Genomic DNA, 57671 nt, shown 5'->3' on the forward strand with positions numbered 1-57671 from the left:
TTACTGAAGTCAAAGGCGAGGTGACTGCGATTGAAGAAGACGCTTCTACTCGGACTAAGAAAGTCTTTGTTAAAGGGGCAACTGGTGAGGGGGAATATGTAGTACCATTTACAGCTCGTATGAAAGTAGCAGTAGGGGATAAAATCTCTCGTGGCGCTGCTCTGACAGAAGGTTCTATCCAACCTAAGCACTTGCTGGCTGTTCGTGATGTCTTGTCTGTTGAAACTTACTTGCTTGCTGAAGTACAAAAAGTTTACCGCAGCCAAGGGGTAGAAATCGGTGACAAGCACATCGAGGTAATGGTTCGTCAGATGATTCGCAAAGTGCGTGTCATGGATCCAGGAGATACAGACCTTCTCATGGGTACACTCATGGATATCACAGACTTTACCGATGCTAACCGTGATGTGGTCATCTCTGGAGGAGTTCCGGCAACTGCTCGCCCAGTCCTCATGGGAATTACTAAAGCATCCCTTGAAACAAATAGTTTCTTGTCAGCTGCTTCCTTCCAAGAAACCACTCGTGTCCTCACAGACGCGGCTATCCGTGGTAAGAAAGACCACTTGCTTGGTCTCAAAGAAAATGTTATCATTGGTAAAATCATCCCAGCTGGTACAGGTATGGCTCGTTACCGTAACCTTGAACCACAAGCTGTCAATGAAGTCGAAATTATCGAAGATACAACTGTAACAGAACCTGTGGAAGAAACCACTACAGTAGAATAATAAAGAGTCGAGCCTTCTCGGCTCTTTTCATGTTCAAAATTATTTTGTGAAAATTTTCCTTATATCAAGAAAACTTTTAGAAAATATGATATAATAGTTTCGTATAAAATAGAAAAAGGAGTTTTTGTAACATGGCAAAACTTACTGTTAAAGACGTTGAATTGAAAGGCAAAAAAGTCCTTGTTCGCGTTGATTTCAATGTGCCGCTTAAAGACGGAGCTATCACAAATGACAACCGTATCTCAGCTGCTCTTCCAACAATCAAGTATATCCTTGAACATGGTGGACGTGCTATTCTTTTTTCTCACCTTGGACGTGTGAAAGAAGAAGCTGATAAAGAAGGAAAATCTCTTGCACCAGTTGCGGCTGATTTAGCTAAAAAATTAGGTCAAGATGTTGCTTTCCTTCCAGGAGTAACTCGTGGAGCAGAGCTTGAAGCAGCGATTAATGCCCTTAAAGACGGTGAAGTTCTTCTTGTTGAAAACACTCGTTTTGAAGATGTTGACGGCAAGAAAGAATCTAAAAACGATCCAGAACTTGGTAAATATTGGGCAAGCCTTGGAGACGGTATCTTTGTAAATGATGCATTTGGTACAGCTCACCGTGCTCACGCTTCAAATGTTGGTATTTCTGCTAATGTGGACAAAGCAGTTGCAGGTTTCCTTCTTGAAAACGAAATTGCTTATATCAAAGAAGCTGTTGAAAATCCAGTTCGTCCATTCGTAGCCATCCTTGGTGGTTCTAAAGTATCAGATAAGATTGGTGTTATCGAAAATCTTCTTGAAAAAGCTGATAAAGTCCTTATCGGTGGTGGTATGACTTATACTTTCTACAAAGCACAAGGTATCGAAATCGGTAACTCACTTGTAGAAGAAGATAAGTTGGAGGTTGCGAAAGCTCTGCTTGAAAAAGCAAACGGTAAATTGATTTTGCCAGTTGACTCGAAAGAAGCTAATGCTTTTGCGGACTACACTGAAGTAAAAGATACTGAAGGTGAAGCAGTAGACCCTGGTTTCCTTGGACTTGATATCGGTCCTAAATCAATCGCTAAATTTGACCAAGAATTGACTGGTGCGAAAACAGTTGTTTGGAATGGTCCAATGGGTGTCTTTGAAAATCCTGACTTCCAAGCTGGTACAATCGGTGTCATGGACGCTATCGTGAAACAACCAGGCGTGAAATCTATTATCGGTGGTGGTGACTCAGCAGCGGCAGCTATCAACCTTGGTCGTGCAGACAAATTCTCATGGATTTCTACAGGCGGAGGCGCAAGTATGGAGCTTCTTGAAGGTAAAGTATTGCCAGGATTGGCTGCTCTTACAGAAAAATAAGGCGGTCAGTCAGAAATCTATGATTTCGTTGATTGTCATTTCTGATTTTTAGGGGACAACTTCAACTCATCCACTGGAAGAGTCGAACCCTGCAAGGCTGAATAGGTTGGTCACGAGCTTAGCGAAGTGAACTGCCATTCAGCTATTGCGCTATAAGTAGATGAAAAGAGCTGGATGTCAGCTCTTTTCTAGTGCACACGCTAGATTTTCTGCGAAACGAAGTGAGCTAAGAAAATCAGTGGAGGTAAAGATAAAGTACTGCCAGCTCTTGCAGCACTTACGGAACAATAATTCTAAAGGAGACTGGAACAAAAAATTTCCAGTCTCAAATTTATGTAATCATAAATGATGACTGCAGTAGCTGATTGCTCACAGCAGTACTTGAAGGTTGCAGTTAGGATTTGTGGTACAAGCTTCAACCTTTTAGAATGAAAAGAAATTGTTTTCATTTCTTGTAATCATCATTATCTTTTCTCTAAAATATGTTAGAATAAAGATAAAAGGAAATGCGTGAATGGGTTATTTTAAGAAGTATAAGTTTGATAAGTCGAAATTTAAATTAGGAATGCGAACCTTTAAAACGGGGGTCGCGGTTTTTCTTGTTCTTCTTATCTTTGGGCTTTTTGGTTGGAAAGGATTGCAGATTGGTGCTCTGACAGCTGTTTTCAGTTTGCGTGAAGATTTTGATAAGAGTGTCCATTTTGGAACCTCTCGTATTTTAGGAAATAGCATTGGTGGTTTGTATGCCTTGCTCTTCTTTCTCATCAATAACCTGTTTCATGAGCAGTTTTGGGTGACCTTACTGGTCGTTCCTATTTGTACGATGTTAACGATTATGACAAATGTTGCTATGAACAACAAAGCGGGAGTGATTGGTGGTGTTTCTGCCATGCTGATTATTACTTTATCTATTCCAACAGGAGAGACGGTTTTGTATGTATTTGCACGTGTCTTTGAGACTTTCATGGGGGTTTTTGTTGCCATGCTGGTCAATTCTGATGTGGATCGCTTGCGGAAGGTATTGAAATTAAAAAGCGAAGAATAATGTCAGAAAATATAACATGAGTTCTTGACATAGAAATTTTTTCAGATTATAATAGAGCATAAGAAAGGAATTTGCAATGAAGGAAAAAGAATTTCGTCGCAATATGGCTGTTTTTCCCATTGGTAGCGTTATGAAATTGACGGATTTGACAGCACGTCAGATTCGTTATTATGAAGATCAAGAATTGATCAAGCCTGATCGAAATGAAGGAAATCGCCGCATGTATTCATTAAATGATATGGATCGCTTGTTGGAGATTAAAGATTACATTTCAGAAGGTTACAATATTGCTGCGATTAAGCGAAAATATGCCGAGCGCGAAGCGAAATACAAGAAGCCGGTGAGTGAGAAAGACGTTCGTCGAGCCCTTCATAAAGACATTTTACAACAAGGTCGCTTTGCTTCTTCCCTTCCACCATTTGGTCGTATGCATTGACCAATATCAATTTTTTAAATTTCATAAGGAGATACTCATGCCAATTACAGTAGCTGACATTCGTCGCGAAGTGAAAGAAAAAAATGTTACCTTTATCCGTTTGATGTTTTCAGACGTTCTGGGAACGATGAAAAACGTTGAAATTCCAGCGACAGATGAACAGCTGAATAAAGTTTTATCCAACAAAGTGATGTTCGATGGTTCTTCTATCGAAGGTTTTGTGCGTATCAATGAGTCAGATATGTACCTGTATCCCGACTTGGATACATGGACTGTTTTCCCTTGGGGAGACGAAAATGGAAGTGTCGCAGGATTGATTTGTGATGTCTATACGACGGAAGGAACGCCTTTTAAAGGGGATCCGCGTGGAAATTTGAAACGCGCTTTACGTCACATGGAAGAATTAGGATTCAAATCCTTTAATTTAGGTCCTGAGCCAGAATTTTTCTTATTTAAACTTGATGAGAATGGTGATCCAACTCTTGAGGTAAATGATAAGGGTGGCTATTTTGACCTTGCTCCGACTGACCTGGCTGACAATACTCGCCGTGAAATCGTTAATGTCCTTACAACAATGGGATTTGAAGTAGAAGCCAGTCACCATGAGGTAGCTATCGGTCAGCACGAAATTGACTTTAAATACGATGAAGTTCTCCGTGCCTGTGATAAGATTCAGTTGTTTAAGCTGGTTGTTAAGACAATTGCCCGCAAGCATGGTTTGTACGCTACTTTTATGGCAAAACCAAAATTTGGTATTGCTGGTTCAGGTATGCACTGTAACATGTCGCTCTTTAATCAAGACGGTCAGAATGCTTTCTTTGATCCAGAAGATCCAAAGGGCATGCAATTATCAAAAACTGCCTATTATTTCCTTGGTGGTCTGATTAAGCATGCTTACAATTATACAGCTATCATGAACCCAACTGTAAATTCTTACAAACGCTTGGTTCCGGGGTATGAAGCTCCTGTGTATATTGCTTGGGCAGGACGTAACCGTTCTCCGCTTGTTCGTGTGCCAGCTTCACGCGGTATGGGAACTCGTTTGGAATTGCGCTCTGTTGACCCAATGGCTAACCCTTATATTGCTATGGCGGTTCTTCTTGAAGTTGGACTTCATGGGATTGAAAATAAAATTGAAGCTCCTGCTCCGATTGAAGAAAATATCTATGTCATGACAGCAGAAGAGCGCAAAGAAGCGGGTATTACAGACCTTCCTTCTACTCTACATAATGCAGTGAAAGCACTGACAGAAGATGAAGTTGTAAAAGCTGCACTTGGGAACCATATTTATACAAGTTTTGTAGAAGCAAAACGCATCGAATGGGCAAGCTATGCCACTTTCGTTTCCCAATGGGAAGTAGATAACTACCTTGATTTGTATTAATAAATTGGAAACGAGGCTTAGAAAAAGTCTCGTTTTCTTGATGAATGAAAAACGACTAATCAGAATAATGCCACTTTTTTCTACAGTTTTGAGCAAATGGCGAAAAAACTTGTATAATGGAGCATATTTATTGAAAATTATGACATTTTCGGTATAATAAACAGAACAAAGGGAGGTGAAGCAGGTGTATCGTGTTATTGAAATGTATGGCAAAGATGAACCGTGGTGGTTTTTCGACGGCTGGGAAGCTAATATCGTATCAGTACAGCATTTTGATAACTATTATGCTGCTTTAAAATATTATAAACGCCAATGGCTGAAGTTGGCAGATGCTTTTCCTTTCTATAAAAGTCGAAGTGATTTGATGTCTATTTTTTGGGATGCAGGAGATTTGCGTTGGTGCGAGGAATGTGGCGACTCTGTTCAGCAGTATCATTCTCTTGCTCTGTTAGAAAATGATACTGTTATTCCTAAAGAAAAAATGCAGCCGGGCTACAATAAACAAAATAGTGAAGAGGAACATCGTGCCTGCTCTCTAACATTAAAATAATTTGCAAAATGGTGATTTTTTCACCATTTTTTATTTTTTTCTGCGAATAATATAAAGTGAGGAGGAGATATGGTTCAAAACATTGCACAGGCTATTATTTGCCAAGCTAAAAAAGAGCAGGCACAGGATATTTACGTTGTTCCAAAGGAGAATATGTATGAGCTATACATGCGAATTGGCGATGAAAGGCGTTTTATCCAACAGTATGCATTTGAAGAGATGGCAGCAGTAATTAGTCATTTCAAGTTTACCGCTGGGATGAATGTCGGCGAAAAACGTAGAAGCCAGCTAGGATCTTGTGATTATCAATATGGTGATAAGAAAACGTCATTACGACTGTCAACAGTAGGGGATTATCGTGGATATGAAAGTCTGGTGATTCGTTTATTGCATGATGAAGAGACAGAGTTGAAGTTTTGGTTTGCTCAAATCCCAGAGTTAAAAGAATGCTTCAAACAACGAGGGCTTTATCTTTTTTCGGGACCAGTAGGGAGTGGAAAAACGACTCTCATGTACCAACTTGCCCAAGAGCGCTTTGCTGGTCAACAAATCATGTCCATTGAAGACCCTGTTGAAATCAAGCAGCCTAGCATGTTACAGTTGCAATTGAATGAAGCGATTGGTTTGACTTATGAAAATTTGATTAAACTTTCTCTACGGCACCGACCGGATTTGCTAATCATCGGAGAAATTCGAGATGGGGAGACAGCACGGGCTGTTGTCCGAGCTAGCTTGACAGGAGCGACGGTCTTTTCAACCATTCATGCTAAAAGCGTGCGAGGTGTCTATGAACGGTTGTTGGAATTGGGAGTGACAGAAGCCGAGCTGAAAATTGTCTTGCAAGGGATTTGTTACCAACGTTTAATTGCAAAAGGAGGAATAGTGGATTTTGTCAGTGAAAAGTATCAAGAACACGAGCCAAGCGACTGGAATCGACAGATTGATCAGCTTTATGCAGCAGGACATATCAATCTTGAACAAGCAGAAGCGGAAAAAATTATCCACAGTTAAGCAAAAAAAGGTCGTAGAGTTACTGAATAATCTTTTTTCTAGTGGCTTTCATTTGGCAGAAATTATCGACTTTTTGAAGCGAAGTGCCTTGTTAGAAGAAGTCTATGTGGACAGGATGAAAGAGGGTTTGTCAACAGGAAAGCCTTTTTCGGACATCATGGCAAGCTTAGGTTTTTCAGATAACGTGGTGACACAGCTTTCGCTGGCAGAATTACACGGAAATCTCTCACTCAGCCTGAGTAAGATTGAGGAATACTTGGAAAATGTCTCAAAAATTAAGAAAAAGTTGGTTGAAGTGGCGACTTATCCCTTTATTTTGTTTGTTTTTTTGATATTCATTATGCTGGGATTACGTAATTATTTACTCCCGCAACTCGATCGTCAAAATGTAGCAACGCAGATTATCAGTAATTTGCCGCAACTTTTTCTGGGTTCATTAGGAGTAGTCTTTGTTTTGTTAGCGATAGGTTTTTATTGGTTCCAAAAAAACTCAAAAATAACAACATTTGGCTTGTTAGCTCGCCTTCCCTTTTTTGGCGCTTTTATTCAAACGTATTTGACAGCTTATTATGCGAGAGAATGGGGAAATATGATTGGTCAAGGTTTAGAACTTAGTCAGATTTTTCAGATGATGCAAGGACAACGCTCTGCTATATTTCAAGAAATTGGGAAAGATTTAGAAGTTGCGCTGCAAAATGGTCAGGAATTTTCACAAAGGGTTAAAACATACCCATTTTTTAAAAAGGAATTGGGTTTGATGATCGAATACGGCGAAGTGAAGTCTAGATTGGGGCGTGAATTAGAAGTTTATGCTCAAAAAACATGGGAGACATTTTTTAAACGTGTTCACCAAGCGATGAATGTCATCCAACCACTAGTGTTTGTCTTTGTGGCTTTAATGATTGTATTGTTGTATGCAGCCATGTTGCTGCCCATTTATCAAAATATGGAGGTTCAATTATGAAAAAATTAAAAAGTTTGAAGGTTAAAGGTTTTACTTTAGTAGAGATGTTAGTCGTGCTTCTTATCATCAGTGTTTTGATGCTCTTATTTGTACCGAATTTGACCAAGCAAAAAGAAGCGGTGACGGAAAAAGGAAATGCAGCGGTGGTAAAAGTTGTGGAAAGCCAAGCGGAGCTGTTTGAGGTCAATCACACTAATGAAAAAGCGACACTCTCAAAATTAGTCAACGAAGGCACGATTACAGACAAGCAAGCGGCATCTTATAAGGCTTACTATGCGAAACATACAAAAGAAGCTCGTTCCGTTGCAGATTAAGGGATTTACGCTTTTGGAAAGTTTGCTGACTTTATTTATAACGAGTTTCTTATTGCTTGCTGTGTCGGGCTCTGTTCGTTCTTCTTTTGAACAGGTGGAAGAGCAGATTTTCTTTCTGGAGTTTGAGCATTTTTATCGGGAAAGTCAGAAGTTGAGCAGTTCAGCTCAAAGTCAATTGGACATGAATTTTTCTCGCGAGAGGATTTCCAATGGTTACAACCGTTTGGCGGTTCCTCGTTCGATTCAAGCGCCAGAAGATTTGACGCTTCATTTTGATAAGGCAGGTGGTAATTCATCGCTCGGAAAGATTGTCTTTCAGACAAAAAAGCAGACAGTTACGTATCAATTATATCTAGGAAATGGAAAATTTAAGAAAACAACGCGTTAGAGGAACAATTTTATTAGAGGCGCTGCTGGCTTTGGCTGTTTTTGCGACAATTGTGACCCTGTTGTTGGGACAAATTCACCAGTCTCGAAAAGCAGAAAATGACTTGCTTAGAGAAGAAGAAGTTTTAAGGGTAGCTAAAATGGCTTTGCAGATAAAGCAAAGCCATTTGACAATGAACGGTATTGAAGTGCGTGTTGAAACAAGTCAACAAGGTATTCAAATTTATCATGGGAAGGAGCTGATTCTCGGTGTTCAAGGCAAATAAAGTGAAAGCTTTTACCCTTTTAGAGGCTCTGATTGCCTTATTTGTACTCAGCGGAAGTGTGCTGCTTTTTCAGTCAATGACGCGTCTTCTGGCTTTTGAAGTTCAAGCCCGGCAACATAGTGAACAACGAGAATGGCTTTTGTTTGCTGATCAACTAGAAGCAGAGTTGGCTCGTTCTTCATTTGAAAAGGTGGAGAATAATCGTTTATATATGAAACAGGACGGCAAGGTGATTGCATTTGGAAAGTCAAGTGGACAGGATTTTAGAAAAACCAATGCGAATGGGAAAGGTTACCAGCCGATGGTTTATGATGTGAAAAAAGCAGAAATCTCACAGAAAAATGAGCTGATTCATGTCAGACTGACGTTTAGGCGAGGATTGGAAAGGGAGTTTGTCTATCGTGTGGAAACAGAAAGTTAAAGCGGGCATTATGCTCTATGCCCTCTTTATGGCGGCAGTTTTTAGCTTGCTTTTGCAATTTTACCTTCATCGTCAAACTGCTAATCACAGGAATTTCACCCTAAACCGAGAACGAATACAGGCTTATGCAATGGCTCTTCTAGCAAATGAAAATTCTGAGCAAAGGGAATTTGATAAAGGGCATGTCCAAGACCAAAAGAGTGAGAAAGAGCTCATCCTGACAGTAACAATGAAGGCTGGTCGCCGTTATCAATTTTCCTTTCCGACCGAAAAAGTAAAGCAGACGGGTAAAGAATTGAATAAATAAATGATGTGCGTGCAACAGAGTACGCTCGCAAAAAAAGCTAAATTTTGGTATGATAGGGAGCGGAGGATGCTATGAATTTTGAAAAAATTGAACAGGCCTATGCGCTCTTGTTAGAAAATGTCCAAGAAATCCAAAATGAGCTTTTAACGAGCTTTTATGATGCTTTGGTAGAGCAAAATGGCAGTTATCTGGACGGGAATATCGAACTAGATAGTGTTCGACAGAACAATGAAAAACTGAAAGCGTTGAAATTAAACAAAGAAGAATGGCGTCGAGCCTACCAATTTTTGCTGATGAAAGCAGCTCAAACAGAGCCTTTGCAAGCAAATCATCAATTCACTCCAGATTCTATTGGATTTATCTTAACTTTTCTCATTGATCAATTGAGTAAAAAAGAACACATTGATATTTTAGAAATTGGGAGCGGTATGGGGAATTTAGTCGAGACAATTCTCAATAATACACAAAAAAACGTGGATTATCTAGGGCTAGAATTGGACGATCTGTTAATTGATATATCAGCCAGTATCGCAGATGTGATGGACGCAAAGGTCAGTTTTGTACAAGGCGACGCAGTGCGTCCGCAAGTATTGAAAGAAAGCGATGTGATTATTAGCGATTTACCAGTTGGCTTTTATCCTGATGATAGCATTGCGGCGCGCTATGAAGTGGCTAGTACAGAGGAGCATACTTATGCTCATCATCTGTTAATGGAGCAATCGCTCAAGTATCTCAAACCAGATGGCTATGCTATTTTCCTTGCCCCCAATGATTTATTGAGCAGCTCACAAAGTGATTTATTGAAGAAATGGCTACAAAAGCATGCCCAGATAGTTGCGATGATTGCGTTGCCAGAAGCACTTTTTGGAAATGCAGCGTATGCTAAAACAATTTTTGTGCTGAAAAAGCAAGAAGAACAAGTTGTTCAGCCGTTTGTTTATGCTTTGTCCGATTTGCAAGATCAGAACGATTTATTGGAATTTAGCGAAAAGTTTCAAAATTGGAGCAGAGAAAGTGAAATTTAAACAAGTTTTTGATATAATAAATGAAAACGCTTAAAAGAGGTAATTTATGTCAAAAACAATTTCAATCAATGCCGGAAGTTCTAGTTTAAAATGGCAATTATACGAAATGCCAGCTGAAAAGGTCATTGCCAAAGGACTGATTGAACGGATTGGTCTCAAAGACTCCATTTCAACAGTGAAATTTGGCAGTCGTGCAGAAAAGCAAATTTTGGATATTGATGACCACACACAAGCTGTAAAAATTTTGTTAGATGACTTGATGCGCTTTGGTATTATCAAATCCTATGATGAAATCACGGGTGTTGGTCATCGTGTCGTGGCAGGTGGTGAATACTTCAAAGAATCTGCACTTGTTGATAGCGAAGAGGTGATTCAAAAAGTAGAAGAATTAGCACTTCTTGCACCACTTCATAACAAAGCGAATGCAGCAGGAATTCGTGCCTTTAAAGAATTGTTGCCGGATATTACAAGTGTTGTTGTATTTGACACATCTTTCCATACAACAATGCCAGAAAAAGCCTACCGCTATCCATTGCCAACCAAATATTATATAGAAAACAAAGTCCGGAAATATGGCGCTCATGGTACAAGTCATCAGTATGTTGCCAAGGAAGCAGCAAAGGCACTTGGAAAGCCACTTGAAGAGTTGAAGCTAATTACTTGCCATATTGGGAATGGTGCTTCCATTACAGCGGTTGATCAAGGAATTTCTGTAGATACTTCAATGGGCTTTACTCCGCTAGGTGGCGTGATGATGGGAACTCGCACAGGGGATATTGATCCGGCGATTATTCCTTATTTGATAGAGCATACAGAAGATTTTAATACACCAGAAGACATCAATTATATTTTAAACAAACAGTCTGGGCTTCTAGGAGTATCTGAAACATCAAGTGATATGCGCGACATTATTGCAGGAATGCATGAAGGCAATCATAATTGTAAACTGGCTTTTGACATTTTTGTTGATCGCATTCAAAAACATATCGGTCAATATTTTGCTGTTTTAAATGGTGCGGATGCGATTATTTTCACAGCTGGCATCGGAGAAAATTCTGATGAGGTGCGCGAAGCTGTTATTTCAGGTCTATCGTGGTTTGGTTGTGATATTTTACCGGAAAAAAATATACGTGGAGCTGAAGGTATCATCTCAAGTGATGCTGCTAAGGTGAAAGTACTTGTTATTCCTACAGATGAAGAATTAGTTATTGCACGTGATGTTGAGCGCTTCAAAAACCAAAAATAAAACGTTTAATTTACAAGTCATAATATTTAAGAAGAGAAGCTGAGACAGACATTCATGAGCGCCATCCTAATGAATGTCTGTCTCACTCTCTTTCATTTTTGTTTGAAAAAAAGATTGTTGAAGTGATTACCTAATACTCCTGAAACATAAAATGTGGATAAAGATATCTGAATCAACCGTGCAGGTGGGAGAATGAGCTATTTAAAAGTCTTTTGATTTCCTCTATACTTTCTTTTTGAACTATACCAATTTTCTTGTTGACAAATTCACAATAAAATTATATACTGATTTCGCTTGTTTTGGATAGTTGTTATTAGACTATACCAATTTATAAAACGAAGGAGGAAATAGCAGACTTCTGAAAGTTGTTTGCTATAAATAATAGTATGTGTGGAATCGTTGGAATTGTTGGAAATCGAAATGCAACAGATATTTTAATGCAAGGTCTAGAAAAATTAGAATACCGGGGTTATGATTCGGCTGGGATTTTTGTGACCAATGGGAAAACATCTAGTTTGGTGAAATCAGTTGGTCGCATAGCTGATCTTCGTGCGAAAATCGGGATTGACGTGGCTGGAACTGCTGGTATTGGGCATACACGCTGGGCAACGCATGGAAAACCAAGCGAAAGCAATGCGCATCCACATACTTCTCAAACTGGACGCTTTGTTTTAGTGCATAATGGTGTGATTGAAAATTACCTTGACATCAAGAACACTTATCTCGCTGGACATGATTTAAAAGGTCAAACGGATACAGAAATTGCGGTTCACTTGATTGGAAAATTCGTTGAGGAAGAGGATTTATCAGTTCTTGAAGCATTTAAAAAGGCTCTTCATATTATCGAAGGTTCTTATGCCTTTGCTTTGATGGATGCAAAAGATGCAGATACAGTTTATGTTGCCAAAAATAAATCCCCTCTTTTGGTTGGCTTAGGAGAAGGCTACAATATGGTCTGCTCGGATGCTATGGCAATGATCCGTGAAACAAGTGAATTTATGGAAATTCACGACAAAGAATTGGTCATTGTGACAAAAGACAATGTCCAAGTGCAAGACTATGACGGTAATCCTATTGAGCGTGAAAGCTACACGGCAGAGCTTGATTTGTCTGACATTGGTAAAGGCACTTATCCTTACTACATGTTGAAGGAGATTGATGAGCAGCCAACTGTGATGCGCAAACTCATTCAAGCTTACACCGATGAAAATGATCAAGTTTCAGTAGATCCAGCCATTATCAAAGCTGTTCAAGAAGCGGACCGTTTGTACATTCTTGCGGCTGGGACATCTTACCATGCTGGTTTTGCGACCAAGCGCATGCTAGAAGAATTAACGGATACACCGGTCGAATTGGGAATTTCTTCTGAGTGGGGCTACAGATGGCCATTGCTTAGCAAGAAACCAATGTTTATCTTGATTAGCCAATCTGGTGAAACAGCCGACAGCCGTCAGGTTTTGGTCAAAGCCAATGCTATGGGAATTCCAAGCTTGACTGTAACCAATGTACCGGGTTCAACGTTGTCTCGTGAAGCGACTCACACGATGCTACTTCATGCAGGACCAGAGATTGCGGTTGCTTCTACAAAAGCCTACACAGCACAAATCGCGACTCTTGCATTCCTTGCGAAAGCAGTTGGAGATGCTAATGGCAATGAAAAAGCGAAAACGTTTGATTTAGTGCATGAATTATCCATTGTAGCGCAAGCAATTGAAGCTACACTATCTGAAAAAGACGGTATTGACGAAAAAGTGCGTGATTTACTCGCTACAACACGCAATGCTTTCTATATCGGTCGTGGTCAAGATTATTATGTTGCTATGGAAGCTAGTCTAAAGCTAAAGGAAATTTCTTATATTCAGTGTGAAGGATTTGCAGCAGGAGAATTAAAACATGGAACTATTTCCTTGATTGAAGACGGTACGCCAGTATTAGCCTTGATTTCTTCTGACGAGCAATTGGCTAGCCATACTCGTGGAAATGTGTCAGAGGTTGTAGCGCGTGGTGCAAATGTCTTGACTATTGTGGAAGAAAACGTGGCAAAAGAAGGAGACGATATTGTTTTGATGTCTGTTCATCCATATCTATCACCAATTTCTATGGTCGTGCCTACGCAGTTGATTGCTTACTTCGCAACCCTACATCGTGGACTTGATGTGGATAAGCCACGGAACTTGGCTAAATCTGTAACAGTTGAATAATACCTATGAAGAATCATCAAGTGTTGGCTTGGTGATTTTTTTCCCATTGAGATAAAGTGGAAGTCTGATTTAAAAAATTATGTAAAACATAGAATTTTAAACTAGAAAGACTAATATTAAAGTAAAGTCAGTCAGAAAAGAAAAACAAAAATTATGTAAATTTTTTCTAAAAATCTATTGACTTTTTTGTTGTTATAGTATATAATTACATTTGTAAACGGAAAGAAAGTCCGTTACACTCGCTCAAACAAGATGAAATTATTAGCTGTGTTCAGTTAAAGAGATTTCATCTCTATTTTGAGAGAGGATTAAAATTATGTAAACTATTAACTGCCTTTTATATAAATCCAAAAGATAGAGTTACTCACTTTGTCTTATATTTTAAGCAGTTTCGAAAATTATGTAAAATAATAAGTGAGGTACAGATATGAACAACAACTTTGATAACATGGATGATCTTTTCAATCAATTGATGGGAAGAATGGGCGGTTTTAATAGTGAAAATCGGCGTTATCTCATCAATGGACGTGAAGTAACACCAGAGGAATTTGCACAATACCGTGCAACGGGGAAACTTCCGAAACAGGCAATGGAGGCTCAAAATCCACAAATGCAAGGGCAAGCGACTGCTCCAAAACAAGATGGCATTTTAGCGAAGTTGGGTCGTAATTTGACAGAGGAAGCGCGTCAAGATATGCTAGATCCCGTCATTGGGCGTAACAAGGAAATTCAAGAAACAGCAGAAATTCTGTCTCGTCGGACGAAAAACAATCCAGTGCTAGTCGGAGATGCTGGAGTTGGTAAGACTGCAGTTGTTGAAGGTTTGGCGCAGGCGATTGTTAATGGTGATGTTCCTGCTGCTATTAAGAATAAAGAAATTATTTCTGTAGATATTTCGGGATTAGAAGCAGGTACACAGTATCGTGGTAGCTTTGAAGAAAATATTCAAAATTTGGTTTCTGAAGTAAAAGAAGCGGGCAATGTTATTCTCTTCTTTGATGAAATTCATCAAATCCTCGGTGCCGGCAGTACAGGTGGAGATAGTGGCTCTAAAGGTTTGGCGGATATTTTGAAACCAGCCCTTTCTCGCGGGGATTTAACGGTAATTGGTGCGACGACGCAAGATGAATACCGCAACACCATTTTGAAAAATGCAGCTCTGGCTCGTCGTTTCAATGAAGTAAAGGTAAATGCTCCTTCTGCAGAAGATACTTATAAGATTTTACAAGGAATTCGTGACTTATACGAAAAACACCACAATGTTATCTTGCCAGATGAAGTGTTAAAAGCGGCTGTGGATTATTCGATTCAATACATTCCGCAACGCAGTTTGCCAGATAAAGCGATTGACCTAGTGGACGTGACAGCGGCTCACTTAGCAGCTCAACACCCCGTTACAGATGTGCATGCAGTGGAACGTGAAATTGCAGAACAAAAGGCAAAACAAGAAGCTGCGGTTGAAAAAGAAGATTTTGAAACAGCTTTGAATGCCAAGACACGCATTGAAGAGTTGGAAAAGAAAATTGAAAATCATACGGAAGACATGAAAGTGACAGCGACTGTCAATGATGCGGCAGAGTCTGTAGAGCGCATGACGGGTATTCCTGTTTCCAAAATGGGTAGCAGTGATATTGAGCGCTTGAAAGAGATGAATGCGCGTTTGAAGACAAAAGTCATTGGACAAAATGAAGCGGTTGAAGCGGTGGCGCGTGCTATTCGTCGGAATCGTGCAGGCTTTGATGAAGGTAACCGTCCGATTGGTAGCTTCCTCTTTGTCGGACCAACTGGGGTCGGAAAAACAGAGCTAGCAAAGCAATTAGCGCTAGATATGTTTGGTACAAAAGACGCGATTATCCGTTTGGACATGTCTGAATACTCTGACCGTACAGCTGTATCGAAGTTGATTGGTACAACAGCTGGCTATGTGGGCTATGACGACAATAGCAATACATTGACAGAACGTGTTCGTCGCAATCCTTACTCAATCATTCTGCTAGATGAAATTGAGAAAGCAGACCCACAAGTCATCACGTTGTTACTGCAAGTATTAGATGATGGTCGTTTGACAGATGGACAAGGAAATACTGTCAATTTTAAGAATACGGTTATTATTGCTACTTCTAACGCAGGATTTGGCTATGAAAGCTTTACAGGTGACGAAGAAAAAGATATGAAAATTATGGATCGATTGAAACCATACTTCCGTCCAGAATTCTTGAATCGGTTCAATGCAGTTATTGAATTCTCACACCTTGGTAAGGAAGACTTGGCTGAAATTGTTGAATTGATGCTGGCTGAAGTCAACCAAACGCTTGATAAAAAAAGCATCACTCTGACGGTAACGGATGCCGCAAAAGCTTATCTAGCAGAATACGGTTATGATGAAGTCATGGGTGTTCGTCCGCTTCGCCGTGTGATTGAACAACAAATTCGTGACAAAGTAACAGATTATCATCTGGATCATTTGGATGTGAAACATCTCTTAGCTGACCTGAAAGATGGTGAATTAGTCATTGAGGAAGCAACAGATGATTCAGCTACAAAAGCATAATTCTCCAGAGAAGTGGGCAGTTTCCTATGATTGTAGAACAGCTGTGGAATCCTTTGACCGAACTTGCTTGGTCACACTTCCAGTTGATGGTGCGGATGCTCAAGACGGTGAGCTGAAGGGGCTTGCTGTAACTGACGAAGAAATGGCGCGTAAAGCAGTCAACTACGTCTTTGAAACACCGGGCGGTATGATTTATCATGGTGCGGATTCTCACTTCTCAAACTATTTTGCCAAACACGGAAAAGATTTCAATATTGATGTAGCGATTAACAACTACGGTGACAATCCAATCGGTATTCAAGATAAGATGACTTCGATTGATTTGCTTCGTATGGCTGAAAACCTATGTGCCAAAGTCATTATTCCAGTTCACTATGATATCTGGTCTAACTTTATGGCTTCGACAGATGAGATTTTAGCCCTCTGGAAAATGCGTAAAGAGCGCCTCCAATATCAATTCCACCCATTCATCTGGGAAGTTGGTGGTAAATATACCTATCCGCAAGACAAAGACAGAATTGAATACCACCATCCACGTGGCTTTGATGATTGCTTCGAGCACGATTCGAATATTCAATTTAAGGCTTTACTATAAAAAATTAAGTGGGAATTATCCGTATACATTGCGATATGCGGATAATTTTCATATAATGATAGTGTAGAGAAAATAGCTACTGAAAGGGTAGTAGTATTATAAAAGGAGAATTCAATGTCAAATTTATCTGTCAATGCCATTCGTTTCTTAGGAATTGATGCCATTGAAAAATCAAAATCTGGGCATCCAGGTGTTGTCATGGGCGCAGCACCGATGGCTTATGACTTGTTTACCAAGCAAATGCGTGTGAATCCAGAAGTACCAAATTGGGTCAATCGTGACCGTTTTATCTTGTCAGCAGGTCATGGGTCTATGTTGCTCTATGCACTTCTTCACTTGTCTGGTTTTCAAGATGTCACTATGGACGAAATCAAGAACTTCCGTCAATGGGGTTCTAAAACGCCTGGTCATCCAGAATTTGGACATACAGCTGGCGTAGATGCGACAACTGGACCCCTCGGTCAAGGAATTTCGATGGCAACTGGTTTTGCGCAAGCAGAACGTTTCCTAGCTGCTAAGTACAACCGTGAAGGCTATAATATCTTTGACCACTATACCTATGTCATCTGTGGTGACGGGGACTTAATGGAAGGTGTGTCTGCTGAAGCAGCTTCTTATGCTGGACTGCAAAAGCTAGATAAGCTCATCGTTCTCTATGATTCAAACGACATCAATTTGGACGGAGAAACGAAAGATTCCTTTACAGAAAGTGTTCGTGACCGTTACAATGCTTACGGTTGGCACACAGCTTTGGTTAAAGATGGAACAGACTTAGAAGCAATCAATGTGGCGATTGAAGCTGCAAAAGTTTCTGGCAAACCGTCATTGATTGAAGTCAAAACGGTGATTGGTTATGGCTCTCCAAATAAACAAGGGACAAATGCTGTTCATGGAGCGCCTCTTGGTGCAGAAGAAGCAGTGGCTACTCGTAAAGCTCTTGCTTGGGATTACGCACCATTTGAAATTCCAGAAGAAGTCTACGAAGATTATCGAGTTAATGTTGCAGAACGCGGCAAAGCTGCCTATGATACTTGGGAAAAACTCGTTGAAGAATACAAACAAGCCTATCCTGACTTAGCTGATGAAGTTGTTGCCATTATTGCTGGAAAAGATCCAGTTGAGATCAAACCAGAAGATTTCCCAGTAGTAGAAACAGGTCTCTCACAAGCTACTCGTAATTCTAGCCAAGATGCTTTGAATGCAGCAGCAAAAGTTCTCCCAACTTTCCTTGGCGGCTCTGCTGACCTCGCTCATTCTAATATGACTTACATCAAAGAAGACGGCTTGCAAGACGATGCTCACCGCCTTAACCGCAATATTCAATTCGGTGTGCGTGAATTTGCTATGGGAACTATTTTGAATGGTATGGCACTTCACGGGGGACTTCGTGTTTATGGTGGTACATTCTTTGTCTTTTCAGACTATGTTAAAGCAGCTGTTCGCTTGTCAGCTCTTCAAGGCTTACCTGTGACCTATGTCTTTACGCATGACTCAATCGCAGTTGGTGAGGATGGTCCAACTCATGAACCAATTGAGCACTTAGCAGGTCTTCGTGCCATTCCAAACCTCAATATCTTGCGTCCAGCAGATGCGCGTGAAACACAGGCTGCTTGGTACTTGGCACTGAAGAGTCAATCAACTCCAACAGCTTTGGTTCTCACCCGTCAAAACTTGACAGTTGAAGCTGGAACTGACTTTGACAAGGTAGCAAAAGGAGCTTATGTCGTGTATGAGACAGCAGGTGGTTTTGATACAATCCTTCTAGCATCTGGTTCTGAAGTCAACTTAGCTGTTGCAGCTGCAAAAGAGTTGGAAGCACAAGGAGAAAAGGTTCGCGTTGTCAGCGTACCGTCAACAGACATCTTTGATGCACAAGATGCTGCTTACAAAGAAGAAATTTTACCAAATGCAGTTCGTCGCCGTGTTGCAATCGAAATGGCTGCAACCCAGTCTTGGTACAAATATGTCGGACTTGACGGAGCTGTTATCGGTATTGATAAATTCGGTGCTTCTGCCCCAGCTGCTAAGGTGATGGAAGAATATGGCTTCACCGTTGCTCATGTCGTAGAAGTTGTGAAAAATTTGAAATAGTAATTATCAAGAAAAAGAACCGAGGCTTGCTTCGGTTTTTCTAACTAGAAGTGCTATAATGAAAATAGAAAATTCTATCTCGGAGGTGTGAAGATGACAAAGGAAAGTATGATTTATCAGTTATTAGATGAATTGAAAATTTCTTATGTTCGTCTGGATCATGAACCAATTTCTTCCGTTATTGAGGCGGCTGAAAAGGGAGTCGTCTTACCGGGTCAACAAGTCAAAAATCTCTTTTTGAAAAATAAAAAGGGACGTCAATTTTATTTGGTCATTTTGCGGGACGAAAAAACGGCAGATATCAAGCATTTGGCAGAAATCCTTGATGAAAAACGATTATCATTTGCCAATGATAAGGAGCTGGAGGAGCTTTTACAGGTAGAGCCAGGTGCGGTTACACCTTTTGGGTTGCTTTTTGATAAGGAAAAGAAAGTCCAGCTGATTGTGGATGAGGAGGTTGATCCGAACTTGACCGTGGGTTTTCATCCTTTTGTCAATACAACAACGCTCAATATCGCTTATGCGGACTTTTTACGCTTTTTGGAAAAAGCAGAGCATACTGTCAAAAGAATTCGCTGCTAGTCAGGCTTAAGGAGGAATCCTTTTAGAAATTTCAGCCCTTCCTTGTAAATTCTCTAGGAATCTGCTATAGTAGATAATATATGAAATCTAAAGGAGACTAAAATGGGTAACGGTTTTTCAATTTTAATTATGTTGGTTGTGATGATGGGCTTGATGTTCTTCATGCAACGTTCTCAAAAGAAACAAGCAGACAAACGGATGGAAAGCTTGAACAAACTACAAAAAGGATATGAAGTCATTACGATTGGTGGCTTGTATGGTACGGTTGATGAAGTTGATACTGAAAAGAAAACAGTTGTTCTTGATGTAGACGGTGTTTACTTGACATTTGAATTAACAGCTATCAAGACTGTATTACCTCTCACAGAGGGAATCACAGCAGTTGCTGGTGCAGACGGAAGTGTTGATATGTCAGAAGATACAGCTATTGAAGAAGAATAGTAGTGTTTTAAGCTAGAAAAAGGGATTGGAGTTTCTCCAGTTCTTTTTATTTTTGTTTGAAGGTTTCTTTTACAACTTATAAGAATAATTCTTTTACTGCTTTGACGTTGTCAATTAGCTATTTTGATGCCAAAGCTAACTAAGTAACAAATATTCCCCTAGCAGAATAGGAATTTAAAAAAGATAAAGTATTTAATTTTTATCGTAAAATAATGTGAAAAAGAAGTTGGAGCCAAAAATTTCTATGTTTCGGCTTCTTTTTTATCTGAAATTTAGCATAAATCCCATTTTTAGAGGATTTATGATATAATGAAATGTAAAACTTTATTAGGAAAACAAGCAGATGTTTAGTTTTAAGAAAAAAGAAAAAATTGAAGTTCCGTTACAAATACCAAAACATATCGGTATTATTATGGACGGGAATGGTCGTTGGGCTAAAAAGAGAATGCAGCCGCGCGTTTTCGGGCATAAGTCTGGAATGGAAACTTTACAAAACGTTACCATTGCAGCTAAAGAGCTGGGGGTTCAAGTATTGACAGTCTATGCGTTCTCCACAGAAAATTGGTCGCGTCCTGAAAAAGAAGTCAGCTTTATCATGAACTTGCCGGTTGAATTTTACGACCGTTATGTGCCTGAGTTGCATAGAAATAACGTAAAAATTCAAATGATTGGAGATACAGAGCGGCTACCTAAGGCAACTTATGAGGCGCTTTACAAAGCAGAAGAATTAACGCGGCTCAACACAGGCTTGATTCTGAATTTTGCCTTGAATTATGGTGGCCGTGCTGAGATTGTTCAGGCGGTTAAAATGATTGCTCAAGATGTGTTAGATGCCAAGTTTAGTCCGGGTGAGATTGATGAAGAGATGATTGCCAATTATCTACAAACCAGCAATCTACCTCGATTATTGCGCGATCCGGATTTGGTCATTCGAACGAGCGGAGAATTGCGTTTGAGTAATTTCTTACCTTGGCAAAGTGCATATAGTGAGCTGTATTTTACAGATATTTTATGGCCGGATTTTGATGAGAAAGCTTTGAAAGCAGCTATTGAAGAATATAGTAAACGAAATCGTCGCTTTGGCGGTGTGTAGGAGAATTTATGGATAAGGATTTACAAAGACGTGTTATTTTTGGCGGAGTGGCACTTGCTATCTTCATTCCAGTTTTGATGATAGGAGGGGCGCTTCTGCAAATTGGAATGGGGCTTCTAGCCATGCTGGGTGTTCATGAATTGCTGCAAATGAAAGGGCTGAGAAGTACCACGCTAGAAGGTGTCTTAGCCATGTTGGCAGGTTTTGTGTTGACGATTCCACTCGAAAACTATTTGAAATTTTTGCCGGTAGACGGAAATGTTGTGGCCTATAGTTTAGTTGTTTTTCTTCTATTAGGCTCAACTGTTCTAGGGAAAAATTACAGTTTTGAAGATGCGGCTTATCCAATCGCTGCGAGTTTTTACGTGGGGATTGGCTTCAATGCTTTGCTAGATGCACGGGTGGCTGGTTTTGACAAAGTGCTCTTAGCCTTGTTTATTGTCTGGGCAACGGATAGCGGAGCTTACTTGATCGGACGGAGATATGGCGTACGTCGCTTAGCTCCTCATGTTTCTCCAAATAAAACTATTGAGGGCAGTCTAGGGGGCATTGCTTCAGCAGTCCTTGTAACATTTGTTTTCATGTTGTTTGATAGAAACGTTGCCGCACCTCATCATATGTTTGTCATGCTTCTTTTCACAGTATTCTTTAGTATTGCAGGACAGTTTGGGGACTTGGTAGAAAGTGCGATTAAGCGCCATTTTGGAGTCAAAGATTCTGGTAAATTTATACCCGGACATGGTGGTGTGTTAGATCGTTTTGACAGCATGCTGTTTGTCTTTCCCTTGATGCATTTCTTTGGATTGTTCTAATGAGAAGGATAAAAATCTCCAATTTTAAAGTTCATGGTGTAATCAATTAACGACGCAGTAGCTGCCTAGTTACATTACAACTTTGAGATTGGAGATGAAATTTGCAAAGTAAGTTGCTTTTTTGTTCACTATTTAACCTCGGAAGAGTTCCTAATGTCGAGGTTCACAAGGGTGAGGCGACGGACTAAATTTTTTAAGATTTGTCCTGTTCTGTTCTCTTCTTTTGCGAAATTTATGTATAAGCAAAACTTAAGCAAAATGAAGTATCCTTGCTTTGCTATAAAATAAAATTAAGTAAAATCATTACTATGAGAAAGTAGAAAGGTTGGTGTAATGCAGTCAGGTATTATAGGAATTATCACCTTTATCATTGTTTTTGGAATTATTGTGGTCGTTCATGAGTTTGGACATTTCTATTTTGCGAAAAAATCGGGTATTTTGGTGCGGGAGTTTGCTATCGGAATGGGCCCGAAAATTTTTGCTCATATCGGAAAAGACGGTACGGCTTATACCATTCGAATGTTACCGCTGGGTGGCTATGTTCGTATGGCTGGTTGGGGCGAAGATTCGACCAAGATTAAAACCGGAACACCTGCTAGTTTGACTTTAAATGAAGCAGGTAAGGTCGTCCGAATCAATCTTTCGGGCAAGAAAATTGATCAAACTGCTCTGCCGATGAATGTGACGGGCTTTGATTTAGAAGACAAGCTTGAAATCACTGGTTTGGTACTAGATGAACAAAAGACCTATGCGGTTGACCATGATGCAACAATCGTAGAAGAAGACGGTACAGAGGTTCGGATTGCTCCGCTTGATGTGCAGTATCAAAATGCTAGTTTAGGCGGGCGCCTCATTACCAACTTTGCAGGACCAATGAATAATTTCATTTTAGGGATTGTAGCTTTTCTGCTGTTGATTTTTATGCAGGGTGGCGTTGCCAATCCCAATACAAATCACATTCGCGTTTTACAGGGCGGTGCCTTGGCTCAGGCCGGTGTAAAAAATAATGACCAGATTTTAAAAGTTGGTCAAGCTGAAATTAAGAATTGGTCGGATTTGACCCAGGCTGTTCAGTCTGAAACAAAAAACAGTAAAGGGCAATCAGAACTAAATGTGACGGTTAAAAGTGGAACTAAAGTTCAAGAGCTGACAGTTAAGCCTAAAAAAGAGCAAGGCAGATATTTATTAGGAGTGATGCCGGGCTTGAAATCAGATTTTCTGTCTATGATTGCGGGCGGATTTAGCATGGCTTGGAACGCTAGTTTCCGCATCTTTGGCGCTTTAAAAAATTTAATTTTCCACCCAGACATCAATAAACTAGGCGGACCTGTGGCGATTTACAAAGCTAGTAGTGATGCTGCTAAAGGCGGAATTGAAAGTGTTATCGCTCTCTTAGCTATGCTTTCTCTGAATATTGGTATTTTTAATCTCATTCCTATCCCAGCGCTTGACGGTGGAAAGATTGTGCTCAATCTTCTTGAAGCCATTCGTCGCAAGCCATTAAAGCAGGAAACAGAAACCTATGTTACTTTAGCAGGTGTTGCCATTATGCTGGTGTTGCTGATTGCGGTGACCTGGAATGATATTATGAGAACCTTCTTTTAAAAGGTGAATTCTAAATAATAAATAAAAGGAAGAATTTATGAAACAAAGTAAAATGTTAATCCCAACACTACGTGAAATGCCTAGTGATGCACAAGTCGTCAGTCATGCACTTATGCTGCGTGCGGGTTATGTCCGCCAAATTTCAGCAGGTGTTTACTCTTACTTACCATTGGCTAATCGTGTGATTGAAAAAGCAAAGAAAATCATGCGAGAAGAATTTGAAAAAATCGGTGCGGTCGAAATGTTAGCTCCAGCCCTCCTTAGTGCTGATCTTTGGCGTGAATCAGGTCGTTACGATACCTACGGTGAAGATCTCTATAAGTTAAAAAATCGCGAAGGTTCAGATTTTATCTTGGGGCCCACTCATGAAGAAACATTCACCGCAATTGTACGGGATTCTGTAAAATCTTATAAGCAATTACCGCTCAATCTTTATCAGATTCAGGCTAAATACCGTGATGAAAAGCGTCCTCGAAATGGCTTATTGCGGACACGTGAGTTTATCATGAAAGACGGTTATAGCTTCCATGCTAATTATGATAGCCTAGATGTGACTTACGATGAGTATAAGACGGCCTACGAGAATATTTTTACACGAAGTGAGGTTGATTTCAAAGGGATTATCGGTGACGGTGGTGCTATGGGTGGAAAGGATAGCCAAGAATTTATGGCCATTACACCTGACCGTACCGACCTTACTCGCTGGGTTGTCTTGGACAAGTCAGTCTCTAGCTTTGATGAAATTCCAGCAGACGTACAAGAAGCTATCAAGGAAGAATTGACAGGCTGGTTAGTGTCTGGTGAGGATACTGTTGTTTATTCGAGTGAGTCAGGATATGCTGCAAACCTTGAAATGGCAACAAATGAATACAAACCAAGCAATCGTGTTGTGGCCGAAGAGGAATTAACTCGTGTAGAGACTCCGGATTGCAAGTCGATTGATGAAGTTGCTGCCTTTCTTCATATGGATGAAAGCCAGACAATCAAAACGTTGGTTTATATTGCTGATGAAAAACCGATTGTGGCTCTGCTTGTTGGAAATGATCAACTGAATGAAGTGAAGTTGAAAAATTATCTAGGTGCTGATTTCTTTGAACCGGCAAGCGAAGAAGAAGTTCGTGAACTGTTTGGAGCAAACTTTGGATCTCTTGGACCCGTTCATCTTTCAGAAGATGTTCAAATCATCGCAGACCGCAAGGTAGAAGACATCCGCAATGCAGTCGCTGGTGCGAATGAAGACGGTTATCATTTGACAGGTGTCAATCCAGGGCGAGACTTCACAGCAGAATATGTAGATATTCGCGAGGTGCGTGAAGGAGAAGTTTCACCAGACGGACAAGGCGTTTTGAAATTTGCACGCGGCATTGAAATTGGACATATCTTTAAATTAGGAACTCGTTATTCAGAAAGCATGAATGCGACTGTTTTAGATGAAAATGGTCGTGCAGTTCCTGTCGTAATGGGCTGCTATGGTATTGGTGTTAGTCGCCTCTTATCAGCTGTTATGGAGCAACATGCACGTCTCTTTGTCAATAAAACGCCAAAAGGAGACTATCGCTATGCTTGGGGAATCAATTTTCCAAAAGAATTGGCGCCGTTTGATGTGCATCTAATCCCTGTAAATGTCAAAGACGAGGAAACTCTTGCCTTGACAGAACAACTAGAAGCAGAGCTGGTCAAAGCTGGCTACGAAGTTTTGACAGATGACCGTAACGAACGTGCTGGTGTGAAATTCAGTGACAGTGACTTGATTGGCCTACCAATCCGTGTGACGATCGGGAAAAAAGCTGCTGACCGCATCGTTGAAGTCAAAATTAAAGCGACAGGTGATACCATTGAAGTGCATGTTGACAATCTTCTTGAAACACTTGCAATCTTAACGAAGAAAGACAAATAAATAGGTCTGAAATAAGAACTAAATTATCATTCAAAAACAGACAAAATCTTAATTGGAGATAATCCAAAAGAGATTTTGTCTGTTTTTTTGAGTTGTCACTTTACGTCGACTTGTTGGTGTGGGACAAAGAATGACTGTTGAGGGAAATGTATTTTATTTTGCTTTCATTTTTTACTATTTGAAGATAAAAAATAACTCTTTAGGGCGTTTTCTGAGGAAACCTTTGAAATATTTTATACTAAAAAGGTAGAAAAAGGAGTTGAAATGAGAAAGATAAAAAATATTCTTCAAATGAGTTTGCTAATCGTTTTGACACAGATTACTTTGGTCTTGCTGACGACACCCTTGTCCAAATCATTAACTTTTCAGCAGTCCAGTTTTGTGTTTTTGTTCATTTTATTTTTTGCTGGCTTGCTTTATTTTCGCTATTTTTCCAGAGAATTAATAGATTTTAAGTCAGAGATCTTAACGGCTCGTTACTGGCCCCTCCTGCGATTATCCTATCTCATGATGGTATTTATCAATGCTATAGGAGCTTATCTGATGATATTGGAGGGGATGACAGCAGCGTCAGAAGGTCAACAACTGCTCCTGAGCCTGTTTGTCCACTCGTCTCTTTTCTTATTAGGTGTTGATATAGTAGCTCTCGTGCCTGAGGTACGGTCATCCATTATTCATTTTTTTGTGTCAAAAGGTCAAGCACGAACGAGTTTTGTGATAGGGAGTTTGTTGTTTATCCTTTTACGAAATCCAGCTGATTTAACTTGTTTTATTGTTTATACAGGTTTAGGGAGTTTACTTTCTTTCTTGATTTCCAAGCCAACTCTTCGTTTGGAATTTTCCATTTTCAGTCATTTGGTGCGCAATAGCTTTTCTCTTCTTTTCTTGATTATTTTTTGGTAAATTATTTTGTAGAAATCCCACTTCTATGATAAAATGAGAGCATTATAGATTGGATGAGAAGAGCAATGATACAAAAAGAAAAACAGTTAGAATGGTTGCAGCAGCACCAAACAAAAGAGCCACATTTGGGCTTAGAAAGAGTGCGACGACTATTATCGCTGCGAGGCAATCCTCATTTACAAATATCAGTCATTCATGTGGCAGGTACCAATGGAAAAGGCTCAACGATTGCACATTTACGTCAGCTATTGCAAGCAAAGAAACTGCGTGTAGGAACGTTTACATCGCCTTATCTTCTTAACTATAATGAGCAAATTGCAATCAATGGTTTGCCTATTTCAGGCGAAGACTTTTATTCTTTGTTGCAATCTTATCAAGAGTTATTAAAAAAGCAGGCAGATGATACGATATTGCAGGAAATAACAGAGTTTGAGATTATTACGGCATTGGCTTATGATTATTTCTGCCAGCAAGAGGTAGATGTGGTCATAATGGAAGTAGGTCTGGGTGGTTTATTGGACAGTACCAATGTGTGTCAACCGGTTTTGACAGCTATTACGACAATCGGACTAGATCACACAGCTATTTTAGGTACGACATTAGAAGACATTGCCAAGCAAAAAGCGGGAATTATCAAGCAAGGTGTGCCGGTAGTGACAGGGAAGATTTCTTCAGAAGCACTGGCAGTTATTCACACTATTGCTCAGCAATGTCAGGCACTCCACATACGATATAAGAAAGATTATCAGGTGGAGTCTGTGCAAGGCTTAGAAGAGGGAGAAAAATTTCGTTTTTCAAATGCCTTTCGACGAGAAGAGGACTATCAAACTGTTCTTTTGGGCGTTCATCAGGTTGAGAATGCGGGACTGGCAATTGAACTGTGTGATCAATATTGCAGCTTGAAAGGTTTACCATTGTTGAGTGAAAATGAGGTGCGACAGGCATTGAAACGAACGTATTGGCCTGCTCGCTTGGAGAAAATTTCAAAAGCACCCTTGATCTTGCTGGACGGGGCGCACAATCCTCATGCACTGAAAGCTCTGCTTGCTTCCCTAGAAAGCCATTTTCCAGATTATCAAAAAACGATTTTATTTACATGTATTCAAACTAAGGCGTTGGATGAAATGCTTGCTTTACTAAAAATGGTTCCCACATCTCGCGTACTTTTGACAACTTTTGAGGATTCACGGAGTTTTTCAACAGGAGAAATGCAATGTTTGGCAAAGCAAGAAAAGTTAGCATATGTAGAGTGGTTGCCTTATTTGGAGCAATACAAAAAAGCCAAGCATGGAGAGAAAGAGCTGCTGCTTATCACAGGCTCCCTCTATTTCCTTGCAGAAGTCAGAAAATATCTACTGAATGATAGATAAAAAATAATTTTCTAACTAAATAAAATATGATAGAATAAAAGAGCAATTCATTTGCACAGAGTAAGTGGTCTGCGTTAAGTGTGTATGGATGGGATGTTGCCATACAACGAAACATTTGTGCGGTAGGCCATTGCATCCGCTGTCATTTTGACGGCTCCCGAAAGAAAAGGAGCGAATATGAAAAAAAACTCGCCAAAGTTATCGGTGCAACTATTGGTTGCCCTCGCAATGATTGTGGCTCTTTGTTTTGTCTTAGAGAAGTTTTCAATCTTTGTCATCCCTCGTTTGCTGAAGCTGAGTCCAGCTTTTATCGGTTATACCCTTATGGGAAGTGTCGCTGGTCCGGTTTTATCTGGTCTGGTTTCTGCCGTATATGATATGCTTTCCTTTTTCTTTTTGAGTCAGGGACAACCATTCATTATCTGGTTTACATTGATTGAAGCCTTGCAAGGTATTCTCTATGGTTATTTCTTTTATGGCAAAGAATTACGATTTGAACGGAAGAAAGACTGGCTTTGGGTGACGCTAGCAACTATCGCTGTTATGGGAGTGGGGACCTTTACTTTAACGCCCTTAGCTCTCCATTTACAATATGGAGTACCCTTTGTTGCACTATACGCTACTCGGGCATGGTCTGTTTTTGAAATTCCTTTACGAGTAGTTGTGACGATGCTCATTGTTCCACAGTTGCAACGAATCCCCGAATTACGTAAGTTAATGGGATTAAACAATAAGTAAAAAATGAGAGCAGAAAAAGGCTGAGACATCACTGTCCACAGCCTTTTCAAATATGCACTTTTTAATAGTTTTTAATCAAATCAACAGTTGAGCGATCTAACTTCCTAACAAGAGCTTGTAAGAAAGCTTGTGCTTGCAAAAAGTCGTCCATTGCGTAGAGTGTTTGATGAGAATGAATGTAACGTGCACAAACACCAATAGTTGTAGAAGGCACACCACCGTTTTTGAGATGAGCAGCACCAGCATCGGTTCCGCCTTTACCACAGTAGTATTGGTATTTGATACCTGCTTCTTCTGCGGTTGTCAAAAGGAAATCTTTCATATTTGGCAACATGAGGTGACCTGGGTCAAAGAAACGAATCAGAGTCCCTTCTCCGATAGCTCCTTGATCTCCGTAAATGTCGCCAGCAGGCGAACAGTCTACTGCAAAGAAAACTTCTGGGTCAAACTTAGTCGTTGAAACATGGGCTCCACGCAAGCCGACTTCTTCTTGGACATTGGCTCCAACATAGAGTTCATTGCCAAGTTTTTGTCCAGCTAGAGCTTGAACCAGTTCACTCACCATGAGGACACCGTAACGATTGTCCCAAGCTTTTGAGATAACGTTTTTCCCATTAGCTGTGAGAATAGCAGAGCTGTCTGGTACAATCGTATCGCCTGGACGAATGCCGTAGCTTTCAGCTTCTGCTTTATCAGTAAATCCACCGTCAAAAACAATATCTTCAATCCTTGGTAGACTTGGTCCACCTGTTCCACGAGTCAAATGTGGAGGAACGGATCCTGAAATGACAGGAATTTCAACTCCTGTACAAGTAAACAATTTAAATCGTTGGCTGCTAACGACGAGTGGATTCCAGCCACCAATTTGCACCACACGAAAAGTTCCGTCGGGTTTGATTTCACTCACCATGAAGCCAACTTCATCCATGTGGGCAGCTACTAAGACACGCGGTGCATCAACAGTTTCTGAATGTTTCACTCCAAAAATGCCTCCTAAACCGTCGGTTACGACTTCGTCCACATGAGGAGTCATTTTTTTACGTAAATAATTGCGAATAGGCGCTTCATGCCCTGAAACGGCAGCAATTTCTGTTACTTCTTTGATTTTTGAAAATAATTCTGACATCATTAACCTTCTTTCTGTTCTTATTTTATCATTTTCTATCATAGTTGGGTAGCGTTCAAAGATAAAAAACAATAGTGTTTCGATTTGTCCCAATTTATCTTTTGTGTTAAAATATTGTCATGAAAGCTAAAAAGATTCTATTAACAACGGCTGTACTTGTAGGAGTAGGGATTGCAGCTTATGCGACTAAAAAAACGTTGGACGAACGAAAAGAAGCTGAGCAGCGTGAGCAATTAGTTGTTGAAATTCGGAAAAGTTTGTCTGAGCTAGGCGACATTGCCACACTATATGTGCAATTATACAAGTCAGATGAGCATCGATTGGTTGGTGGTGTGGTGTATGAAGATGGTCGGCACCTTACATTTGTGTATGAAAATGGCGAATTGAGCTATGAGGAAGAGCAATGATGATTCCAGCAACTATCGAAGAATTAGCAACATTAGTAAACCGTGAAGGAAAAACTGTTTTCCTTTTCACAGCTGACTGGTGTGGAGATTGTCGTTTTATTAAACCTTTTTTGCCTGAGATTGAAGCAGAAAATCCTGATTTTACCTTTGTTGAGGTCAATCGTGACGATTATATGGAAGTTGCCAAAAAGTGGGATGTGTATGGGATTCCTAGCCTAGTAGTCCTAGAAAATGGACAAGAAATTGGCCGTTTTGTTAATCGCGAGCGAAAAACGCAGACGCAAATCAATGAATTTTTAGCCCAGTTAAACTGAAGATATAGGAGAAATAATGATTTTTGCATATAATAAAGAGCATGTGGGTGACGTGCTAATGGTGGTTGTTGAAGACGGTCAAGCTGCTAAGTTAGCTGCTGAGCGCAAGGGCAACGTAGCGCGTGTTTATCGTTTGGACAATGGAGAAACGGTTGCTTGGAATATTTTTCAGATTTCTAATCTTGTTAATATTACCGAACGCGGTCAAGTCTTTTTGACAGATGAAGAAATTTCAATTCTGAATCAAGAATTGAGCCAAGCAGGTTTTGAGCCAGAATTGGTCAATGACCTTGAGCCGAAATTTGTGGTTGGTGAAATTGTGGAAATGGTAGCTCATCCAGATAGTGACCATCTTAATATTTGTCAAGTAAAAGTAGCAGCAGATAAAGTGGTTCAAATCGTAGCAGGTGCGCCTAATGCTAAAGTAGGTCTCAAGACGATTGTGGCGCTTCCGGGTGCTATGATGCCAAAGGGAAACTTGATTTTTCCTAGTGAGCTGCGTGGAGAAAAGAGTTTTGGTATGATGTGTAGTCCTCGCGAATTGCAGCTGCCAAACGCTCCGCAAAAACGTGGGATTATTGAATTAGCAAGTTCGGAAGTAGTAGGAACAGCCTTTGATCCAACTAAGCATTGGCAAGAGTAAAATAGAAATTAAGTTTTAATCGTGAATTTTCACGATTTTTTTCTTTTCTCTTACGAATAAATAGTTAGGAGGAAAACAAAATGTATAATAAAGTAATTTTAATCGGTCGCTTGGTGAATACACCAGAGTTAAACAAAACAGCTAATGATAAATCTGTGGCGCGTGCAACACTTGCGGTCAATCGTCGCTACAAAGGACAAAATGGTGAACGAGAAGCAGACTTCGTCAATGTCGTTGTTTGGGGCAAGTTAGCCGAAACATTGGCAAGTTATGCAAGTAAAGGCAGCTTGATTTCACTAGACGGCGAACTTCGCACTCGCCGCTATGAGAAGGACGGAGTGACGCATTATGTCACAGAAGTGCTTTGCAATGGTTTCCAGCTATTAGAAAGCCGTGCACAGCGAGCTCTTCGTGAGAATAATGCAGGTGCAGACTTGGCAGATTTGCTTCTGGAAGAAGAGGAATTGCCATTTTAATAAAGATAAGCTAGGCTGGACAACATCCAGTCTATTTGTCTCTAGTCAGCGAAAAAATTAGCATTTTATGCTTTCAATGATGTATGAATAATATGGGCAAGATAGAAGTCAACAGTCTGAGAATTGCATTTAGTTTTAACTTGAGTTTAAAAACAAGGAAGTTAGGGGGATTTTTCAAATTTTTTACACTTCTTTTTCTTGGCGAGGTTTTGCTTTTTTGTATAAATATAATATAATAAACCTAGATAAAACAGAGTCTTCTGTTTAAGACTGATGTTGATAAGGAGAAAAAATGGGAGCAGGTAAAGGACAAAAGCAATATCGCTATTATCGTAAATATCTATTATTTTTTCTGTTTGTCCTTGTATTGGCTGGCTTAGTTTTCCTCTATGTAAAAGGGAATTCATCAGATAGCAAGCAGGTCAAGATAGGAGCGACCTATATGACGATGAACAATGATTTTTATAAAACCTTAAATGCTGAAATTGAGAAAAAAACCAATCAACAAGGAAGTCGACTTTATGTGCGGGACCCAGAATTAGACGAAGACAAGCAAAGTCAGCAGATTGATTATTTTGTTCAAGAAAGAGTAAATGTGATTGTTATAAACCCAGTTAAGAGTGACAGTCCAAAGATTCTGACTTCTTTAAATAAAGCCAGAAAAGCGGGAATCAAGATTATTGTTGTGGATGCACCTGTTAGCAAAGATGCAAAAGTTGATACTACTATTGTGTCAGACAATTATCAAGCCGGTGTGTTGATAGCAAACGATATGATGAAACGATTGTCAAGTGCGAAGATTTTACTATTGGAACATCATAACGCTGTGTCTGCGATGGATCGGATTCAAGGATTTTTAGATACGATTAAAGGGCATCCTGCTTATCAGGTGGTTTCTGAGCGGGAAACATTGGGGCAAACGGAAGAAAGTATGCCTCAAGTAAAAAAAGCATTGAACGAAGGAATGCAATTTAATGTGGTCATGTCTTTAAATGATCGTGCTGCTATCGGAGCTCTCGCGGCCATAAAAGATCAAGGTGTGACAGATAAGATTGCAATTTATGGCGTAGATGGCTCGCCTGATATTAAGAATTTCCTTGCCAACACCAATGATATTCAAGGAACGGTTGCCCAGTCTCCAATTCAAATGGGCAGAAAGGTGACAGAAGTGATTGAGCGCATGATGAAGTATCAAGCCTACAAAGAGGAATATCTCATTCCTGTTCATTTGGTGAATAAAGATAATATCGGGCAATATACAATTACAGGGTGGCAATAATGAGACGAAATAAAAGTATTTTTTATAGCAAAATTGCTTTAATGGTCATCAATTTTATTGCCATTGTTTATAATGCTTCTATTTATCTTTTTGCAACGAATTATGTAGTGGCAAAAGGCTATGCTCATTCACTGCTAGGACGTTTGGATGCTATCCCAGGCTCGCCGAGCTTTAGTTTTTGGATGTCGATTGCCTTTTATGTTTGCTTATTGTTGGTTTTTTATTACCGTGAGAAGCATCCAAATCAGCTATCTGTTTATGATAAAGTAACTATTATTGAGATTTTGCTGATGTTGGTTATTTTTGCTGTCTTGCATTCTTCTTATAATGGTCTGATTCTATTGGTTTTTGCAGATATTTTTTACGGTTCTAAGGAATTTAACACCTCCAAAGATCGGAAATATTGGTTTTCTTTTATCGTTTTGAGCTTTAGTATGTTGCTCTTGTCCAACTATGACTTGATGTCGCTTTTTGTTAAATTGCCTTCGTTAGATACTTATATTCGTTTTTGTCCAGAATCTATTCGCATGGCACTCCTTTTTGGAAAGAATTTTCTCTTTTCACTAAATCTGGTTGTCTTTATGATTTCTTTGCTATTCTATATTTTATCTGCAATGACCGAAAAGCACCATATTGAAGAAGAGCTGCGGATGGCAGCGCAAGCCAATCGTGAGTTAAATAGTTATTTAGCCTTATCTGAAAAAATTGCGGAAGACCGTGAAAGAAAGCGGATTGCCAGAGAAATCCATGATACATTAGGGCATGCTTTGACAGGAATTTCAGCTGGGATTGATGCGGTTAAAGTATTGGTGGATATTGACAAAAATCGTGCTAAGGAGCAGTTAGAAAATGTTTCTGTGGTTGTGCGAGACGGTATCCGTGATGTGCGAGGCTCGCTCAATAAAATGCGTCCCGGCGCTCTAGAAAACAATAGTTTAAAAGAAGCGTTGCTCAAAATTATTCGAGAATATGAAGCCATTTCTAATTTAGAAATTCATTTTCTCTATGAATGGGACACGATTGATTTGGATGTTGCAAAAGAGGATATTGTCTTTCGGGTGATTCAGGAGTCCATTACAAATTCGGTGCGGCATGGACATGCTAAGACGATTTGGATTGAATTGTTAGAAAAAGAGAATTATATCATGACCATACAAGACGATGGGGTCGGCTTTGATGAGCTTCACTATGGTTTCGGTCTCAAACAAATGCAGGAGCGTTTGGCGATTATTGGTGGGAATGTTCATTTTGAAAATCGCAACGGTTTCTATACCTATATTGAAATTCCGAAAATAGGAGGAAAGAATGATTAAAGTTTTAATTGCAGATGATCAAGCCTTGATTCGTGAGTCTTTACAAATTATTTTATCGGCTCATTCAGATATTGAAGTGGTGGGAACAGTCGGTGACGGCAAGGAAGTGCTCGAAAAACTTCACCATATACATCCAGATGTGATTTTGATGGACATTCGAATGCCTGTTATGGATGGCGTTCTCTGTACAAAGGCGGTCAAAGAACAATATCCAGATATCAAAATTATCATTCTAACAACTTTCGATGATGATGATTTCATTTTTTCAGCATTGAAATATGGCGCTTCTGGTTACATTTTAAAAGGAGTTTCTACTGAAGAATTGCACCAAGCCATTCAAACGGTTTACAAAGGTGGTGCTATGATTAACCCCAACATTGCTACCAAAGTGTTTAAAATCTTTTCACAAATGGCACAGTCAAATTTTGCTATTTCTGTTGCCGAAGAAAATGTGGAAGACATGAGTCAGACTGAGTGGAAGATTATCCAACAAATTGGTTTTGGAGTTTCAAACAAGGAAATTGCAGCGAAGTTGTTCTTGTCTGAAGGGACAGTGCGGAATTACTTGTCAGGCATTCTGGCGAAATTAAATTTGCGAGATCGCACGCAATTAGCTATTTGGGCTGTGCAGACAGGTGTTACCCAACGTGATTTTAGTAAGGACAATGACAAATGAAGTGGCGGATGAGGTATTTGACGATGTTCGTCTCGGCTCTCCTTTTAGTGACCCTTAGCTTTGTTTTATGGACTTCCAATCAAAAAAAGATTTTGCGAATTGGAGTGTATGCAGGCAGCAGCTGGGACGTTCCGAATAGTCGTGAGAATAGAGTATTAGACAATATTATCCGCCAATTTGAAAAGTCACATCCCAATGTCAAAGTCGTCTATGAGAGCGGCATTCCTAAAAAGGACTATGACAATTGGCTAGCAGAAAAGATTCTAAAAGGTGAGCAGGCAGATGTATTTATGGTGCCTGAAAATGATTTTTCTATGTTAGCGGCTTCTGGGGCTTTTAAATCCTTGGATTCTTTGATTAGTAAAGAGGAGGCTGCGGCTTACTATCCAGTTGCTTATCAAGCTGGGCTATATCAGGAACACAGTTATGCTTTACCGATTGAAAGCAATCCTATCATGATGTGTGTCAATAAGGATTTGCTGGAAAAAGAAGGCATTTCGATTCCTGATTCCAATTGGACTTTAGAAGACTTATATGCAATTTGTCAAAAAGTCACAAAGGATACAAATGGTGACGGTTTGATTGACCAGTATGGCATTACGGATTATACTTGGAAACAGGCTCTGGTAGCTTATAATGGGCATTTGAGAAATCAAAGTGGTGTCAATGTTGATAGTGTAGAAATGCATCAAGCACTCTCTTTTATCAGTAAATTGGATTCATTAAATCAACGGTACAAGGTAACGTCAAATGATTTTGATGAAGGTAAGGTAGCCTTTTATCCCATGAGTTTGGCTCAATATCGAACCTATAAACCCTATCCCTACCATGTGGCAAAATATTCTAGATTTTCTTGGACCTGCATTCCTATGCCAGCCGCTAAAGCGGGCATTCCTGCGACCCAAGTGAAAACGTCTCTTTTTGCTATGTCTTCAAAGACAAAACAGGATAAATTAGCTTGGGAGTTTATGAAATTGCTGTGTCAAAATCAAAAAAATCAGCAAGAACTATTTGCAAAATCACAAGGGACCTCTGTCTTGACATCAGTTGTCAAAAGCAGTCAGACGAAAAAGATTTTACAGGCAGATGATTTTGGGTTGGATTCATTGACATCGCAACGACTGGATCATATGATGAAGCATTCGGTGTTAGATATTAGCAGAGACTTAGATTATCATTCTTTGGAACGACTGGATTATTTACTGGGAAATGCTCTCAAAAACAATGAAATAGACAGTATCTTACCAAGTATTCAAAGGGAAATGGAAGAAACAGGCAAATAGAGATTTAACGAAGAATAAATATCAAAATAGTCAGATGAGAGATTTAGCTCAAAGCTGGCTATTTTTCTTTTTGAAAAACTATATGACATTTGTCATATTTTAACTAACAAATGTCATCTTTACAAAGTGACATTTGACAATGTGAAACCGGTTCCATATTTAGTAAAATAAAGACAGAAATGAAGGAGGAAAGAACATGAAATATCTAGTACTAGTCAGTCATGGTGGACTAGCAGAAGGTGTGCAAAGCTCATTGAAGATGTTTGCTGGTGATAAGACCGACCAAGTCATTGCAGTAGGTCTAAAAGAAGGCAAGTCTGTTGATGATTTCGCTCTTGATTTTCGTCAAGCGTTAGCAAATCTGGGAACAGAAGATACGGTTTTGGTGTTGGCAGACATTGTCGGAGGAAGCCCTTTGACGACAGCTTGCAACGTTTTGTCAGAACTTGGCAAGTTAAACACGGCAGTCGTACTTGGTGGTCTCAATTTGACAATGGCACTCACAGGCTTAGTAATGAAAGATATGTTGGAAGGAAAAGGCTTGGCACAAGCCATTCTCTCAGAAGCATCCGCAGCTCTGCAAGAATTTGATGTGATTGCTAGTGATGAAGATGACGAAGATGACATTTAAGAAGAAATAAAAGGAGATTTATCATGACAATTTCATTTGTACGTATTGATGACCGTATGATTCACGGTCAAACAGTAACTCGTTGGGCAAAAGAATATCCTTGTGACGGCTTGGTTGCTGTCAATAATGCTGCAGCAGGAAATGCAGTTTTGAAACAAGCCTACAAAGCAGCTTCTGATAAAAAAACATTCGTTTGGACAAAAGAAGCATGGAAAGAAAAATCACAAAAGGTATTGGATTCCGATAGTCGCTATTTCTTGATTACTAAAAATCCAATTGACATGAAAGAAATACTAGTTGATCAAGGTTTTGTGCCTGGCGATATCAAAGAAATTATTGTTGGTCCAGCCAATGACCGTCCAGGAGCTATTAAATTAGGAAATAACCAATCCATTACACAAGAGGAAGCGGAAGCGCTTGAAGCGATTCAAAAAGCTGGCTATAAAGTGAAATTCCAACTCTTACCAGATGTGTCTATCGGTTATTGGGATGATTTCAAATCTAAATTTGGTTTTTAAAAAAATATAATAAGCATTAAGGAGGAGGCTTTATTATGACAATTTCGTGGTTTCAAGCCGCTTTACTAGGGTTATTTGCCTGTCTATCATCTATGCCTGGTTTAGGTGGTACTTCCATTGGTAACTATACTCTTGGACGCCCACTTGTAGGTGGCTTAGTTTCAGGACTGATTCTAGGAGATGTGAAATTAGGTATCATCTGTGGGGTTGCAATGCAACTTGTTTACATCGCTTTGGTAACACCTGGCGGTACTGTTTCAGCTGACGTTCGTGCGGTTTCTTATATTGGGATTCCTCTGGCAATGGTTGCTATTCAATCACAAGGACTGTCACTTGACTCTGCAGATGCTGCTAACTTGGCTAAATCAATGGGAACACTCGTTGGTACAGTTGGTACAGTTCTTTTCTATGGTACAGCTACTATGAACTTGCTTTGGCAACATATTGGCTGGAAAGCTGTTGAAAAAGGTGAATTTAAACGCCTGTATATGGTAGACTGGGGCTTCCCTTGGATTTCACACTTGATATTCTCATTCTTGCCAACCCTCATTATGTGTAAATTAGGTGCAGATGCAGTTACGGCCTTGAAAACGACACTTCCATTGGACGGTATTCCAATGAAAACCCTCTTCACAGTTGGTTCTCTTCTTCCATGTGTCGGAATTGCAATTCTCTTGAAACAAATTGTTGAAAAAGCTGTTGATTTCATTCCATTCTTTGTTGGATTTACATTAGCAGCTTCATTAGGACTTAACCTTGTATCTTGTGCAGTCATTTCATTGATTTTTGCAGTATTATTCTATGAAATTCAAATGGCTAAAAATGTAAGAGCACAAGCAGCCGCAAGTGCAAGTTTTGATGATGACGATGAGGAGGATATTTAAAATGGTTAAATTAACGAAAAAAACATTAGGAAAATCTTTTCATCATTGGTATTATGGGAACTTAACTTGCTTCTCACAAGAACATATGCAAACATTTGGTTACCTAGCTTCAATGCTGCCAATCGTGGAAGAATTATATCCTAAAAAAGAAGACCAAGCCAAAGCAATGCACACTTACACTGCATTCTTCAACACAGAACCTCAATTAGGTGCATTGATTGTAGGGATTACAGCGGGTTTAGAAGAAGCGCGTGCGAATGGGGCTGATGGAGTAGATGATGAAACGATTAACGGTCTTCGTGCTGGTCTGATGGGACCTGTTGCAGGGATTGGTGACTCATTGATTGTTGGTACCTTGATTCCGATTATACTAGGTATTGCTCTTGGCTTGTCAAATGGTGGTTCGCCACTTGGTGCCATTTTCTATATCGTTGTTTGGAACTTGCTCGCTTACTTTGGTATGAAATTTGCCTACTTTAAAGGCTATGAACTTGGAGACAAAGCGGTTGAATTTCTTGTCGGACCTCAAGGACAAGCTATCCGTAAGTCTGTTTCTATCATCGGTGGTATGGTCATCGGTGCTGTTGCAGCAACATGGGTACCTGTGAAGACAGCTTTCAAGTTGAAAGACTCTTCAGGAAAAGCTTTCTTGGTACTGCAAGATCAATTAGATGGTGTTTATCCAGGTCTATTGACAGCTTTGTTTATTGTCTTTTGCTGGTGGTTGATGGCGAAGAAAAACCTTTCACCAATTAAAGTAATGTTGCTTCTCGTTGTAGTAGCCTTCCTTGGTGTATTGGTTGGATTCTTCAACCCAGGATTGAAATACTAAAAATAGGAGAAAATTATGACAGAACAAGAATTGATTCAAGGATATGAAACGGAAATTCAATATCAAAAACACATGATTGAAAATCTCGGACGTTGGTTTAGTCTCTTCTTTACCATTGCTAGTATCGGTCTTGTTCTGGTCTATTTTTTCCGTCAAATCAATCTCATTGCCTTTGTTCTTGGAATGATCCTAGCAGTGTTGGGAATATTAGCCATGCTCGTTTTTGGCTATGGTATTTATAAAGGACGATTGAATCTCAAAAAAGTCATTGATGATTTTGAAGAAAAATTAAGATTGGTTCGATAAAAATTTATTTGCTTTCCCCCTAAAAACTTTGTCGTTTGACAGAGTTTTTTTCTTGACTATTTCTGACCAAGTGATACAATAGAAAATGTAAATATTAGCACTCGCACTAACGGAGTGCTAAAACAAGATATTGGAGGTAAACAAATGCTTAAACCATTAGGTGACCGTGTGGTCTTAAAAATAGAAGAAAAAGAACAGAAAGTTGGTGGTTTTGTCATTGCAGGTGCAGGACAAGACGCCACAAAGACGGCAAAAGTTGTGGCTGTCGGGGAAGGGATTCGTACACTCAACGGTGAACTCGTTGCGCCAAGCGTAAAAGCTGGTGACACCGTTCTCGTTGAAAGCCACGCGGGAATTGATGTTAAAGACGGCGAAGAAAAGTACCTCGTTGTCAATGAAGCAAATATTTTAGCGATTGTTGAATAAATAAAAATTTATAGAAAGAGGAATTGTAAAAATGGCAAAAGATATTAAATTTTCAGCGGATGCAAGAAGCGCCATGGTGCGTGGTGTTGATATTTTGGCAGATACCGTTAAAGTAACCTTAGGCCCTAAAGGGCGCAATGTCGTTCTTGAAAAATCATTTGGCTCACCACTCATCACAAATGACGGTGTCACCATTGCAAAAGAAATCGAACTCGAAGATCATTTTGAAAATATGGGAGCTAAGTTGGTGTCAGAAGTTGCATCAAAAACCAATGATATCGCTGGTGACGGAACAACTACTGCGACTGTGTTGACCCAAGCAATTGTCCGCGAAGGGATTAAAAATGTAACGGCTGGTGCAAACCCAATTGGCATTCGTCGTGGTATTGAAACAGCTGTTGCAACAGCTGTTGAAGCCTTAAAAGCAAATTCTGTTCCGGTTTCTAATAAAGAAGCGATTGCGCAAGTTGCAGCTGTCTCATCACGTTCTGAAAAAGTCGGAGAATACATTTCTGAAGCCATGGAAAAAGTTGGCAACGATGGTGTCATCACTATTGAAGAATCAAAAGGAATGGAAACAGAGCTAGATGTTGTTGAAGGTATGCAGTTTGACCGTGGCTATCTTTCTCAATACATGGTAACAGATAATGAAAAAATGGTTGCTGATTTAGATAATCCATATATCTTGATTACAGATAAGAAGATTTCTAATATCCAAGAAATTCTTCCTTTGTTGGAAAATATTTTGAAAACAAGCCGTCCGCTTTTGATTATCGCAGATGATGTAGATGGTGAAGCTCTTCCAACTCTTGTACTGAATAAAATCCGCGGTACTTTCAATGTAGTCGCTGTGAAGGCACCAGGATTTGGGGATCGTCGTAAAGCGATGCTAGAAGATATTGCTATCTTGACTGGCGGTACAGTGATTACAGAAGACCTTGGTTTGGAATTGAAAGATGCAACGATTGAAGCACTTGGACAAGCCTCAAAAGTAACTGTGGACAAAGATAGCACTGTTATCGTTGAAGGCTCTGGTGATGCCGAAGCGATTGCCAACCGTGTGGCTGTTATCAAATCCCAAATCGAAAGTTCTACATCTGACTTCGACCGTGAAAAGCTCCAAGAACGCTTAGCGAAATTGTCAGGTGGTGTGGCTGTCATCAAAGTTGGTGCTGCAACAGAAACAGAACTCAAAGAAATGAAACTCCGTATTGAAGATGCCCTCAATGCAACTCGTGCAGCTGTTGAAGAAGGAATTGTTTCAGGTGGTGGAACAGCCTTTGTCAATGTTTTAAGTGCCGTTGAAGCACTAGACTTGTCAGGTGACGAAGCAACTGGTCGCAACATCGTTCTTCGAGCATTGGAGGAACCTGTTCGTCAAATCGCTCTAAATGCAGGATTTGAAGGTTCTATCGTCATTGACCGCTTGAAAAATTCGGAAGCAGGGACTGGTTTCAATGCTGCTACCGGTGAATGGGTGAATATGATTGATGCAGGAATTATTGACCCAGTCAAGGTTACTCGTTCTGCTCTTCAAAATGCAGCTTCAGTAGCGAGCCTCATCTTAACAACTGAAGCAGTTGTTGCTAACCAACCAGAACCAGCTAGCCCCGCTCCAGCAATGGATCCAAGTATGATGGGTGGAATGATGTAGTTTAAGAAATACAGTTCTTAATCATGTTCAATTTTGTACAAGATTACTTTTATATTAAAGTGTAAGCGTATCCTCAAGGATATTAAAAAGAGAAGTGGTGATGGATTCAATAAATCCAAGCTCGCTTCCCTTTTTATTATTTTTTAGTTTGGGCACATAAGATAGGTACAGAGAAGACAAACGAAACAGAATGATTGTTCATTGAATATTAGAGATTTATTCTCTCTTGCTGAATAAATTCGTGTTGCCTGTGAATGATATTCTATTCTGTCTATTTGTCACTACTCCTTTTCTGTGGTAAAATAGTGATACATTTCTAAGGAGAAAACGATGATTGATGTTGAAGAAATTCTGAATAAAATGAATCCCAACCAAAAAATAAACTATGATCGTGTCATGCAGCAAATGGTCAAAGTTTGGGAATCAGATCAGAAGCGTCCTACGATTTTGATGCATACCTGTTGTGCACCCTGTTCGACCTATACTCTGGAGTATTTGACCCAGTATGCGGATGTGACGGTTTATTTTGCTAATTCAAATATTCACCCTAAGGCAGAATATCAGCGCCGTGCCTATGTTGCACAAAAATTTGTTCATGATTTCAATGAAAATACTGGTAATCATGTTCGATACTTAGAAGCTCCCTATGAGCCACAGGAATTTTTCCGGACAGTACATGGCTTGGAAGAAGAGCCGGAAGGTGGCGATCGTTGTAAAGTTTGCTATGATTATCGCTTAGATAAGACAGCACAAGTGGCTGTTGATTTGGGATTTGACTATTTTGGAAGCGCCCTGACCATCAGTCCTCATAAAAATTCGCAGACGATCAATAGTGTTGGAATAGAAGTACAGAAAGTTTATGCAACGCAGTATCTTCCTAGTGATTTCAAGAAAAATCAGGGTTATAAACGCTCGGTTGAAATGTGTGAAGAGTACGACATTTATCGACAATGCTATTGTGGTTGTGTTTTTGCGGCGCAGGCACAAGGAATTGACCTCATTCAGATAAAAAAAGATGCAGTAGCTTTTTTGAAGGGGAAAGATTTAGAAAAAGATTATTCGCATATTAAATTTACTGTCACAAATGGAGAATGCTAAAAATAACACTTGTACTAGAGTTGATCGTGTTTCTTCTTACAAGGTTGTTTTTGTTTGTACATTTAGAAGTTTTATATCTTGACGTCATCAATATATTGTGTTATTATTTTTTTTAGCACAATATATGGTGTTTTTATTGAAGCTGATGACCTGATATTAGATAGATTTTGGAGGTGCAGGAAGATAGTGATTATTTTAGCGGGCATGATTGGGGTAGGTAAGACGACTTACACTTATCGATTAGCCGAGGAATTAGGAACGCAGCCATTTTTTGAACCGGTAGAAGAAAATCCTATTTTGGATAAATATTATGAAGACCCAGATAAATATGGCTTTGCTTTGCAGATTTATTTTCTAAATAAACGCTTTAAAATGATCAAAGCGGCTTATCATGACGACAATAATATTCTAGATCGTTCTATTTATGAAGACGCTTTGTTTACTTATATCAATACACTCAAGGGAAGTATCAGTGAGCAAGAGTATGATATCTACTTGGAACTTTTGGACAATATGATGGAAGAAATCCAAGGTCTGCCTAAGAAAGCGCCAGATTTGTTGATCTATTTAGACGGTAGTTTTGACCACATTATGGATAATATCAAAAAACGTGGTCGCGATTATGAGCAACCAAATGAAGAAAATGGACTCGCTGACTACTATCAACTGCTTTACAAGCATTATCAAAATTGGTATGAGGATTACAATTACAGTCCTAAAATGAGAATTGCAACAGATAATTTGGATATTGCAGATCCAAATGATTGGAATCAAGTCTACCAACAAATTCAAGAAAAAATGAGAACAATTGGGCTTGAGAAATAAATTCAATCAAGAAAGTCTCGAAATCACTTCGAGATTTTTGTATATATAAATAAAAAGGGAGATAGATGATAACGGATAGACAAGCGAAAATTCTTCAAGAAGCAAGAGATTTTGTTTATGCTGAATTGAAAGACGAGATGAGTGGGCATGACTGGTGGCATATTGTGCGTGTCACAAACAATGCTGTAGAAATCGCTAAACAAGAACAAGCAGATGTTTTTATTTGTGAGCTAGCTGCCTTGCTGCATGATATAGCTGACGGGAAATTAAATGAGAATGAAGGGGTGGGCTTGCAAAAGGTCAAGCAATGGCTACAGAATCATCAGGCTTCAGATGAGGAAACAGCTCATGTACTGGAGATTATTGCAACGATGTCATTTAAAGGTGGACATCAGCAGAAAAATGTCAGCACTTTGGAGGGGAAAATTGTTCAAGACGCCGACCGTTTAGATGCGATTGGAGCAATTGGAATAGCTCGAGCTATGGCTTATTCTGGATATACGGGCAGACCCATTCATGACCCTGCCTTGCGACCACGAGAAGATATGACGGTAGAAGAATATCGAAGTAATCAAGGAACAGCAATTCTACATTTTTATGAAAAGTTGTTGAAGTTAAAAGATTTGATGAATACAGACTATGCTAAGCAATTAGCAATAGGTCGCCATCACTTTTTGGAAGAATACCTAGAGCAATTCTACGCAGAATGGGATGCGAAAAAGTGATAATTAAAGAGACGAAAAAGCTGAGAATATGATTTCCTAGCTTTTTTGAATGCGATAGAAATAGCAACTAGATTATTTACGAAAGGCATCAATAATGTAGGTGAAGCCAGCAACTAAAAATGCAAAGGCAACGACATAAACGATAAAGACACTTGTAGCTACTGGATTGAACAGAATCACTAGACCTAGTAAAAATGCAAGCAAGGCTATCCACATGATATGGCTACCAATAATAGGGAAAATCAATCCCAGACGATTGCCTTTAAAGAAAGCAATAATGGCTTCTACAATTAACCAAATTCCTAAAATGGTCGGAATGACGACCGGCAGGGTCACAAAGCCATAAGCAACGAGGTAAAGAGCTAAGAGAAGATTAACAAACCATTGGAAAAGATAAACAGGTGAGCGAAGCTCTTTTGGCACAGAGAAATAGCCTAAAATAGCTGCTATAGAAGCAAACGGTAAACCAAATGCAATCCACCAGCTGTAAGCAACAAGATTAGCTGCTGGGTTTGTAAATAGGAAAAGTGCTAAAAGGACAAAAACAACTCCTGCAAGGAATAGCAGTAAATGATTAGAAAATTTCATTTCAATACCCCCCTATATAGTATAGTTTGAGGATGAAAGCGTTTTAACTTTTTTGATGGGAGATGTCAAGAAAGGAAATAGATAGTTTGAGAATTTTAGTATGGCTTTTTGTGGAACAAAAAAGGATGTTTTATTATTTTTTGTAACTATAACAAGGTTAGAAGATTATAAGTGAGAACAACAAAAAAGCCTATCATATAGGCTTTTTACTTAAATTTTATTATGCCCCCTACAGGGCTCGAACCTGTGACCCATGGATTAAGAGTCCACTGCTCTACCAACTGAGCTAAGGAGGCAACAGAAAAAGCTGTATTGGTGCCGGACCTTCACGATTTGTATTGAACCCGCACAATTAAGCAGGTGGGCAACTCGCTCTAACTGAAGCTGCTTCCGCGTGAAACGGCCTGCAAGCTGTTAGAAGTCTTTTGTTTCCCTAATAATACAAAAAATAGTCGGTCAACACTTAAGTGTGAAGTCGTACACCACAGCGTTTCTATAATTATGATACCACAATTTTTGAAAAATTCAAGAGGAAAAATTGTTTTTTTGCAAACGATACCATGATTTTTTAGTTATTTTTTAATTGCTCAATCTTATTTTTAGTCATGCCAAGGGCTCGTTCGTACTTTCCATTTTCATTCGGAGTGAAATAATCGGCATTTTTTATTTTTTCAGGAAGATAGTCTTGCTGAACCCAATTACCAGAGTAGTTATGCGGATATTTGTAATCCTGAGCATTTCCCAGCTCCTTGCTGCCAGCGTAATGACCGTCTCGTAGATGGCGAGGGATAGGCAAGTTCCCATTTTGTCGCAAATCAGAAAGAGCTTTATCTATAGCTACTATGGCAGAATTAGACTTAGGAGAAAGCGCTAGGTCAATGACGATATTGGCAATGAGGATGCGAGCTTCGGGGAAGCCGATTTTCTGAGCAGCTTCAAGTGCGGTCACTGTATGAATCTGAGCATCGGGATTTGCCAGACCAATGTCCTCATAAGCAATGACCGTCAGACGTCGTGCGAGACTGGGAAGGTCTCCAGCTTCAATCAAGCAAGCTGCATAATGGAGACTGGCATTGACATCAGACCCGCGGATAGACTTCTGTAAGGCGGACAGGACATCATAGTGACCGTCTCCGTCCTTGTCCATAGTGATGTAGCTCTTTTGCAGGCTGTTTTCCATAATATCCAGAGTGATATGGCGAGCCCCTTCAGTATCCTCTTTGGTAGAGAGGACTGCTAAATCTAGAGAATTAAAGGCTGAACGCAGGTCACCGTTCGTGGAAGTGGCAATGAAATCCAGAGCATCATCATCTAGTTGGACAGGAAAATCAAAACCTCGTTCGGTGTCCATCAGGGCTGTTTGAATAGCTTGTTTAATATCGTCATTTGTCAGAGGCTCCAGCTCGAAAATCTGTACCCGGCTGCGAATAGCGGGAGTGACGGAGAAAAAAGGATTTTCTGTCGTGGCACCAATCATGATGACCAGACCGTTTTCTAACAGAGGGAGGAGGAAGTCCTGCTTTGTCTTATCCAAGCGGTGAATCTCATCTAAAAGCAGCACCAAACCACCAGAGAACTTGGCTTCTTCTGCAATCTCTTGCAGGCGCTTCTTACTATCAACGGTAGCATTAAAGGTCCGAAAAGCAAATTTGGTAGTTCCTGCAATGGCCGAGGCAATTGAAGTCTTGCCAATTCCTGGCGGACCATAGAGAATCATAGAAGACAGGCGATTGGCTTCCACCATGCGACGAATGATTTTTCCTTCACCGACCAGATGTTTTTGACCGATGACCTGATCGATATTTTTAGGTCGCATGCGAATCGCTAAATTTTCTGGCATACATTTTCCTCCTTACTGGTATTCTTTTCAACTGTTCTGATTTATGTTACTATAGTTGTATCTATTTTAACACATTTTAAAGGATTAGAGAGAGGCTGGCTATGGCGAAGTATGGATTTTTGGATATATTAGATAAAGAAATGGAGAAAAGCTTTCCATTTGACTATGAAATCAATTGGGACAAGAAAAACCATGCAGTAGAGCTGTCATTTCTCTTAGAAGTGCAAAATGCAAATAGCATAGAACTTTTAGATATAGATGGGGAAAGTAGTGCAGAAGATATTTTCTTTGAAGAAAGCGTTCTCTTTTATAATCCTGCTAAGTCTCACTTTGAAATAGAGGATTATCTAACAGTTGTCCCTTATGAGCCAAAGAAAGGTTTGTCTCGTGAATTCCTGACCTACTTTGTGGACTTTTTGAAGCAGACGGCCGAAGAAGGGTTAGATGCTCTCATGGACTTTCTAGCAGATCCAGTGGCAGAAGAATTTGAAATTGTCTGGAATAATGAAGCTTTTGAAAAAGGCGGAGCAGGGCTGACGGAGACGGAATTTTATCCATATCCGAGGTACTAAAACACAAGGGTGTCCAAGAAGACGACTAATTGTACGGAGGAAGGTAAGAATGAGCGATATGACTGTTTTGCATCAAACGTTTGATTTCTCAGGCTGTAAAATTGCTTTGCTGTATGGCGATACAATTTTGACCATTTTAAGAGACGATATTCCGACAATTCCTTACCCGAATATGTGGGATTTTCCCGGCGGTGGGAGAGAAAAGGACGAGACGCCTTTTGAGTGTATTAAAAGAGAAGTTTTTGAGGAGCTCGGTATTGAACTCAAAGAGGAATCTATTACATGGGTCAAATGTTATCAGGGATTTGTTCATCCTGAGAAAGTTTCTATTTTCATGGTGGCTTCTATTTGTCAAGAACTGATAGATCAGATTGTCTTTGGTGACGAAGGACAGGGCTACAAATTGGTAAATATAGAAGAATTATTAGCGGATGAAAAGGTCATCCAGCAGTTGAAAAGTAGATTGGGAGATTATTTGGAGGTGCAGATATGATTCATATAGAACAAGCAGAAGCTACAGATTTAGAAACCATTATCAGTATTCAACGTGCTAGTTTTAAAGCTGTCTACGAAAAATATCATGACCAGTATGACCCGTATCTGGAAGATAGGGAGCGGATTAAGTGGAAGTTGGTGGAACGTTCTAATAGTTTTTACTATTTTGTCAAAGACGAAGAGGAAATTGTTGGCTTTCTTCGCTTGCAGACCAACGATGCGCGAATAGAAGGTTGGCTTGGGACAGCTGCGATTTTACCTCAGTATCAGCGAAAAGGCTATGGCTATGAAGGGATTCACCTGCTTGAGAAAAAATTTCCGACGATTACTCAGTGGGATTTATGTACGGTTTTCCAAGATGAGCCTATGGTCAAATTTTATGAAAAATGCGGCTATCATCAAACGCATACTGAACCAGAGCAAGAGGGCATGGATATGGTTTATATGACGAAGGAAATTGAGTAGAGACTGGTAAATGAGGAGTAGTTGATGTGGAGTTTGGAGGATATTAAAAATATAGAGATATGGGAAAATTAACATACAAAACGTACTCATGGGATAAAGAGTTTGAAATCAAAGGTAATTTTTCAACTGACAAAACAAAAATTATTAGTGATGAGGGAAATAGCGGTATTTTGACTTACTCGCCTGAAGAGATTGTGTTAGAAATTTTTGAAGAGTTTCCTGATGACGATGTTATTAAAGTTAATTTTGGGAATCCAGTGGATAAAATTTATGGATTTGATTCCACTGGCAAACTCTTGATTTTGGAATCTTATGGTAGTCCGTTTGGAACTTATAATATTCCAGGCTTTCCGATGAGGAAATATCGTATTAAAAATTTTAAAATTTTCACTATTGATTATAATTCTTTAGAAAATGATGGGAACTTTGAGCAGTTACTGTCACAATTGATTGATCAGTTAGAAGATACTCAGATTCAAAACTATGAATTTTCTTTCGATCATATAGAGGATTGGATTGGTAAGTCTATTGTTAATACCGAACGAGATTTTGAACAGCAAGATTTTAATATCAATGTAAATCTTTCAAATTACCCTGTGAATCAAGTTGTCATAGAGTCTGAAAATTTAGAATTTAAAGATACTGTGGAGTATACATTTACTTATGATAATTTGACATTAAGTCCACATTATAAACTTATATTATCCCCGCATGGGAAGGGAAAAGTCTCATTCGATAAGTGCTATGAAGTCTCTATGAAGGTTAAGGACTTAGTTGAGATTTTATCTGATAAACCATTATCTTTTGTGGGGATAGAATTTTTATGTGAGAAACGTAAAGATAATAATTATCCTATTATTAAGGGGAAGTATTTTATTCAACATTCAAGGAGCCTTACCAGATGGGATAAATTTAGATTACATAATATTTCCTTAATGAAAATGGGTAAAAAATTTGCAATTATTTTAAACGATTGGTTTAATAAGAAAGAAAAATTAGAATTTATTGTTAGTAAGTTCACAGCTAATTTACATGCAAAGCCGTACTTAGAAGATCAATTTATGGACTCAATAAGAAATCTAGAAGTGTATGCTAGAAATTTTATTGTACAACCTAAAAATATAATTTCAAACGAAGAAAGCGAGAATATAAATCGAGTAATCAACTATATAAATAAAAATGTAGATAAAGAGTTTAAAAACCGACTAAGAAATCGCTTGAAGTATAAACGAAAAGATAGTGACTTAAGGAAAAAATTGACTTATCTTTTTGAAAATATATCGGTAGAATTAAAGCAACAATATTTTTCAAATCAAGAGATATCAGAGGTTGTTAATAGATTGTACGATACGAGGAACTATTATACCCACGGAGAAGAACGTTCTAATTATAAAAATTTAATAACTGACTACCATGAGATGTACGATTTACTTCAGCTTTGTCAAGAGGTATTACGGTTTTATATTTTTAAAGAAATTGGTTTAGAATATAGCAAGGAGTATTAGTTATATGAACACTTGGCAAGAACTAACCATTACGGTCAGCCGTGAGGCGGAAGAAGCAGTCAGCAATATTCTGATTGATTTAGGCAGTCAAGGTGTGGCGATTGATGACAGTGCGGATTATCTGGGGGAAGCTGGTCCTTTTGGGGAGGTGTTGCCTCAGGTAGAGCAGCTGAATACGGTTGGCATTACGGCTTATTATCCAGAAACAGAGAATCTTGAAATGATTCGTCAGGAAGTGAAAGAGCGGTTGGCTCAGCTGAGGGATTTTGGTTTGGAGATTGGAAAAACTCAGCTAACCACTCAGCAGCTGGCGGAGGAAGATTGGGCGGACAACTGGAAGAAATACTTTGAGCCAGCTCGCATTACCCATGACTTGACCATCGTGCCGTCATGGACGGACTATGAGGCTGGTCCGAGTGAGAAAGTCATCAAGCTGGATCCTGGCATGGCCTTTGGTACAGGCACTCACCCGACGACCAAGATGAGCCTCTTTGCTCTGGAGCAGGTCTTGCGGGGCGGAGAAACGGTGCTGGATGTAGGCACAGGAAGTGGTGTCCTCTCCATTGCTAGCTCTCTCTTGGGCGCTAAGGATCTCTATGCCTATGACTTGGACGATGTGGCTGTCCGTGTTGCTCAGGAAAATATTGCCTTGAATGCTGGGACTGAAAATATTCATGTGGCAGCTGGCGACCTTATCAAAGGCGTTGACATCGAGGCGGATGTCATTGTAGCTAATATTCTGGCGGATATTTTGGTAAATCTGACGGACGATGCTTACCGTTTGCTTAAGGATGAGGGCTATCTGATTATGAGCGGGATTATCTCTGAGAAATGGAATCTGGTGCGGGAGTCGGCAGAAACTGCTGGATTTTTCCTTGAGACCCACATGATTCAGGGCGAGTGGAATGCCTGTGTTTTTAAGAAAACCAAGGAGATTTCAGGAGTGATAGGAGGCTAGATGCAGCAGTATTTTGTGAAGGGACAGGTTGAAAATCCTGTCATTATCAGAGATAAAGATACCCTTAAGCATATGTTTTCTGTCATGCGTTTGGTAGAAGATGATGAAGTGGTGCTGGTTTTTGAAGATGGCATTAAACGTCTAGCAAGAGTTGCGGATAGGGAGCGCCACGTGTTGAATCTGGTAGAAGCATTTCCAGATAACGCGGAGCTGCCGCTTCATGTGACGGTTGCTTCTGGCTTTCCCAAGGGAGACAAGCTGGAATGGGTGGCTCAGAAAACGACAGAACTGGGAGCAGCTGCTATCTGGGCTTTTCCAGCAGACTGGTCTGTAGCCAAGTGGGACGGTAAGAAATTAGCCAAAAAGGCAGAAAAACTTGAAAAGATTGTTTTGGGAGCAGCCGAGCAGAGCAAACGCAATCGGGTACCAGAAGTCCGACTTTTTGAGAAGAAAATTGATTTTTTAGATTGTTTGAGCCAGTTTGACCGTGTTATTGTAGCTTATGAGGAATCTGCCAAAGAGGGGGAGTCTGCTGCTTTGGTCAAGGCTGTGACAGGACTCGAAATAGGAAGTCGGATTTTATTTGTCTTTGGGCCAGAAGGCGGTCTGTCTCCAGCAGAAATTACTACATTGGAAGAAGCAGGAGCTATACTTGCAGGGCTAGGCCCACGTATCTTGCGGACAGAGACAGCTCCACTTTACGCATTAAGTGCAGTTAGTGTTTTGACAGAATTGATACAGTAGGAAAAAGTAGCTTTAATAGCTCTCATTTCTATTGTTCTTAACTTCTAACTTTGGTATAATATAAGTGAAATATCTAGTTTAGCTAGAAAGGATGGAAGCACGGAAACAAATCTGCTGGCTAGATTGCGAAAACTGCTTTTGCTTGGTAAGGAGAGGAGGTTCATCATGTCTTTATCTACCTTATTTGAGCTGTTTATTGCTATTTTAGGTGTTGTATCAGCTTGCTATCTCATTTATGCTTATGTTGAATTTATCGGAGATATGCTACATGCAGAAAAGCATCACCTCTTCCATCACAACCCGCCTATATAAAGGCGGGCTTTTTCTAAACTTAGAGTAATTACTATTTACTGGGTATGGCTTATATGTAATCGCAGTTTGAAAAAAATCGGCCATTTCTCACAGAAGCTTTGCATTCTTCTGTGTTTCCTTGTTTTCATATTGCCTTAAAAGTGATAAAATGGTAGGAAGAACTGGAGAGAGAACATGCCAAAAGAAGTGAATTTAACAGGCGATCAAGTGGTCGCTCTTACTAGAAAGTATTTATCATCAGAAGATGTCACCTTGGTGCAAAAAGCTCTATTCTATGCGGTAGATCGGCATCGGGGGCAATTTCGCCAATCAGGTGAGCCATATATCATCCATCCGATTCAAGTGGCAGGGATTTTAGCTAAGCTAAAGTTGGATGCGGTCAGTGTCGCTTGCGGTTTTTTACATGATGTTGTAGAAGACACAGCTGCAACTTTGGACGATTTGGAAGGCGAATTTGGACATGATGTGCGCGTGATTGTCGATGGTGTGACCAAACTTGGTAAAGTCAAGTATATGTCTCACGAGGAACAGTTGGCTGAAAACCACCGCAAAATGCTAATGGCGATGTCCAAGGATATCCGTGTCATTTTGGTAAAACTAGCAGACCGTTTGCACAATATGCGAACACTTAAGCACCTGCGCAAAGATAAACAGGAACGCATCTCACGCGAAACCATGGAAATTTATGCTCCATTAGCTCATCGTTTGGGGATTTCGAGCGTTAAATGGGAATTGGAAGATTTAGCTTTTCGATATTTGAATCCGACAGAGTTTTATAAGATTTCCCACCTGATGAAGGAAAAGCGTCGGGAACGTGAGGAATTAGTGGACGAAGTGGTTCATAAGATTGAAACCTATGCGTCTGAGCGTAATCTTCATGGGGAAATTTACGGTCGTCCAAAACATATTTATTCCATTTATCGGAAAATGCAGGACAAGAAAAAGCGTTTTGATGAAATTTATGACTTGATTGCTATTCGCTGCATTTTAGATACGCAAAGTGATGTGTATGCCATGCTGGGTTACATTCATGAACTTTGGCGACCAATGCCCGGACGTTTTAAAGATTATATTGCCAATCGTAAAGCGAACGGTTATCAGTCTATCCACACCACCGTTTATGGGCCTAAAGGTCCGATTGAGTTTCAAATTCGGACGAAAGAGATGCACGAAGTGGCTGAGTATGGGGTTGCCGCTCACTGGGCTTATAAAAAAGGCATTAAAGGTCAAGTTGATAGCAAAGAATCTGCGATTGGAATGAACTGGATCAAGGAGATGATGGAACTCCAAGACCAATCAAACGATGCGCAAGATTTTGTGGATTCTGTCAAAGAAAATTACCTTGCTGAGGAAATCTATGTCTTTACACCGGACGGAGCTGTCCGCTCGTTGCCAAAAGACTCTGGACCGATTGATTTTGCATATGAAATCCATACCAAAGTTGGTGAAAAAGCGGTCGGTGCCAAGGTAAATGGTCGCATGGTGCCACTGACTACGAAGTTAAAAACAGGGGATCAGGTCGAGATTATCACCAGTTCCAATTCCTTTGGACCAAGCCGTGACTGGATAAATGTTGTAAAAACAAGCAAGGCACGGAATAAGATTCGTCAATTTTTCAAAAACCAAGACAAGGAATTGTCCATTTCTAAAGGGCGCGAACTTTTACAGGCACAATTCCAAGAACATGGCTATGTAGCCAATAAATACATGGACAAAAAGCACATGGAAGAAGTCCTGCAAAAAACGAGCTACAAAACAGAAGAAGCTCTTTTTGCGGCAATTGGTTTTGGTGAGATTGGTGCGATTTCTATTTTTAACCGTTTGACAGAAAAAGAACGCCGTGAGGAAGAACGCGCTAAAGCGAGAGCTGAAGCAGAAGAGCTTGTCAAGGGCGGCGAAGTGAAACGGGAGAATAAAGAAACGCTGAAAGTCAAGCATGAGGGCGGCGTTATTATCCAAGGTGCGTCGGGGCTTTTGATACGGATTGCCAAATGCTGTAATCCAGTTCCTGGTGACGAGATTGTCGGGTACATTACCAAAGGTCGTGGGGTAGCAATTCACCGTAAGGACTGTATGAATCTGCGGGCGCAGGAAAATTATGAGCAGCGTTTGATTGATGTCGAATGGGAAGAAAATACCTCTACGAAAGAATATACAGCACACATTGATATTTATGGTTTGAATCGAGCAGGTCTTTTGAACGATGTGCTACAAGTCTTGTCCAATACAACCAAAAATATTTCTACTGTCAATGCACAGCCAACGAAGGATATGAAATTTGCAAACATCCATGTTTCTTTCGGAATCGCTAATTTATCTATGCTCACAACAGTTGTAGATAAGATTAAGAGCGTGCCAGAAGTTTATTCTGTCAAAAGGACAAATGGCTAGGTGAGGACAGCAGAGCGGAAATGTTTTGCTAGAATTGCGTTTTTGCGAATTCATTCACAAAATGTAACGGAAATTAGGAAGTTCAACAATGAAAATAGTGATTCAGCGTGTGAAGCGGGCTTCGGTATCGATTGATAGCGAACTTTATAATCAAATTCAGCAAGGGCTGCTGTTGCTAGTCGGTGTTGCTTCAGATGATGCTCAAGAAGATGTGGCATATGCAGCGAGAAAAATTGCCAATATGCGGATTTTTTCAGATGATGAAGGCAAGATGAACTTGTCCGTCAAAGACGTAAATGGAGAAATTCTTTCTATTTCTCAATTTACCCTTTACGCAGATACAAAAAAAGGCAATCGCCCAGCTTTTACAGGCGCTGCGCAACCAGACTTGGCTAGTCAATTATATGATGATTTTAACGAATTGCTAGGTCGAGAAATAGCTGTTAAAACAGGTGTTTTCGCAGCTGATATGCAGGTTGAGTTAGTCAATGACGGACCGGTGACGATTGTGTTAGATACGAAGAATCGTTGAGAAAATGATAAATAAAAACGAGTCTGGACAAAACTGTTCCAGACTTGTTTGCTTTACTTGTTTGCTTTCTAGGATAAAACTCAATACGCATTGAGCAGTCTCTAATGTGTTGATGTTATCAGCTTCGACTTCCTTTTATATTTTTTCCACATAAAGCTGTTGAGCGATAACAGAGTTGACTTGCAGCTCTTTTCCATTGACCTTGAGCGCATACAGTTGAGCGTAAGGATCGTATTGCTCCAGAATCAGCGTATCTCCCAGATGTAAATCGTGTTTTTCCAAATATTTTAATAATTCAAATTCATCGTGAACTCGTGCTAAGCGATAGGTCCCAGCATTTTCAACTTGATCCAATGTTAGTTGATACTTTTCAACTAGTAATTCACCTTTTGCAGGAATGGTTCCGCCGTGGGGGCAGGTTTCTGGGTAACCTAGCATTTTTTCTAAACGCTCGACAAATAATTCTGAAACGGTGTGTTCTAAAACTTCCGCTTCCTCGTGGATTTGATCTGTTGTGGTGTATTGTAGATTGTGTACCAGAAAATATTCAATTAAGCGATGTTTGCGATATAGTTCAGAGACAAGGTGGAGACCAAGCCTGGTCAATAAATAGCCCTTAATCTTATCTTTTATAATTAATTTTTCAGCAATCATCTTTTTAATCATTTCTGTGACAGCAGGGGGAGACACCTGCATTTGGACCGCGATTTCTTTATTTGTAATTTTTTGACTATGCGTACCAATCTCATAAATACATTTGAGGTAATCTTCTTTGTTTGGGGTCATGTTGTCCTTTTACTCCTTATCTTACTAGTATATCAAAAATAACTTAAGAATACAGCCGATAACCGCTTGTTTCAGAGAATGTAAGGCTTATTATTCAAGAAGAATTTTAAGTAAAAAGGAACTGGCAATCAATTCCGGCTCCTTTTTCCATTTCTTATTTGCTAAGACCTTCTGAAATCTTATCTAAGTTCCATTTCATCATGTCATAGTAGCTATCGCCTTTTTCTCCTTTTTCAGCGACTGAGTCAGTGAAAATTTTAGCATAAATTGGAATTTTCGTATCTTTTGAAACGGTCTTCATTGGACGTTCATCGACACTACTTTCGACAAAGAGTGAAGGGACTTTTGTTTTACGAAGTTTTTCAACTAGTGTTTTGATTTGGTCTGGAGTTCCTTCTTCTTCGGTGTTGATTTCCCAAATGTAAGCAGAAGGCACGCCGTAGGCTTTAGAGAAGTATTTGAAGCAACCTTCGCTGGTAACAATCATTTTCTTGTCAGCAGGAATGTTGTTGAATTTTTCCTTTGCTTCCTTGTCTAATTTTTCTAATTTTGCAGTATAGGCTTTCAAGTTCTTTTCGTAAGTTTCTTTATTTTTAGGGTCTTTTTCAATCAAACGTTTTGCAATATTTTTTGCATAGATAACTCCGTTTTCAAGATTGAGCCAAGCGTGTGGGTCTTCTTTTCCTTTTTCGCTTTGACCTTCAAGATAAATGACCTCAACACCGTCACTTACAGCATAGTAATCTTTGTTTTCAGTCTTTTTCGCATTTTTAACTAATTTTGTAAACCAAGCATTTCCGCCGGTTTCCAAATTGATGCCATTGTAGAAAATCAAATCAGCTTTTGATGTTTTTTTCACATCTTCTGGTAATGGTTCATATTCGTGTGGGTCTTTTCCGACTGGAACAATGCTGTGCAGATTGATTTTATCACCAGCGATATTTTTTGTAATATCAGCAATGATCGAGTTGGTAGCAACAACATTCAATTTTGAATTCTTAGTAGATGTTCCTTTCTGACCAGCGCAGGCAAAGAGTCCTACGACAGCCAAAAACAGAACGGCGACAAAACCTAATTTTTTCATATAAGGTTCTCCTTTGATAAATTTAATACTAACTTTATTTTAGCTTGGGTTTGTTTTTAAGTTTGTTAAATCGTTGTTTTGGAGCGATAAAGAAACTAATGGCAAAGATAATGGCGGATGTCAGTACAATGCTTGAGCCAGCCGCAACATTAAAGGTATAGCCAATGAAAAGTCCTAAGACAGATGCAATTGCCCCCAAGCTAGAAGACAAGATAATCATCGTTTTAAGACTGTTAGCGTAAAGATAAGCAGTAGCAGCAGGTGTAATCAGCATAGCAACAATCAAAATTGTTCCCACGCTTTGCATAGCTGTAACTGCAACCAGCGTCAAGAGAATCATTAAGAGATAATGATAAAAGTTGACTGGCATCCCCATCGCTTTTGCCAGAAGTGGATCGAAAGATGTAATCAATAATTCTTTGAAGAATAGTCCAATAATAATTAGAACAGCGATTCCGACACCGATTGTAATCCACATATCAATGTCTTGCACAGCTAAGATATTTCCAAAAAGAATATGGAAAAGGTCGGTTGAACTATTAGCAACTCCAATCAAAATGACTCCAAGAGCTAAAAAGGAACTAAAAGTTATTCCAATGGCAGTATCACTTTTGATAATTGAATTTCCTTTAATATAAGTAATAATGACCGAAGCTAAAAGCCCAAAAACAATGGCTCCGATAAAGAAGTTGATTCCTAAAATAAAGGAGAGTGCAACTCCCGGCAAGACCGCATGTGAAATGGCATCGCCCATCAAAGACATGCCTCTTAGGATAATGAAGCAACCAACTGCTCCAGCAACAATCCCGATGACAATGGCTGTAATCAGCGCATTTTGTAGAAAATGGAAATTTTGTAGTCCATCAATAAATTCTGAAAACATATTAGAGACCTCCATTCACAAAAAGCTGAGAGCCATAGGCTTTTTTCAAGTTTTCTTCTGTGAAAGTTGATGAAGTTTCTCCAATGGCAATGAGTTCTTTATTCAAAATTAAAACTTGATCAAAGTAATGTGGGACTTTTCCTAAGTCATGGTGAACAATGAGAATCGTTTTTCCTTGTTCTTTTAGACTGCGTAGCGTTGTCATGATGATTTCTTCACTGATTGAATCAATCCCAACGAATGGTTCATCCAGAAAGATACAGTCAGCTTCTTGTACTAGACAGCGCGCAATCAAGATCCGTTGAAATTGCCCTCCTGACAATTGGCTGATTTGGCGTTCAGCATAATCCTCTAAGCCGACAATGCGTAACGCATTTGTCACCTTGTCCCAGTCTGTGCTTGTTAGTCTGTGGAAGAGTTTCACTTTTGGATACAGTCCAAGAGACACACACTCTTTCACTTTGATAGGGAAGTTGTAGTCAATGTGAACTTTTTGTTCCACATAAGCTACATGGCTAAGTACCTTTGAGAATTCTTTATCATCAAGATAAGTTTGTCCAACATGATCAATGATGCCCAACATTCCTTTTAAAAGGGTTGATTTACCAGCTCCGTTGGGACCAATAACTCCCATGATAGTTGGGCCTTGGATTTCCAAAGAAATCTGATTGAGAGCAAGCGTTTCCTGATAAGAGACACTTAAATTTTCGATACGTATCATTTTTATACACCCCTACTATTAATATACCTTAAAATAAAAATTAAGTCAAGTTAATTTTTAGATTTTTTAAGAAAATCAGAAGCAAGGT

61 protein-coding genes, 1 tRNA gene, 1 pseudogene and 1 riboswitch (1 of these 64 cut by a window edge) are annotated in these 57671 nt (G+C 39.6%); of the genes and pseudogenes, 55 read left to right on the forward strand and 8 right to left on the reverse strand.

Annotation, left to right across the window (positions count from 1 at the left end; all coding sequences use genetic code 11):
- The 28 genes and pseudogenes from rpoC to EL087_RS01095 form a co-directional block, all read left to right on the forward strand.
- Positions 1-725, forward strand: partial view of a DNA-directed RNA polymerase subunit beta' gene (gene rpoC, locus EL087_RS00960; RefSeq protein ID WP_003032220.1) — the end only. Its footprint begins 2914 nt before the window's first position; 725 of the gene's 3639 nt are visible here — the last part of the coding sequence; its start codon lies beyond the left edge, outside the window; the stop codon is at positions 723-725.
- 131 nt (positions 726-856) lie between these two features.
- A complete protein-coding gene (locus EL087_RS00965) occupies positions 857-2056 on the forward strand; it encodes a phosphoglycerate kinase (protein WP_126406222.1) in 1200 nt (399 codons plus the stop codon).
- Positions 2057-2570: 514 nt separating this feature from the next.
- Complete coding sequence (locus tag EL087_RS00970; RefSeq protein WP_126406225.1) at positions 2571-3101, forward strand: FUSC family protein; 531 nt, start codon at positions 2571-2573, stop codon at positions 3099-3101.
- Positions 3102-3177: 76 nt separating this feature from the next.
- Positions 3178-3537 (forward strand): MerR family transcriptional regulator, encoded by a 360-nt coding sequence (locus tag EL087_RS00975; protein WP_003028467.1) that lies wholly within the window; start codon positions 3178-3180, stop codon positions 3535-3537.
- A gap of 37 nt (positions 3538-3574) precedes the next feature.
- Positions 3575-4921, forward strand: a complete 1347-nt coding sequence (gene glnA, locus EL087_RS00980) for a type I glutamate--ammonia ligase (protein WP_106079126.1) — start codon at positions 3575-3577, stop codon at positions 4919-4921.
- A 184-nt stretch (positions 4922-5105) separates the two neighbouring features.
- A complete protein-coding gene (locus tag EL087_RS00985; RefSeq protein ID WP_126406228.1) occupies positions 5106-5471 on the forward strand; it encodes a DUF1033 family protein in 366 nt (121 codons plus the stop codon).
- 69 nt (positions 5472-5540) lie between these two features.
- Positions 5541-6482 carry a competence type IV pilus ATPase ComGA gene (gene comGA, locus EL087_RS00990; RefSeq protein ID WP_126406231.1) on the forward strand — a complete coding sequence of 314 codons (942 nt, stop codon included), beginning with the start codon at positions 5541-5543 and terminating at the stop codon, positions 6480-6482.
- Entirely contained in the window at positions 6424-7446 is a 1023-nt protein-coding gene (gene comGB, locus EL087_RS00995) for a competence type IV pilus assembly protein ComGB (protein WP_182465780.1), read from the forward strand. The genes comGA and comGB overlap by 59 nt, the downstream gene beginning before the upstream one ends.
- Complete coding sequence (comGC, locus tag EL087_RS01000) at positions 7443-7760, forward strand: competence type IV pilus major pilin ComGC (protein ID WP_003028473.1); 318 nt, start codon at positions 7443-7445, stop codon at positions 7758-7760. Before comGB ends, comGC begins: the two co-directional genes overlap by 4 nt.
- Complete coding sequence (gene comGD / locus EL087_RS01005; protein WP_037566697.1) at positions 7720-8148, forward strand: competence type IV pilus minor pilin ComGD; 429 nt, start codon at positions 7720-7722, stop codon at positions 8146-8148. Before comGC ends, comGD begins: the two co-directional genes overlap by 41 nt.
- Entirely contained in the window at positions 8120-8413 is a 294-nt protein-coding gene (gene comGE, locus EL087_RS01010; RefSeq protein ID WP_126406234.1) for a competence type IV pilus minor pilin ComGE, read from the forward strand. Before comGD ends, comGE begins: the two co-directional genes overlap by 29 nt.
- Complete coding sequence (comGF, locus tag EL087_RS01015) at positions 8397-8834, forward strand: competence type IV pilus minor pilin ComGF (RefSeq protein WP_049513212.1); 438 nt, start codon at positions 8397-8399, stop codon at positions 8832-8834. The genes comGE and comGF overlap by 17 nt, the downstream gene beginning before the upstream one ends.
- Positions 8815-9141 (forward strand): competence type IV pilus minor pilin ComGG, encoded by a 327-nt coding sequence (comGG, locus tag EL087_RS01020; RefSeq protein WP_269470973.1) that lies wholly within the window; start codon positions 8815-8817, stop codon positions 9139-9141. The genes comGF and comGG overlap by 20 nt, the downstream gene beginning before the upstream one ends.
- Before the next feature lie 71 nt (positions 9142-9212).
- The gene (locus EL087_RS01025; RefSeq protein WP_003039058.1) at positions 9213-10166 is read left to right on the forward strand and encodes a class I SAM-dependent methyltransferase; all 954 of its coding nucleotides are present in this window, start codon (positions 9213-9215) and stop codon (positions 10164-10166) included.
- A gap of 46 nt (positions 10167-10212) precedes the next feature.
- Positions 10213-11412 carry an acetate kinase gene (locus EL087_RS01030; RefSeq protein WP_126406237.1) on the forward strand — a complete coding sequence of 400 codons (1200 nt, stop codon included), beginning with the start codon at positions 10213-10215 and terminating at the stop codon, positions 11410-11412.
- A 386-nt stretch (positions 11413-11798) separates the two neighbouring features.
- On the forward strand, positions 11799-13613 hold the full coding sequence (gene glmS, locus EL087_RS01035; protein WP_126406239.1) for a glutamine--fructose-6-phosphate transaminase (isomerizing): 1815 nt from the start codon (positions 11799-11801) through the stop codon (positions 13611-13613).
- Positions 13614-14040: 427 nt separating this feature from the next.
- Complete coding sequence (locus EL087_RS01040) at positions 14041-16164, forward strand: ATP-dependent Clp protease ATP-binding subunit (protein ID WP_126406243.1); 2124 nt, start codon at positions 14041-14043, stop codon at positions 16162-16164.
- Between the two features lie 40 nt (positions 16165-16204).
- Positions 16205-16759, forward strand: a pseudogene (gene ulaG, locus EL087_RS01045) (L-ascorbate 6-phosphate lactonase); the annotation flags it as partial.
- Positions 16760-16873: 114 nt separating this feature from the next.
- Positions 16874-18850, forward strand: coding sequence for a transketolase (gene tkt, locus EL087_RS01050; RefSeq protein WP_126406246.1), 1977 nt, complete (start codon positions 16874-16876; stop codon positions 18848-18850).
- Between the two features lie 93 nt (positions 18851-18943).
- Entirely contained in the window at positions 18944-19432 is a 489-nt protein-coding gene (locus EL087_RS01055) for a prolyl-tRNA synthetase associated domain-containing protein (protein WP_126406249.1), read from the forward strand.
- A gap of 102 nt (positions 19433-19534) precedes the next feature.
- The gene (yajC, locus tag EL087_RS01060; protein ID WP_003026971.1) at positions 19535-19873 is read left to right on the forward strand and encodes a preprotein translocase subunit YajC; all 339 of its coding nucleotides are present in this window, start codon (positions 19535-19537) and stop codon (positions 19871-19873) included.
- 343 nt (positions 19874-20216) lie between these two features.
- Positions 20217-20966: an isoprenyl transferase gene (locus EL087_RS01065; RefSeq protein ID WP_003028510.1), complete on the forward strand. Its 750-nt coding sequence runs from the start codon at positions 20217-20219 to the stop codon at positions 20964-20966.
- An 8-nt stretch (positions 20967-20974) separates the two neighbouring features.
- Positions 20975-21778, forward strand: a complete 804-nt coding sequence (locus tag EL087_RS01070) for a phosphatidate cytidylyltransferase (RefSeq protein ID WP_126406252.1) — start codon at positions 20975-20977, stop codon at positions 21776-21778.
- 333 nt (positions 21779-22111) lie between these two features.
- Positions 22112-23383 (forward strand): M50 family metallopeptidase, encoded by a 1272-nt coding sequence (locus tag EL087_RS01075; protein WP_126406255.1) that lies wholly within the window; start codon positions 22112-22114, stop codon positions 23381-23383.
- Between the two features lie 37 nt (positions 23384-23420).
- Positions 23421-25280, forward strand: coding sequence for a proline--tRNA ligase (locus EL087_RS01080; RefSeq protein ID WP_126406258.1), 1860 nt, complete (start codon positions 23421-23423; stop codon positions 25278-25280).
- A 264-nt stretch (positions 25281-25544) separates the two neighbouring features.
- The gene (locus tag EL087_RS01085; protein WP_126406261.1) at positions 25545-26183 is read left to right on the forward strand and encodes a CPBP family intramembrane metalloprotease; all 639 of its coding nucleotides are present in this window, start codon (positions 25545-25547) and stop codon (positions 26181-26183) included.
- Positions 26184-26248: 65 nt separating this feature from the next.
- Positions 26249-27553, forward strand: a complete 1305-nt coding sequence (locus tag EL087_RS01090) for a bifunctional folylpolyglutamate synthase/dihydrofolate synthase (protein ID WP_126406265.1) — start codon at positions 26249-26251, stop codon at positions 27551-27553.
- A 54-nt stretch (positions 27554-27607) separates the two neighbouring features.
- Positions 27608-27697, forward strand: a riboswitch (THF riboswitch).
- Between the two features lie 33 nt (positions 27698-27730).
- On the forward strand, positions 27731-28291 hold the full coding sequence (locus tag EL087_RS01095; RefSeq protein WP_003039137.1) for a folate family ECF transporter S component: 561 nt from the start codon (positions 27731-27733) through the stop codon (positions 28289-28291).
- Between the two features lie 61 nt (positions 28292-28352).
- Here EL087_RS01095 and pepA read toward each other — a convergent pair whose 3' ends face one another.
- Positions 28353-29417, reverse strand: a complete 1065-nt coding sequence (gene pepA, locus EL087_RS01100; RefSeq protein WP_126406267.1) for a glutamyl aminopeptidase — start codon at positions 29415-29417, stop codon at positions 28353-28355.
- Positions 29418-29536: 119 nt separating this feature from the next.
- Between pepA and EL087_RS01105 the strand changes: the two genes are divergently transcribed.
- The 18 genes from EL087_RS01105 (at position 29537) to EL087_RS01190 (ending at position 43707) form a co-directional block, all read left to right on the forward strand.
- The gene (locus EL087_RS01105) at positions 29537-29824 is read left to right on the forward strand and encodes a DUF4651 domain-containing protein (RefSeq protein WP_126406270.1); all 288 of its coding nucleotides are present in this window, start codon (positions 29537-29539) and stop codon (positions 29822-29824) included.
- On the forward strand, positions 29821-30138 hold the full coding sequence (locus EL087_RS01110) for a thioredoxin family protein (RefSeq protein ID WP_126406273.1): 318 nt from the start codon (positions 29821-29823) through the stop codon (positions 30136-30138). Before EL087_RS01105 ends, EL087_RS01110 begins: the two co-directional genes overlap by 4 nt.
- 16 nt (positions 30139-30154) lie before the next feature.
- Complete coding sequence (gene ytpR, locus EL087_RS01115; RefSeq protein WP_126406276.1) at positions 30155-30781, forward strand: YtpR family tRNA-binding protein; 627 nt, start codon at positions 30155-30157, stop codon at positions 30779-30781.
- A gap of 80 nt (positions 30782-30861) precedes the next feature.
- Positions 30862-31257: a single-stranded DNA-binding protein gene (locus tag EL087_RS01120; RefSeq protein ID WP_003028522.1), complete on the forward strand. Its 396-nt coding sequence runs from the start codon at positions 30862-30864 to the stop codon at positions 31255-31257.
- Positions 31258-31549: 292 nt separating this feature from the next.
- On the forward strand, positions 31550-32536 hold the full coding sequence (locus EL087_RS01125) for a sugar ABC transporter substrate-binding protein (protein WP_126406279.1): 987 nt from the start codon (positions 31550-31552) through the stop codon (positions 32534-32536).
- On the forward strand, positions 32536-33849 hold the full coding sequence (locus tag EL087_RS01130) for a sensor histidine kinase (protein WP_126406282.1): 1314 nt from the start codon (positions 32536-32538) through the stop codon (positions 33847-33849). The genes EL087_RS01125 and EL087_RS01130 overlap by 1 nt, the downstream gene beginning before the upstream one ends.
- Positions 33842-34525, forward strand: coding sequence for a response regulator transcription factor (locus EL087_RS01135; protein ID WP_126406285.1), 684 nt, complete (start codon positions 33842-33844; stop codon positions 34523-34525). Before EL087_RS01130 ends, EL087_RS01135 begins: the two co-directional genes overlap by 8 nt.
- Positions 34522-35808, forward strand: a complete 1287-nt coding sequence (locus EL087_RS01140; protein ID WP_126406288.1) for an ABC transporter substrate-binding protein — start codon at positions 34522-34524, stop codon at positions 35806-35808. The genes EL087_RS01135 and EL087_RS01140 overlap by 4 nt, the downstream gene beginning before the upstream one ends.
- Positions 35809-36004: 196 nt before the next feature.
- Positions 36005-36439 (forward strand): PTS sugar transporter subunit IIA, encoded by a 435-nt coding sequence (locus tag EL087_RS01145; protein WP_126406291.1) that lies wholly within the window; start codon positions 36005-36007, stop codon positions 36437-36439.
- Positions 36440-36462: 23 nt separating this feature from the next.
- Positions 36463-36957 carry a PTS system mannose/fructose/N-acetylgalactosamine-transporter subunit IIB gene (locus tag EL087_RS01150; protein WP_003030874.1) on the forward strand — a complete coding sequence of 165 codons (495 nt, stop codon included), beginning with the start codon at positions 36463-36465 and terminating at the stop codon, positions 36955-36957.
- 35 nt (positions 36958-36992) lie between these two features.
- Positions 36993-37841 (forward strand): PTS mannose/fructose/sorbose/N-acetylgalactosamine transporter subunit IIC, encoded by an 849-nt coding sequence (locus EL087_RS01155; protein ID WP_126406295.1) that lies wholly within the window; start codon positions 36993-36995, stop codon positions 37839-37841.
- A 1-nt stretch (position 37842) separates the two neighbouring features.
- Positions 37843-38673, forward strand: coding sequence for a PTS system mannose/fructose/sorbose family transporter subunit IID (locus tag EL087_RS01160; protein ID WP_003035287.1), 831 nt, complete (start codon positions 37843-37845; stop codon positions 38671-38673).
- Positions 38674-38688: 15 nt separating this feature from the next.
- The gene (locus EL087_RS01165; protein ID WP_126406299.1) at positions 38689-38979 is read left to right on the forward strand and encodes a DUF202 domain-containing protein; all 291 of its coding nucleotides are present in this window, start codon (positions 38689-38691) and stop codon (positions 38977-38979) included.
- Positions 38980-39123: 144 nt separating this feature from the next.
- Entirely contained in the window at positions 39124-39405 is a 282-nt protein-coding gene (gene groES, locus EL087_RS01170) for a co-chaperone GroES (RefSeq protein WP_049533301.1), read from the forward strand.
- A 31-nt stretch (positions 39406-39436) separates the two neighbouring features.
- Positions 39437-41059 (forward strand): chaperonin GroEL, encoded by a 1623-nt coding sequence (groL, locus tag EL087_RS01175; protein ID WP_049513151.1) that lies wholly within the window; start codon positions 39437-39439, stop codon positions 41057-41059.
- Between the two features lie 330 nt (positions 41060-41389).
- Positions 41390-42157: an epoxyqueuosine reductase QueH gene (locus EL087_RS01180; protein ID WP_003070723.1), complete on the forward strand. Its 768-nt coding sequence runs from the start codon at positions 41390-41392 to the stop codon at positions 42155-42157.
- 186 nt (positions 42158-42343) lie between these two features.
- Positions 42344-42982, forward strand: coding sequence for a deoxynucleoside kinase (locus EL087_RS01185; RefSeq protein WP_126406302.1), 639 nt, complete (start codon positions 42344-42346; stop codon positions 42980-42982).
- A gap of 65 nt (positions 42983-43047) precedes the next feature.
- Positions 43048-43707, forward strand: a complete 660-nt coding sequence (locus EL087_RS01190) for an HD domain-containing protein (protein ID WP_126406305.1) — start codon at positions 43048-43050, stop codon at positions 43705-43707.
- Positions 43708-43779: 72 nt separating this feature from the next.
- Here EL087_RS01190 and EL087_RS01195 read toward each other — a convergent pair whose 3' ends face one another.
- From EL087_RS01195 to EL087_RS01205, 3 genes are all read right to left on the reverse strand, one after another.
- Positions 43780-44295 carry a DUF308 domain-containing protein gene (locus EL087_RS01195; protein WP_126406308.1) on the reverse strand — a complete coding sequence of 172 codons (516 nt, stop codon included), beginning with the start codon at positions 44293-44295 and terminating at the stop codon, positions 43780-43782.
- A 223-nt stretch (positions 44296-44518) separates the two neighbouring features.
- Positions 44519-44591: transfer RNA gene (locus EL087_RS01200), tRNA-Lys, on the reverse strand.
- Positions 44592-44863: 272 nt separating this feature from the next.
- Entirely contained in the window at positions 44864-46135 is a 1272-nt protein-coding gene (locus EL087_RS01205; protein WP_126406310.1) for a replication-associated recombination protein A, read from the reverse strand.
- Positions 46136-46236: 101 nt separating this feature from the next.
- Between EL087_RS01205 and EL087_RS01210 the strand changes: the two genes are divergently transcribed.
- The 9 genes from EL087_RS01210 (at position 46237) to dtd (ending at position 54109) form a co-directional block, all read left to right on the forward strand.
- Positions 46237-46707 carry a DUF3013 family protein gene (locus EL087_RS01210; RefSeq protein ID WP_126406313.1) on the forward strand — a complete coding sequence of 157 codons (471 nt, stop codon included), beginning with the start codon at positions 46237-46239 and terminating at the stop codon, positions 46705-46707.
- A gap of 49 nt (positions 46708-46756) precedes the next feature.
- Positions 46757-47200 carry an NUDIX hydrolase gene (locus EL087_RS01215; protein ID WP_126406316.1) on the forward strand — a complete coding sequence of 148 codons (444 nt, stop codon included), beginning with the start codon at positions 46757-46759 and terminating at the stop codon, positions 47198-47200.
- On the forward strand, positions 47197-47667 hold the full coding sequence (locus tag EL087_RS01220) for a GNAT family N-acetyltransferase (RefSeq protein WP_126406319.1): 471 nt from the start codon (positions 47197-47199) through the stop codon (positions 47665-47667). Before EL087_RS01215 ends, EL087_RS01220 begins: the two co-directional genes overlap by 4 nt.
- Before the next feature lie 59 nt (positions 47668-47726).
- Complete coding sequence (locus EL087_RS01225) at positions 47727-49172, forward strand: HEPN domain-containing protein (protein WP_126406322.1); 1446 nt, start codon at positions 47727-47729, stop codon at positions 49170-49172.
- 4 nt (positions 49173-49176) lie between these two features.
- Positions 49177-50130, forward strand: coding sequence for a 50S ribosomal protein L11 methyltransferase (prmA, locus tag EL087_RS01230; protein WP_126406325.1), 954 nt, complete (start codon positions 49177-49179; stop codon positions 50128-50130).
- Complete coding sequence (locus tag EL087_RS01235) at positions 50131-50874, forward strand: 16S rRNA (uracil(1498)-N(3))-methyltransferase (protein ID WP_126406328.1); 744 nt, start codon at positions 50131-50133, stop codon at positions 50872-50874.
- A gap of 165 nt (positions 50875-51039) precedes the next feature.
- Positions 51040-51186 carry a hypothetical protein gene (locus EL087_RS09225; protein ID WP_003028899.1) on the forward strand — a complete coding sequence of 49 codons (147 nt, stop codon included), beginning with the start codon at positions 51040-51042 and terminating at the stop codon, positions 51184-51186.
- 174 nt (positions 51187-51360) lie between these two features.
- A complete protein-coding gene (locus tag EL087_RS01240) occupies positions 51361-53577 on the forward strand; it encodes a RelA/SpoT family protein (protein WP_003039124.1) in 2217 nt (738 codons plus the stop codon).
- A gap of 88 nt (positions 53578-53665) precedes the next feature.
- Positions 53666-54109: a D-aminoacyl-tRNA deacylase gene (gene dtd, locus EL087_RS01245; protein WP_126406331.1), complete on the forward strand. Its 444-nt coding sequence runs from the start codon at positions 53666-53668 to the stop codon at positions 54107-54109.
- Between the two features lie 135 nt (positions 54110-54244).
- Here dtd and EL087_RS01250 read toward each other — a convergent pair whose 3' ends face one another.
- From EL087_RS01250 to EL087_RS01265, 4 genes are all read right to left on the reverse strand, one after another.
- On the reverse strand, positions 54245-54895 hold the full coding sequence (locus EL087_RS01250) for a metal-dependent transcriptional regulator (RefSeq protein ID WP_126406334.1): 651 nt from the start codon (positions 54893-54895) through the stop codon (positions 54245-54247).
- Between the two features lie 154 nt (positions 54896-55049).
- Positions 55050-55979 carry a metal ABC transporter substrate-binding protein gene (locus EL087_RS01255; protein WP_126406337.1) on the reverse strand — a complete coding sequence of 310 codons (930 nt, stop codon included), beginning with the start codon at positions 55977-55979 and terminating at the stop codon, positions 55050-55052.
- A 34-nt stretch (positions 55980-56013) separates the two neighbouring features.
- Positions 56014-56862 carry a metal ABC transporter permease gene (locus EL087_RS01260; protein WP_003037625.1) on the reverse strand — a complete coding sequence of 283 codons (849 nt, stop codon included), beginning with the start codon at positions 56860-56862 and terminating at the stop codon, positions 56014-56016.
- Between the two features lies 1 nt (position 56863).
- Complete coding sequence (locus EL087_RS01265) at positions 56864-57583, reverse strand: metal ABC transporter ATP-binding protein (protein WP_003028891.1); 720 nt, start codon at positions 57581-57583, stop codon at positions 56864-56866.
- Between the last annotated feature and the right edge of the window lie 88 nt (positions 57584-57671).

Source organism: Streptococcus milleri (assembly GCF_900636525.1).
Classification (GTDB): domain Bacteria; phylum Bacillota; class Bacilli; order Lactobacillales; family Streptococcaceae; genus Streptococcus; species Streptococcus hominis.

Excerpts from the sequence above, each read along its gene's own strand:
- glmS (WP_126406239.1), top strand. The coding sequence starts at position 11,799 with ATGTGTGGAATCGTTGGAATTGTTGGAAATCGAAATGCAACAGATATT.
- EL087_RS01155 (WP_126406295.1), top strand. The coding sequence starts at position 36,993 with ATGACAATTTCGTGGTTTCAAGCCGCTTTACTAGGGTTATTTGCCTGT.
- EL087_RS01140 (WP_126406288.1), top strand. The coding sequence starts at position 34,522 with ATGAAGTGGCGGATGAGGTATTTGACGATGTTCGTCTCGGCTCTCCTT.
- EL087_RS01225 (WP_126406322.1), top strand. The coding sequence starts at position 47,727 with ATGGGAAAATTAACATACAAAACGTACTCATGGGATAAAGAGTTTGAA.
- glnA (WP_106079126.1), top strand. The coding sequence starts at position 3,575 with ATGCCAATTACAGTAGCTGACATTCGTCGCGAAGTGAAAGAAAAAAAT.
- EL087_RS01080 (WP_126406258.1), top strand. The coding sequence starts at position 23,421 with ATGAAACAAAGTAAAATGTTAATCCCAACACTACGTGAAATGCCTAGT.
- comGB (WP_182465780.1), top strand. The coding sequence starts at position 6,424 with ATGCAGCAGGACATATCAATCTTGAACAAGCAGAAGCGGAAAAAATTA.
- EL087_RS01105 (WP_126406270.1), top strand. The coding sequence starts at position 29,537 with ATGAAAGCTAAAAAGATTCTATTAACAACGGCTGTACTTGTAGGAGTA.
- EL087_RS01190 (WP_126406305.1), top strand. The coding sequence starts at position 43,048 with ATGATAACGGATAGACAAGCGAAAATTCTTCAAGAAGCAAGAGATTTT.
- EL087_RS01075 (WP_126406255.1), top strand. The coding sequence starts at position 22,112 with ATGCAGTCAGGTATTATAGGAATTATCACCTTTATCATTGTTTTTGGA.
- EL087_RS01180 (WP_003070723.1), top strand. The coding sequence starts at position 41,390 with ATGATTGATGTTGAAGAAATTCTGAATAAAATGAATCCCAACCAAAAA.
- EL087_RS00965 (WP_126406222.1), top strand. The coding sequence starts at position 857 with ATGGCAAAACTTACTGTTAAAGACGTTGAATTGAAAGGCAAAAAAGTC.
- EL087_RS01195 (WP_126406308.1), bottom strand. The coding sequence starts at position 44,295 with ATGAAATTTTCTAATCATTTACTGCTATTCCTTGCAGGAGTTGTTTTT.
- EL087_RS01090 (WP_126406265.1), top strand. The coding sequence starts at position 26,249 with ATGATACAAAAAGAAAAACAGTTAGAATGGTTGCAGCAGCACCAAACA.
- EL087_RS01025 (WP_003039058.1), top strand. The coding sequence starts at position 9,213 with ATGAATTTTGAAAAAATTGAACAGGCCTATGCGCTCTTGTTAGAAAAT.
- EL087_RS01260 (WP_003037625.1), bottom strand. The coding sequence starts at position 56,862 with ATGTTTTCAGAATTTATTGATGGACTACAAAATTTCCATTTTCTACAA.
- EL087_RS01160 (WP_003035287.1), top strand. The coding sequence starts at position 37,843 with ATGGTTAAATTAACGAAAAAAACATTAGGAAAATCTTTTCATCATTGG.
- prmA (WP_126406325.1), top strand. The coding sequence starts at position 49,177 with ATGAACACTTGGCAAGAACTAACCATTACGGTCAGCCGTGAGGCGGAA.
- EL087_RS01125 (WP_126406279.1), top strand. The coding sequence starts at position 31,550 with ATGGGAGCAGGTAAAGGACAAAAGCAATATCGCTATTATCGTAAATAT.
- EL087_RS00970 (WP_126406225.1), top strand. The coding sequence starts at position 2,571 with ATGGGTTATTTTAAGAAGTATAAGTTTGATAAGTCGAAATTTAAATTA.
- EL087_RS01250 (WP_126406334.1), bottom strand. The coding sequence starts at position 54,895 with ATGACCCCAAACAAAGAAGATTACCTCAAATGTATTTATGAGATTGGT.
- pepA (WP_126406267.1), bottom strand. The coding sequence starts at position 29,417 with ATGTCAGAATTATTTTCAAAAATCAAAGAAGTAACAGAAATTGCTGCC.
- EL087_RS00975 (WP_003028467.1), top strand. The coding sequence starts at position 3,178 with ATGAAGGAAAAAGAATTTCGTCGCAATATGGCTGTTTTTCCCATTGGT.
- EL087_RS01265 (WP_003028891.1), bottom strand. The coding sequence starts at position 57,583 with ATGATACGTATCGAAAATTTAAGTGTCTCTTATCAGGAAACGCTTGCT.
- EL087_RS01095 (WP_003039137.1), top strand. The coding sequence starts at position 27,731 with ATGAAAAAAAACTCGCCAAAGTTATCGGTGCAACTATTGGTTGCCCTC.
- comGE (WP_126406234.1), top strand. The coding sequence starts at position 8,120 with ATGGAAAATTTAAGAAAACAACGCGTTAGAGGAACAATTTTATTAGAG.
- EL087_RS01205 (WP_126406310.1), bottom strand. The coding sequence starts at position 46,135 with ATGCCAGAAAATTTAGCGATTCGCATGCGACCTAAAAATATCGATCAG.
- EL087_RS01165 (WP_126406299.1), top strand. The coding sequence starts at position 38,689 with ATGACAGAACAAGAATTGATTCAAGGATATGAAACGGAAATTCAATAT.
- groES (WP_049533301.1), top strand. The coding sequence starts at position 39,124 with ATGCTTAAACCATTAGGTGACCGTGTGGTCTTAAAAATAGAAGAAAAA.
- dtd (WP_126406331.1), top strand. The coding sequence starts at position 53,666 with ATGAAAATAGTGATTCAGCGTGTGAAGCGGGCTTCGGTATCGATTGAT.
- EL087_RS01130 (WP_126406282.1), top strand. The coding sequence starts at position 32,536 with ATGAGACGAAATAAAAGTATTTTTTATAGCAAAATTGCTTTAATGGTC.
- EL087_RS09225 (WP_003028899.1), top strand. The coding sequence starts at position 51,040 with ATGTCTTTATCTACCTTATTTGAGCTGTTTATTGCTATTTTAGGTGTT.
- EL087_RS01210 (WP_126406313.1), top strand. The coding sequence starts at position 46,237 with ATGGCGAAGTATGGATTTTTGGATATATTAGATAAAGAAATGGAGAAA.
- EL087_RS01055 (WP_126406249.1), top strand. The coding sequence starts at position 18,944 with ATGACAAAGGAAAGTATGATTTATCAGTTATTAGATGAATTGAAAATT.
- EL087_RS01255 (WP_126406337.1), bottom strand. The coding sequence starts at position 55,979 with ATGAAAAAATTAGGTTTTGTCGCCGTTCTGTTTTTGGCTGTCGTAGGA.
- EL087_RS01110 (WP_126406273.1), top strand. The coding sequence starts at position 29,821 with ATGATGATTCCAGCAACTATCGAAGAATTAGCAACATTAGTAAACCGT.
- EL087_RS01085 (WP_126406261.1), top strand. The coding sequence starts at position 25,545 with ATGAGAAAGATAAAAAATATTCTTCAAATGAGTTTGCTAATCGTTTTG.
- groL (WP_049513151.1), top strand. The coding sequence starts at position 39,437 with ATGGCAAAAGATATTAAATTTTCAGCGGATGCAAGAAGCGCCATGGTG.
- EL087_RS01070 (WP_126406252.1), top strand. The coding sequence starts at position 20,975 with ATGGATAAGGATTTACAAAGACGTGTTATTTTTGGCGGAGTGGCACTT.
- EL087_RS01215 (WP_126406316.1), top strand. The coding sequence starts at position 46,757 with ATGAGCGATATGACTGTTTTGCATCAAACGTTTGATTTCTCAGGCTGT.
- EL087_RS01220 (WP_126406319.1), top strand. The coding sequence starts at position 47,197 with ATGATTCATATAGAACAAGCAGAAGCTACAGATTTAGAAACCATTATC.
- EL087_RS01120 (WP_003028522.1), top strand. The coding sequence starts at position 30,862 with ATGTATAATAAAGTAATTTTAATCGGTCGCTTGGTGAATACACCAGAG.
- EL087_RS01040 (WP_126406243.1), top strand. The coding sequence starts at position 14,041 with ATGAACAACAACTTTGATAACATGGATGATCTTTTCAATCAATTGATG.
- comGD (WP_037566697.1), top strand. The coding sequence starts at position 7,720 with ATGCGAAACATACAAAAGAAGCTCGTTCCGTTGCAGATTAAGGGATTT.
- comGA (WP_126406231.1), top strand. The coding sequence starts at position 5,541 with ATGGTTCAAAACATTGCACAGGCTATTATTTGCCAAGCTAAAAAAGAG.
- tkt (WP_126406246.1), top strand. The coding sequence starts at position 16,874 with ATGTCAAATTTATCTGTCAATGCCATTCGTTTCTTAGGAATTGATGCC.
- EL087_RS01150 (WP_003030874.1), top strand. The coding sequence starts at position 36,463 with ATGACAATTTCATTTGTACGTATTGATGACCGTATGATTCACGGTCAA.
- yajC (WP_003026971.1), top strand. The coding sequence starts at position 19,535 with ATGGGTAACGGTTTTTCAATTTTAATTATGTTGGTTGTGATGATGGGC.
- EL087_RS01240 (WP_003039124.1), top strand. The coding sequence starts at position 51,361 with ATGCCAAAAGAAGTGAATTTAACAGGCGATCAAGTGGTCGCTCTTACT.
- EL087_RS01145 (WP_126406291.1), top strand. The coding sequence starts at position 36,005 with ATGAAATATCTAGTACTAGTCAGTCATGGTGGACTAGCAGAAGGTGTG.
- EL087_RS01065 (WP_003028510.1), top strand. The coding sequence starts at position 20,217 with ATGTTTAGTTTTAAGAAAAAAGAAAAAATTGAAGTTCCGTTACAAATA.
- ytpR (WP_126406276.1), top strand. The coding sequence starts at position 30,155 with ATGATTTTTGCATATAATAAAGAGCATGTGGGTGACGTGCTAATGGTG.
- EL087_RS01030 (WP_126406237.1), top strand. The coding sequence starts at position 10,213 with ATGTCAAAAACAATTTCAATCAATGCCGGAAGTTCTAGTTTAAAATGG.
- EL087_RS01235 (WP_126406328.1), top strand. The coding sequence starts at position 50,131 with ATGCAGCAGTATTTTGTGAAGGGACAGGTTGAAAATCCTGTCATTATC.
- comGC (WP_003028473.1), top strand. The coding sequence starts at position 7,443 with ATGAAAAAATTAAAAAGTTTGAAGGTTAAAGGTTTTACTTTAGTAGAG.
- EL087_RS01135 (WP_126406285.1), top strand. The coding sequence starts at position 33,842 with ATGATTAAAGTTTTAATTGCAGATGATCAAGCCTTGATTCGTGAGTCT.